This is a genomic window from Hydrogenophaga palleronii NBRC 102513 (genome assembly GCF_001571225.1).
Lineage (GTDB): Bacteria > Pseudomonadota > Gammaproteobacteria > Burkholderiales > Burkholderiaceae_C > Hydrogenophaga > Hydrogenophaga palleronii.
In genome coordinates this window covers 1-56,502 of record NZ_BCTJ01000023.1, presented here as the reverse complement: position 1 = coordinate 56,502, position 56,502 = coordinate 1, and the positions used below count along the sequence as shown (strand labels likewise).

The window sequence follows — 56,502 nt, the reverse complement described above, 5'->3', positions numbered from 1 at the left end:
AATGCCCAGCGCACCCGAGAGCTCCGAACTGGTTTCAGACAGGGCCGAGGCTGCACCGGCCCGCTCGGGCGGTGCCGAGCCGATCACGATGTCGTTGCCCAGGGTGAACACCGGGGCCATGCCGATGCCCATCAGCGTCATGCCCACGATCAGCGCGGCCAGGCCGTGGCTGCCGTCGAGCAGGCTGGTGACGGCAAAGCCGCTGGCCGCCACCACCAGGCCGCCGATCATGGTGTTGGACGCCGACCAGCGTTGGGCCAGCACCGGGGTGAGCATCGAACCCAGCACGAAGGACAGGGCCCAGGGCACGGTGCAGATGCCGGCCACCAGTGGCGACAGGCCCAGCACCAGCTGGAGGTACTGCGAGATGAAGATGTAGACGCCGAACATGGCGAACGAGGTCAACGCATAGGTGCAGATGGCGGCGGCAAAACGCGGCTGCGCAAACAGCGCCAGATCGAGCAGCGGGTAGGCAATGCGGCGCTGGCGGCGCACGAAGGCGATGCCCGCGGCCAGCCCGGACAAGGCGGCCACGCCGGTGAGCAGGCCCAGATGCCCCTCGGCCGCCTGCTTGAGCGCAAACACGCCGGCCAGCACCGCGCCGAGCGAGAGTGCCACGCTGCCCAGGTCGAGCCGGCCGGCGTCGCGGTCGCGGTACTCGGGCAGCAGGAACGGGCCGACGGCCAGCAACAGCAGCATCACCGGCACGGCGGCCCAGAAGATCGCCGGCCAGGCGAAGTACTGCAGCACCACCCCGCCCACCAGCGGACCGATGGCACTGCCGACCGAATAGCTGGAGATCCAGATGCCGATGGCAACGCGCCGCTGGCGCTCGTCGCGGAACATGTTGGAGATCAGCGAGAGCGTGGACGGTGCCAGCGTGGCGCCGGCGACGCCGAGCAGCGCCCGGGTGGCGATCAGCGCCGTGGCGGTGGTGGACAGGGCCGCCGCCACCGAGGCGGCGGCAAACGCGGCGGCGCCGATCATGAGCAAACGCCGGCGGCCGATCTTGTCGCCCAGCGTGCCCATGGTGATCAGCAGGCCGGCGACCATGAAGCCGTAGATGTCGACGATCCACAGCAGCTCGCTGGCACTGGGCCGCAGGTTGGCGCTGATGGCGGGCAGGGCCAGGTTGAGCACCGTGAGGTCCATCGCATAGACCAGGCACGGCAGGGCGATCACGGCCAGCGCAGTCCATTCGCGCCGTGTGGCGCGCGCGGGGGCGATCTCGGTGTGTGGGGGAGCAGCGTGGGACATGCGGTTTCCTCAAGGTCGGGCCGGCGCGAGCGCCGCAGCCGTACCGCTGCGCCGTTCAACAGCACGACGTTGAATCGGCCCGGTTTCCGACACGCCGGGCGCAGGATCGCATGCCTGTGTGACGGCCCGACCGTCGGTGCGGCCGGACCCGGATGCCCGCGGGGTTTTACAGCCCCAGCATCAGCTTGAGGTTTTGCACCGCAGCGCCGCTGGCACCCTTGCCCAGGTTGTCCAGGCGCGCGACCACCACGGCGTGGTGCGCTTCGGTGTTGCCGAACACGCGGATTTCCAGCTGGTTGGTGTCGTTGAGGGCCAGCGCATCGAGCTTGCCGTCTTCGGTGGCGGGCAACACGCTCAGCCACTCGCTGCCGGCATAGTGCTTCGTGTAGACCGCGTTCAGGTCGGCTAGCGTGGGCGCGCCCGGCAGCGTGTCCAGGTGCAGCGGCAACTGCACCAGCATGCCCTGCGCAAAATTGCCCACCGAGGGCACGAAGATCGGCCGGCGCGTGAGGCCGGTGTAGGCCATGATTTCCGGAATGTGCTTGTGCTTCAGGCTCAGGGCGTAGAGCTCGTAGGCCGCGGCGTTGCCCTGTTCGTAAGCCTCGATCATGCTGCGCCCGCCGCCCGAATAACCGCTCACCGCGGGCAGGCTGACCGGGTGGTCTGCCGGCAGCACGCCGGCGTCGATCAGGGGCCGCAGCAGCGCGATGGCGCCGGTGGCGTAACAGCCCGGGTTGCCGACGCGTTTGGCGTTCACGATGGCCTCGCGCTGGCCGGCGGCCAGCTCGGGGAAACCAAACACCCAGCCCGGCGCCACGCGGTGCGCGGTGGAGGCGTCGATGATCTTGGGCTGGTGGCCCGGCAGTGCGTCGATCATGGCGACCGATTCGCGCGCCGCGTCGTCGTGCAGGCACAGGATGACCAGATCGACCTGCGCCATGAGTTCGCGCTTGGCCGCCGGGTCCTTGCGCAGCTCGGGCGCGATGCTCACGAGTTCGATTTGCGGCATGCCTTGCAGCCGTTCGCGAATCTGCAAACCGGTCGTGCCTGCTTCGCCGTCGATGAAAACCTTGGCCATGGACGTGTGCCTTGTCAGAGAGAGTTGGGAGGCGGCCCCCAAACGGGCCTGGGCGCGCTGTTCCGCATTGGTGCGTTGCACCATGATACAGTTGCCGGCTGCTGTTTTCAGTGCCCCCTTTGCGGTTGCCCTGGTCTGGCTGCCGTTCCATCCCCCCCAGATCCTGAGAGAGTCCTCATGAAGATCCATGAATACCAAGGCAAGGAAATCTTGCGCCAGTTTGGTGTGCCCGTGCCGCGCGGCATTGCGGCGTTTACGGTGCAGGAGGCGGTGGAAGCCGCACAAAAGCTTGGCGGCCCGGTCTGGGTGGTCAAGGCCCAGATCCACGCCGGTGGCCGTGGCAAGGGTGGTGGCGTGAAGGTGGCCAAGAGCATTGACGACGTCAAGCGCCTGGCCGGCGAAATCCTGGGCATGCAGCTCAAGACCCACCAGACCGGCCCCGAAGGCCAGAAGGTCCGCCGCCTGTACATCGAAGATGGCGCCGACATCAAGAACGAACTGTACGTGTCGCTGGTGACCGACCGCGCCACGCAGAAGGTGGCCCTGATCGCGTCGAGCGAAGGCGGCATGGACATCGAGGAAGTGGCCCACTCCACGCCCGAGAAGATCATCACCGAGATGATCGACCCGCTGACCGGCATCACCACCGAGCAGAGCAAGAAGGTGGCCGCAGCCATCGGCCTGACCGGTGCTTCGATCGACCAGGCCGTGGACATCTTCGCCAAGATCTACAAGTGCTACATGGACACCGACGCGTCGCTGGTGGAAATCAACCCGCTGAACGCCGACTCCAAGGGCAACCTGATGGCGCTGGACGCCAAGTTCAACTTCGACGCCAACGCGCTGTTCCGCCACCCTGAAATCGTGGCCTTCCGCGACCTGGACGAAGAAGATCCGGCCGAAGTGGAAGCCTCCAAGTTCGACCTGGCCTACATCAGCCTGGACGGCAACATCGGCTGCCTGGTGAACGGCGCCGGCCTGGCCATGGCCACCATGGACACCATCAAGCTGTTCGGCGGCGAGCCGGCCAACTTCCTGGACGTGGGCGGCGGTGCCACCCCCGAGAAGGTCACCGAAGCCTTCAAGATCATGCTCAAGAACCCCAAGGTCAAGGGCATCCTGGTCAACATCTTCGGCGGCATCATGAAGTGCGACACCATCGCCACCGGCGTCATCACCGCCTGCAAGGCCGTGAACCTGAACGTGCCGCTGGTCGTGCGCATGAAGGGCACCAACGAAGAGCTGGGCAAGAAGATGCTGGCCGAGTCCGGCCTGCCCATCATCGCCGCAGACACCATGGCCGAAGCCGCGACCAAGATCGTTGCTGCCGTCAAGTAAGCCCGGAGAACACACATGTCGATCTACATCAACAAAGACACCAAGGTCATCACCCAGGGCATCACCGGCAAGACCGGTCAGTTCCACACGGAAAAGTGCCAGGAATACGCGAACGGCAAGAACGCCTTCGTGGCCGGCGTGAACCCGAAGAAGGCCGGCGAGTCGATCTTCAACATCCCGATCTACGCCTCCGTGAAGGAAGCCGCCACGCAGACCGGCGCCACCGTGTCCGTGATCTACGTGCCGCCCGCAGGCGCTGCCGCCGCCATCTGGGAAGCCGTTGAAGCCGACCTGGACCTGGCTATCTGCATCACCGAAGGCATCCCGGTCCGGGACATGCTCGAAGTGCGCAACAAGATGAAGGCCAAGGAAGCCGCCGGCGGCAAGAAGACCCTGCTGCTGGGCCCCAACTGCCCCGGCCTGATCACGCCCGACGAGATCAAGATCGGCATCATGCCCGGCCACATCCACCGCAAGGGCCGCATCGGCGTGGTGTCCCGTTCGGGCACGCTGACATACGAAGCCGTGGCCATGCTGACCGAAGTCGGCCTGGGCCAGTCGAGCGCCGTGGGCATTGGTGGCGACCCCATCAACGGCCTGAAGCACATCGACGTGATGAAGGCTTTCAACGACGATCCGGACACCGATGCCGTGATCATGATCGGCGAAATCGGCGGTCCTGACGAAGCTGAAGCTGCCCAATGGTGCAAGGCCAACATGAAGAAACCGGTGGTCGGCTTCATCGCTGGCGTGACCGCTCCTCCCGGCAAGCGCATGGGCCACGCCGGCGCGCTGATCTCCGGTGGTGCCGACACGGCCGACGCCAAGCTCGCCATCATGGAAGAGTCGGGCTTCATCATCACCCGCAACCCGTCCGAACTGGGCAAACTGCTCAAGGCGCAGCTCTGAGCATTTCAGCGCCACCGTGAAAAGGGCAACGCTTGCGTTGCCTTTTTTTATGTCTGCTCGCAGATTGGGCCGCAAACGCACAAAAGCCCCTTGATCCACCGAGCCGGCTTGCAACAAAATGCTACGTCTCGGACCGGCATGCCGCCGGACACCGACGGTGCGCTTGTCTCTGACCTTTGGGCAGTTCGCGGCGACCAGCCAGCGAACCCAGACGGAGAATGCGCGACGTGTTGAACAACAGGAAAACCCCCCATCGAGGCCAGGGCAGGATCTGGCGACCCGACCCCTTCATGGGCCTGTGGGTGATGGCGGCCGCGCCGGCGGTGTTGGCGTACCCGATCACCCAGCGCCTGGGGCTGCCGCAGCAGCTGGCCGATCTGTGTGCCCGGCTTATGTCCAGGACATCCGGGCAGCTTGAGCCAGGCGGTGGCGTTCGCGCAAGCGACAATCCGACGCCGACGGATCCAACGTACGACGAAAATACCCTGCTTGCCAAGGTGATCACGGCGCCCCCGGGGGCGCCGACCGTGGCCCTGCGGGCCGGCGCCGCCATCCCCCTATAAATCCAACAATATGATCTTCGAGTATTTCTGTCTGACCGACCCGGGCCTGGTCAGGGACAACAACGAGGACTCCGTGTCCTTCGACCCTGACAACCAGATTGCGGTGCTGGCCGACGGGATGGGGGGCTACAACGCGGGTGAAGTCGCCAGCGCCATGGCCACCACCTTCATCAAGACCGAACTGGGACGCTGGATGTCCGAAGGCGGGCACGAGGCCAGCGCGCGCGAGCTCAAACGCGCCATGGAAATCTGCATCGACAACGCCAACCGCTCGATCTTCAACGCCGCCAACTCCAATGCGCAGTACGCTGGCATGGGCACGACGCTGGTGATGGGGGTATTCCACGGCGCACGCGCCATGGTCGGCCATGTGGGCGACTCGCGCTGCTACCGCCTGCGTGCTGGTGAGTTCGTGCAGATCACGCGCGACCACTCCCTGCTGCAGGAGCAAATCGACGCCGGCCTGATCTCGCTGGAGCAGGCCCAGTACGCTTCGCACAAGAATCTGGTGACGCGCGCGCTCGGCGTGGAAGACACGGTGCTGCTCGAGGTCAACGAATACCGGGTCGAAGACGAAGACCTGTATCTGATGTGTTCGGACGGCCTGAGCGACATGATGACCGACGAGCGAATCGCCGCCATTCTGGTGACGGCGGGCACGCTGGAAGAAAAGGCGCATGCCCTGATTGACGCGGCCAACGACGCGGGCGGACGCGACAATATTTCGGTGATACTGGCGTATGCTCGCTCGAGACCGGTCCGAAAGGGCCTGCTGTCGCGCATGCTCGGCAAGTAATACTGTTCATCCATTCAGAAACCACTTCACAGGTTCCACAGGAGTCGGCCATGCCGAAAATGATCGTTTCCATCGACGGTGTCGTCATCAAGGAAGTGCAGCTCACCAAAGACCGCACCACGCTCGGACGCCGTCCTTACAACGACATCGTGATCGACAACCTGGCGGTCAGCGGTGAACACGCCGTCATGCAGATGTCCGGCATGGACGTTTTCCTGGAAGACCTGAACAGCACCAACGGCACCTACGTCAACGGCAAGGCGATCAAGAAGCAGCAGCTGCAGAACGGTGACACGGTCGAGATCGGCAAGTACAAGATCAAGTTCGTGCACGAAGGCGCCACCGAGAGCCACGAAAAGACCACCGTCATCAGCGGGGGCGCCGTGGTCGAAGGCGCCGATTCCCAGGGCAGCACGGTGGGCAACGCCGCCATCAAGGTGATGTCGGGCACCGCTGCCGGGCGCGAAGTGCCCTTGGTCAAAGTGGTGACCACCATTGGCAAGCCGGGAGTGGCGGTGGCCGCCATCACGCGCCGTCCCCAGGGCTACGTCGTCGCGCTGGTTGAAGGCACGCACAAACCCACCATCAACGGCAACCCGATCGGCTCCGACGCCGTGCAGCTGTACCACGGTGACCTGCTGGAACTGGCCGGCACCCAGATGCAGTTCGTCCAGCACTGACGAACACCGGCATGCCCCGCACGGGGCTGTGCCCGCCCGAGCCCGTTGCGTTTTGCAACCGCGGGCCAAAATGCCAAAAAAGTCCTATCCGGCGCGGTGCTGACGGGTTAGCCTGCGCGAAGCGGCTGCGCCCGGTCTGTGACAGGCCTGGAGCAGCCAGATTCCACCCGTCATGCGCCGGCAGCACCGGCCATGCCAATTGCCTGCTGAGCTGCCGATGAGGGTTCGTGTTCTGGGGTGTTCCGGTGCCATTGCCCATGGCTGCCGCACCACCTCCTTTCTGCTGGACGACGACGTCCTGATCGACGCCGGCACCGGGGTCGGTGACCTGACCCTGGACGAGATGGCGCGCATCGACCACGTGCTGCTCACGCACTCCCACCTCGACCACGTGGCGGCCTTGCCGCTGATGCTGGACTCGGTGGCCGCCCGGCGCCTGGCCGCGGGCGCCGCACCATTGCAGGTGCACGCCCTGCCCGGCACCATCGCCGCGCTCAAGGTGCACATCTTCAACAACCTGATCTGGCCCGACTTTTCCGCCATTCCCAGCGTCGATGCGCCGCTGATGCGTTTTGTGTCGATCTCGGTTGGTGAGGTGCTGCACGTGGGCGGCAAAGCGGTGGAGGTGCTGCCTGCCGTGCACACGGTGCCGGCGGTGGGCTTTGCCGCTGCCAGCGCGTCCGGCCACTGGGTCTTCAGCGGCGACACTGGACGTAACCCGGCCTTCTGGCAGCGCATCAACCAGCTGCCGGTGGCACAGCTGGTGATCGAAACCGCGTTCAGCACCCGCGAACACGCGCTGGCGCAACGCAGCCTGCACCTGGACCCGGGCACCCTGGCCGACGAACTGGCGCAGATCGCGCCCGGCCGCCAGTACCCGATCTACATCACCCACACCAAGCCGGCCGAAACCGGCCAGATCATGGAAGAGATCCAGGGCTTCGACCAGGCCCCTGATCGCCCGCAAGACGGCCGCCACGACATCCGCTGGCTCAGCGCGGGGCAGACCTTCGAGCTGTGACAAATCCTGTCTGAACGGCAGGCGGTGACAAAAAATGTCGCTCCCATGCCGGAGTACCGGTCAACAAATGTCACTGCGAGCGTGTGAAGCGTGAAATAGGCCGCAGAAAACAGGCCAATTCAAGTTGGCACGGCGCCTGCTGATACAGAACTGTCTTCAACCCAGTTTCTGTTTTTTCTCTCCAAGGAGTTCTCCATGAAGCGTTCCCTGCAAAAAGGTTTCACCCTGATCGAATTGATGATCGTGGTGGCCATCATCGGTATCCTGGCTGCTGTGGCTCTGCCGGCTTATCAGGATTACACGATCCGTGCTCGCGTGACCGAAGGCCTGACCTTGGCAGGTTCGGCCAAGACGGCCGTTAGCGAAAACGCCGCGAATGGCGCGCCTTTCGGCTCGGGCTGGACGCAGCCCACCGCGACGGCCAACGTGACCTCTGTGGTAATTGACTCGGGCAATGGCGAAATCACCATCGCCTATACCCCCCGTGTAGCCCCTGCAGGTAGCAATACGCTGATTCTCGCTCCGCGTGATGGAGACGACGGCCTGACCGCTGGCACCCCGCCGGTTACCGGCTCCGTGACCTGGAATTGCAACTCGGCAGGCACGACGAGCGCCTCGGGTGGCAACCGTGGTTTGCTCAACGCGCGCCTGGTACCTGCGGATTGCCGTCGCTGATATCGTTCCGTGGCATGCAAGAAAGGGCGCTTCGAGCGCCCTTTTTAATTCTTGGACAGTAGAGATGACGCAATCCGTGTCGAAGAAAACTTCAGGGCTGATAGGGATCGCCGTTTTGCTTCTCGCAGCGCTGGTCTGGCCGAGGGCCTATGGGCCATCGCTGATGGTGACGCCTTTTCTGATGGGCGTGATCACCGTGTCTTTGATCGGCCTGGTCTGTAGGCCATCCTTGCCCAAGTGGCCTGGCATTTGGCTCCTTGCATCGTTCGTGGCCATCATGCTTGGGCCCCAATCCGAACCGCTCTCTCTGATCGCGCTGCTTGCGGCCGCACTTTGTGCATGGATCTCCATCGGACTGGGTGCACAGTTCGTGGCACGGCGAAGCCTGCTGAGGGGGGTGATGTGGACACTGCTGATTGGAATGGTGATTCACGCGTTGGTGGCGTGGCTTCAGTACTTTGACATCGAGCGGATCTTCTACCCGCTTGTGAGTCAAAACGAGTCCGACCGCCCCTACGGAAATCTGCGCCAGGCAAACCATCTCGCCTCATTCTGCGTTCTCGGACTGGTGTCACTATGGTGGTTGTATCGAGAGCGCGAGGTGACGCTGAGGGTGTCGCTTGGGGTCGCTTTTCTCGCCTTTTCAGGTTTGGCCCTATCCGCCTCCAGAACAGGGCTGCTTGAGTTGTTCTTGATTTCCGGTTGCTTGTGTATCTGGCGCAAGACCGCAAGGCCCCATGAGTTCAAGCTCTTCTTCCTGGCTCCGTTGTGGGTACTTCTACTCACCCAACTCCTGGATGCGCTGTCAGCTTTGTTCGGGTTTGGTCTGGAAGGTGTGCATGGACGAGGCATGGAGTCCGTGTCGATCCGGTTCATCTATTGGCAAGAGGCGTGGTCCCTGGCGCTTATGCACCCCATAGCGGGTGTGGGGTGGGGCAATCTGGGTTTTGCGCGCTTGTTTGAGTTGCCATTTAATCCAGCCGGTTCCAATACGACCAATGCTCATAATCTGGTGCTGCACCTGCTGGCGGAAACTGGATTCGCAACCACGTTCCTGATTCTTGCCCCCATGGTCTGGTTTTTGTGCCGGCGGTTGCCTTGGCGGCTAGCCGATACCAACTCCCAATGGGCCTGGATGCTGATCGCAGTGGTGGGTGTGCACAGTCTCCTGGAGTATCCGGCCTGGTACATGCACTTCCTTCTGCCCACAGCATTTGCTTTTGGCGTATTGATGGTAGCGGAGCCAGTTGCGGCGCGCGCGAACCGTACTTTTCCAAGTGCGGGAACTGTGGTTCTGGCCGCGTTGTTGTTGGTTTCCAGTTTTCTGGCGTTGGCGGACTATGTCCGTGTGGCTAGGGCGTTCGGCGAAGACGGTCGTGCTTCAACCGACATGACGCGCGTGACTGGTGCTCAGGGCACGGTTTTGTTCCGCTATTACGCTGATCGCGCTTTGGTGGAGCGCGTCGCCTTGAGTTCCGCGAACGCATCGGCCATGTTGGAAGTCACGGATCGCTTGCTGAATGTGGGTCCCAATCCGATTGTTTTCTGGGTTCGCCTCGAAGCGCTGTGTCGCTTGGGCAGGGCCTTGCAAGCCGGTGAGACGGCCGTATCGTTTGCTCAAATTTTTCCTGCGGCACACGATGAATTCATGCAGATCAACAGTCCCGAAGTGCTCAATGCGTGCGGGCTGCTCAGCTCAAAAGATACGAAGACGCCATGACGACAACTCGCCGAGGCCATGACGCGATGTTTTGGGGAGCGGTGGGAGTGTCACTCTTGACCTTGCTGCTTGGCGTGTGGGCAGTGTTGGGCTGGTGGTACCCCCGCTCCTTCTGGGTGGGCTCCGGCGTCTTGTCTGTCGGGGCCTATGCGGTGGTTGTTCATGTGGTCACTACAGCGCTGCTGGTGTTGCCTTGGCGAACCCGGAGGAAGGTGGGCGCGGAGGTTGTCGCAGACATTGGTGTGCTGCTGTGGATACTGTTGTCAACAGCGCTGCTAAGCCTTTCAGTTCTCGCGGCGGAGCGTCCTGTTGCGCTTGTGTATGCGGTTGATCGGGTTGTGCTGGTCCGCGCCAGCGAGCTGCGAACCATAGAATTCACATCGCGTGATCTTGCCGCGCTTCATCATTTGAGGTGGTCAGGGCCTCTTCCCTTGCTGGCGACTCGTCCTTCGAACGACTTCGAGCGTCTAGAAGCCATTGAGCTCGCTATGGCAGGTTTCGATCTGCCGCAGCGCCCCTCTCGGTGGGTCGACAACGTGCAAACTCAGAGGGGCGCAATCTTGGACAGGGCCCGTGCTTTTGGTGGAGAAACCACGGGCGTCATTTCGGTGAACGGGGTCGAACTGACGCACTATCTACCATTGGATGGCCTCAACGGGGATTGGGTGCTTGCCGTGGATACTCGGTTGCGAAACCACACGCCAATGAGACTGGAGCAAGTCCTGAGGGACTCTCAAAGCTCGGGCGACTGATCGACAAAAAACACCCCACTCTTCCCCCCGCGCTTCTCCACCAGCCGCACCCCGTCCATCACCATCCCGCGGTCCGCCGCCTTGCACATGTCGTAGATCGTGAGCAGTGCGACGGACACGGCGGACAGGGCTTCCATCTCCACTCCGGTCTGGCCGGTGCACTCGGCCGTGGCCTGGCAACGAACGCCGGGCAGATCGGGCTCGATGTCAAACTCCACCGCCACGCGGGTCAAGGCGATGGGATGGCACAGCGGGATGAGGTCGCTGGTTTTTTTGGCGGCCTGGATGCCGGCGATGCGGGCGATGCCCAGCACGTCGCCTTTTTTCGCCGTGCCGGCCTGGATCAGGGCCAGCGTGGCGGGCAGCATGCGGATGCGGCCTTCGGCAACCGCCACCCGGTGGGTGCTGGCCTTGGCGGCCACGTCGACCATGTGGGCCTGGCCTTGGGCGTCGAAATGGGTCAGGGGGGATGAGGGTTTGGTATCGGGCATCTGGGCTTGTTTCGCAGGCTTTACAGAACCTGCGGGACTTGGCGGCATCATACGGGGATGCGTTTGACTCCGACCCCGCTGCCCACCGCTGTTCGACAAGCTTTGCTGGGCCTGTGCGCGCTGGCCGCCACCGCCTCGCTGCTGTTCACGGCCCCGGCCTCCCTGGCGCAATCGTCGTCCGGGCGCGAAGGTCCGTCGGCTTCTGCCCTGCCCAGTCTGGGTGATGGCGACGGCATGTCGATCGGTGCCGAGCGGCGGCTGGGCGACCGCATCGCGCGCGACATCTACCGCGACCCCGACTACATCGACGACCCGGTGCTGGGCGACTACCTGCAGGCGCTCTGGCAGCCCTTGCTGGGCGCGGCGCGTGACCGTGGCGACGTGCCGCCCGAACTGGCCGAGCGCATGGCCTGGGAGCTGGTGGTCTCGCGCGACAAACGCGTCAACGCCTTTGCCCTGCCCGGCGGTTACCTCGGTGTGAACCTGGGCTTGGTGGCGCTCTCGGACCGGCCGGAAGAAGTCGCCTCCGTCATGGCGCACGAACTCAGCCACGTGTCGCAGCGCCACATCGCACGCATGATGTCGCGCCAGGACCGCATGGCGCCGTGGATGATGGGTGCGATGATCCTGGGCGCCCTCGCGGCGGGCTCCAACGCCAACGTGGCCAGTGCGGCGATCGCCGGCAGCAGCGCGGTGGCGGCGCAAAGCCAGCTCAACTTTTCGCGCGACATGGAGCGCGAGGCCGACCGCGTCGGCTTCGGTGTGCTCACCGGCGCCGGCTTCGATGGCCATGGCTTCGTCAGCATGTTCGACAAGATGCAGCAGGCCTCGCGCTACGACGACGGTTCGTTTCCCTATCTGCGCAGCCACCCCTTGACTGGCGACCGCATCGCCGACATGCGCTCGCGCTTGCCACAGGGGCCGGCCGCCTCGACCAGCGGGCCGACGATGGCCGCGGCCAGCCGTTCCGGCGCTGCGATGGCCGGCGGCAGCCAGGGTCTGCGCCTGGATTTGCCGGGCGGCGGCGGCCGGGATGCGCGCGATGCGGCGATCGGCTTGCCCACGCCCTCGCGCGCCGTGCACGCGCTGATGGCGGCCCGCGCCCGCGTGCTGGCCGAAAACAGCCCCGACCGCCAACGCGCCTGGCTGGCGAGTGGCCAGGCCGCCAACGCATCGACCGGCGACCGTTACGCCGCCGCGCTCTCTGCCCTGCGTCTGGGCCAGCGCGATCTTGCCCTGGACCTGGCGCAGCGCCTGCGCACGGAGGTCACGGCCGATGCCCGGCCGACGGTTGATGCGTTGTTGATGGACGTGCTGCTGGCACCCGGTGCCACCAGAACCATGCCCGCACCCCAGGCGCAGTTGCTGGCGGAGTTGCGCGACCAGGCCCTCGCGGGCACCTCGCGCGCCAGCGCGCTGCTCGGTGCCCAGGCGGCGTTGGCCACCGGCGAAGCGCAGCGTGCGGTGACACGCTTGCAGGCCTGGGTGGCGGTGGCGCCGCGGGACGCGGTGGCCTGGCAGACCCTGTCGCGTGCGTACGCGGCCCAGGGTCAGCAGCTGCGCTCGATTCGCGCCGAAGCCGAGGCACGTGCGGCCCATCTCGACTTCGGTGGCGCGGTGGACCGCTTCAAGGTGGCGCAGGCCCTGCCGGCGGCGCAGCGCACCGACGCGATGGAGCTCGCCATCGTCGACAGCCGCCGCCGCGAGGTGGAGGCGCAGCTGCGCGATTCGGTGAACGAAGAGAAATAAGGCGCGCGGTGCAGCGGCACCGCGGGCGGGCTCAGCGCGTGACCGAGCGGGTGGCCGCGTTCACCACCAGCATCAGCAGCGAATAAATCAGCGAGCCGATGAGGGCGGCGACGAAGCCGTTCACGTGGAAGCCACCGAGCACGCCCGATGCTGCCCAGAACATCAGCGCGTTGATGACGAACAGGAACAGGCCCAGCGTGACGATGGTGACCGGCAGGGTCAGGATCACCAGCACCGGGCGCAGCACCGCGTTGAACAGGCCGATGACGGCCGCCGCGATCAGCGCCGAGGTGAAGCTCTGCACCTGCACGCCGGGATAAAGATACGCCACGAGCAACAACGCACAAGCGGCCAGCAACCAGTTGAGGATGAGTTTCATGGGGCCAGCATAGCATCGCTGCGCCTGCACCCCGAGCCCGGGCGCGACCAAGAAAAAGGGCGATGCCCTTTCGGACACCGCCCCTGGCAGGCGCGAAGCGCTCGCCGCCGATCAGGCTTCGTGCGTCACGGCCGGCTTGCGCGAGGCCAGCCACTTGCCCAGGGCCAGCACCAGCAGCGCGCCAGCCACGTGGGACACCCAGTACAGCGTGGTGGAGATTTCGGCCGTGCCGTCCGCGGCCAGCGTGCCCAGCTTGGGCATCCACAGCCACTTGTCGGGGTTGACGAAAGCCGGGTCGGTGACCAGCATGCCGCCAGCGATCCAACCCAGCAGCATGCCGCCCACCGTGATGATGACGGGGAAGCGCGCCATCAGCTTGATGACAATCGTGCTGCCCCAGACGATGATCGGGATGGAGATCAGCAGACCCAGCACCACCAGCAGGAACGAGTGCTCGCCCGCATTCTGGGCGGCGCCGGCGATGGCGATCACGTTGTCCACGCTCATCACCAGGTCGGCGACGATGATGGTCTTGATGGCGGCGAACAGGCGGTCGCTGCCCTGGATGTCGCCGTGGCCTTCGTCATCGGGAGCGAGCAGCTTCACGCCGATCCACACCAGCAGGATGGCCCCCACCAGCTTGATGAACGGAACCGCCAGCAGCGTCATCGCGAACGCGATCAGGATGATGCGCAGGACGATGGCGCCGGCCGTGCCCCAGATGATGCCCTTGGTGCGCTGGGCGGGTGGCAGCTTGCGGCAGGCGAGCGCGATCACGACCGCGTTGTCGCCCCCCAGCAGGATGTCGATGATGATGATTTGACCCAGCGCGACCCAAAACGCAGGTGATGTCAGGAAATCCATATATTCCTCGTTGTCGTTTGCTCACAAGGGCGGGACGCGCGTCGTTCCCGTTGTCATCGTTGCCCGCCCGTTCTTTTCTATCGACCACCAGGGCAATCAGGGGCATTGTTCATCTGCCCACGATGGCGCAATTGCGCAGCGCGAAGGGACGGCAAGCCTTGATCGACCCGGTGGGCCCATCAAAGGTCTTGCTCAGCCTGGTGTGGTGACACCGGGCCCGGGTTGCCGGAAGCCGAGGGCTTCGTATTGACGACAAACCCGAACATCCGCCGAAGCAGGGCGCTGTGGCCCGTCTGCGATGGAATTGGGAGCTACTCCCCTTCGAGAAGCGAGATTGTAGCGGGCCACCGTGCGTTATGGATCAGGCCGGGGGTACGCAGTTACCACAGGGCCCATGCCGGTTCTGCCGCCGGTCGCGACTCAAGGCGGTCGAACTGGCTATGATCCACCCCCCATGGCCGGCATCCACATCACTGACATCGAAGCCGCGATCAACTTCTGGCGTGAGCGTTCACCCTCGCCGGACGGCGTGTCGCTGTGCAAGGAATTGCGCGCTCTGGCCGAGGTGTACGCGCTGATGGTCTGGTTCCACGAGCCCGAAGCCGATGAAGCCACCCTGCCCGAGGCCGCCAAGGCGGCGTGGCTGGCCTGGTACGACACCACACCGGACACGCCCTGCATTGCCATCTGCTCGACCAGCCAGGGCGATGAGGTCTGCAAGGGTTGTGGGCGCTACTTCAACGAGGTGCAGCGCTGGACCGAAATGACGCCTGGCGAAAAGCGCGCAAGCTGGCGCCGCATCACCATCGAGGGCGATGCCTGGCGCTTCAACCGGTATGCCGAGCGGGCGCTGGAGCCGACGGACAAATGACCGGGGTGGTGCCGGCCGCCTGATGGCAGTCGGAGGGTGACTTGGATCAAGGACCGTGCACTTTTGTATCGGATTGCACGAAAGCCGCGCTTCGAATGCAGTGCTTGCCCTTCAGGCTCGATATCATCGCGCTGGATGTAGGCGTCCGCGGCCAGACCCTGGCTGCCCCGTAGCGCTCGCGGTTGCTGCCGCGTCAACCCCCCGAGAGGTCGACCGGCCTTTGCCGAAGCAAGCGGACTGCCTGCCGGCCGCCCTCCCCAGCCGTTTTGAATGGGATCCCCGGATCCGTGGAGTTTTGACCCAATGAATCGCTTCGACCTCACCTTGCCGGTCAGCTTTGACGGCACCTTGAGCATGGAACCCGACGAGGCCCGCGCCACCGGCGAAATGCTGGCGCAGGAATACCGTTCGGCCGAGCCCTTCCCGCACATCGTGCTCGACGGCATCCTGCCAGAGGCGGTGCTGCACCAGGCGCTGGACAATTTCCCGGCCGAGCCCTTGAAGTCGGACCGTGTGTTCGACATCAACTACGGCGGGCACCACAAGCGCCAGATCCTGCCCTACGACTGCAACAGGGATGCGCAGGCGCTGTTCGCCTTTCTCAATTCCAAGGCGGTGCTGCAGTTCCTGCAAGGCCTGACCGGCATCGACGGCCTGATCCCCGACCCCTATTTCGAAGGTGGCGGTTTTCACGAAATCAGCAAGGGCGGTTTGCTGGGCGTGCACGCCGACTTCCGCATCAACGAGACCCTGCACCTCGAACGCCGCATCAACCTGCTGATCTATCTGAACCCGGACTGGAACGAGGAGTGGGGTGGTGCGCTCGAGTTGTGGGACCGCAAGATGACGACCTGCCACTCGAAGGTGTTCCCGCTGTTGAACCGCTGCGTGGTGTTCAGCACCGACGCCGACAGCTTCCATGGCCACCCGGATCCGCTGAACACGCCGGAGGGCGTCAAGCGGCGCTCGATCGCGCTGTATTACTACACCAGCTCGCGCAACGTCTACAAGGAAGTGCCGAGCCACGGCACCATGTATTACGCGCGGCCCACGGACTCGGCCGAGGTGCAGGCCGAAGTGCGGCAATTCCGCGCGGACGAGCACATCCGGGACTGGCTGCCGCCCGTGCTGTCGCGCCTGTTCTTCCGCATCCGTCGCCGCCTGAGCTCGAACCGCTGACGCGGCAGGCTCCGGCGCGGAGCCGACTTCAAGGCCGCGCTCCGCCCGGGAGCGCGGAACGCCTTCAGACCCGGCGGGCCAGCTCGGTCGCCTTGCCGACGTAGCTGCCGGGGGTCATGGCCAGCAAACGGTCTTTCTCCGGCTGCGGAATCTCCAGGCTGCGGATGAGTGCGTGCAGCGCTTCGGCGGTCACCGTCTTGCCACGCGTCACTTCCTTCAGCTTCTCGTACGCGCCCGACACACCGTAGCGGCGCATCACGGTCTGGATTGGCTCGGCCAGCACTTCCCAGGACGCGTCCAGGTCGCTTGCCAGCGCTTCTTCGTTCAGCTCCAGCTTGCCCAGGCCGACGCCCATGGCGTGGTAGGCCAGCACCGCGTAACCCAGTGCCACGCCCATGTTGCGCAGCACGGTGGAGTCGGTCAGGTCGCGCTGCCAGCGGCTGATCGGCAGCTTCTCGGACAGGTGGCGCAGCAGCGCGTTGGCCAGGCCCAGGTTGCCTTCGGCGTTCTCGAAGTCGATCGGGTTGACCTTGTGCGGCATGGTCGAGGAACCGATCTCGCCTTCCTTCAGGCGCTGCTTGAAGTAACCCAGGCTCACATAGCCCCAGATGTCGCGCGCCAGGTCGATCAGGATGGTGTTGGTGCGTGCGATCGCATCGAACAACTCGGCCATGTAATCGTGCGGCTCGATCTGGATGCTGTAGGGCTGGAAGGTCAGGCCCAGGCCGAGGGGCTCGGGCTGTTCGATCACGTTGCGGCTGAAGGCTTCCCAGTCGAAGTCGGGCCAGGCGCTTAGGTGGGCGTTGTAGTTGCCCACGGCGCCGTTCATCTTGCCCATCAGCTTGACGCTGGCGATCTTTTCGCGCGCGGCGCTCAGGCGCACCACCACGTTGGCGATCTCCTTGCCGACGGTGGTCGGGCTGGCAGTCTGGCCGTGTGTGCGGCTGAGCATCGGCACTTCGGCATACGCGTGTGCCATGCCGCGCAGCTTGTCGATGACCGCGTCGAGCGAGGGCAGCAGCACGGCATCGCGCCCGCCCTTGAGTTGCAGGGCGTGGCTGGTGTTGTTGATGTCTTCGCTGGTGCAGGCGAAGTGCACGAACTCGGCCGCTTTTTCCAGCTCGGGGCGGGCCTCGAATTTGGACTTGATCCAGTACTCGACCGCCTTCACGTCGTGGTTGGTGACCTTCTCGATTTCCTTGATGGCCTGGCCATCGGCCTCGCTGAAATTCTTCACCAGGCCCAGCAGGTAGGTGCGCGCGCCGGGCGACAGCGGCTTGAATTCGGCGAAGCCGGCGTCCGACAGGGCGATGAACCAGGCGATCTCGACCTGCACGCGGCGGTGCATGTAGCCTTGCTCGCTCATGAAAGGCCGCAGGCTCGCCAGGCGGCCGGCGTAACGGCCGTCGAGCGGCGACAGCGCGGAGATCGCGCTGAGGCCGGCGGAGGAGGAGGAAGACGGGGCGGTGGAGGAAGAGGTGATCGGGCGCATGCCCCGATTGTAGGAGGCCCCTCCCCGCGCGGCCGGGGCCGTCGGGCGCTGGCTAGAATCGCGGTTCAAGCCCCCCTTGTCCTTACTGCGAGCCTTTCACGCGACATGAAACTCATCGGCGCCATCACCAGCCCCTACGTGCGCAAAGTGCGTGTCGTCATGGCCGAGAAAAAACTGGACTACCAGTTCATTCTGGAAGACGTGTGGTCGGCCGACACCACCATCATGACCTCCAACCCGCTGGGCAAGGTGCCCTGCCTGGTGATGGAAGGTGGCGAAGCGGTGTTCGACTCGCGCGTGATCGTCGAGTACCTCGACACACTCTCGCCGGTGGGCAAGCTGATTCCTACGCAGGGCCGCGAGCGCGCGGAAGTAAAAACCTGGGAAGCCCTGGCCGACGGCCTGCTCGACGCCGCCGTGCTCGCGCGCCTCGAAGCCACCTGGCCGGGCCGCAACGAGGGTGAGCGCAGCGACGCCTGGATCCAGCGCCAGCAAGCCAAGATCGACGCCAGCCTCAGGTCCATGAGCCAGGGCCTGGGCGAGAAGGCCTTCTGCTCGGGCATCCACTTCAGCCTGTCCGACGTGGCCGTGGGCTGCGCGCTGGGTTACCTGGACTTCCGCTTCCCCGCCATCGACTGGCGTTCGCAGTACCCCAACCTGGCGCGCCTGGGTGAGAAGCTGCACGCACGTCCGAGCTTCGTCGACAGCAAGCCGAGTTGACTCCCCCGCGCCGCGCCTGCGGCGCGTCACCCCCCAGGGGGCGACAGCAGCGGCCCGGCAAAGCCGGTTCCGCGCTGTCCTGGTCTGGCTACCCCTCGTTCGCGCGCTTCTTCAGCCAGCGCATCAGGCCACCCAGTACCGGCAGTTTCTCGTACAGCTCTTCTGCTGCGTCCCAGTAGTCGCGGTGTTCGCGCACACGGCCATCGGCGGCCAGGTGCAGGTGTGAGCCGCCGCGCACCACCTGTTCGGTCACGGTGTCGAAGCGCTGGAAGCGGAAGCGGAACTCCCACACCAGAAAACACTGCGCGCCGTCGATCACGCGGCTGGTCACCACGAAACGCGGCGCTTGCAGGCTGCGGAACATGTGCTCGAACACCTGCGTGATCGCCGGGATGCCCTGCACGTCGTTGAACGGGTCCTTGAAGCGCGCGTCGGTGGTGTAGAACTCGGGCAGCCGCGCGAGCGACTCGGGCGACAGCGCTTCGAACCAGACGCAGAGGCGGTCAATGGCGGCGCGCGGGTCGTCGGGGTGTGGGGTCTGCATGAGCGGTTTATAGCCCGGTGAAGCGGCGCACTGCCGGAAAGTAGGCGCGGTAGGGCAGGAGGCGCAGCAGCTTCATCCAGCGCGTGAAGCGCTTGGGGTAGTGGATGTCGAAGGCGCCACGCCCCCAGCCTTCCAGCATGGCCTGTGCGGCCTGCGCCGGCGTGATGAGTGCCGGCATGGTGAAACGGTTCTGTGCCGTCAGCGGCGTCTGCACGAAACCCGGATGCACCACGCTCACGCCCAGCCCCTGCGGGTGCAGGTCGAGGTACAGCGTTTCCGCCAGGTGGGTCAGCGCGGCCTTGGTCGGTCCGTAGGCCAGGCTCTTGGGCAGGCCGCGAAAACCCGCCACGCTGCTGATGAGGCTGACGTGGCCCTGGCCGCGCGCCGTCATCGCCGGCAGCACTTCGGCCAGCACGCGCAGCGCGCCGCGGTAGTTGATGTCCAGGTGCCGCTCCAGGTCGGCCAGGTCCATGTCGGTCGCGCGCATCTCGCGGTAGTGGCCGGCGCAGTACAGCACCAGGTCCAGCGGGCCTTGCGCCAAGATGGCGCGCGCGGTGCGGGCCACGGCGTCGGCGTCCGTCACATCGAGCGGCCAGGCCTGCGCGGCCAGGCCGTCGCGCGGCGGGTGTGTGGCGACGAAGGCCTGCAAGGCATCTGCCTGGCGCGCCGACACCAGCACCTGCGCGCCGCGCGCGTGCAGCGCCGACGCGGTGGCCGCGCCGATGCCGCTGGAGGCGCCCACCAGCCACACACGTTGCCCACGCCAGTCGGTCAGGGGCGGGTTCATGGGTGGCAGCAGCGAGCGGTTGCGGCGCAGCTGTGCGGGCGGCGGTGCGGCCGCCGGTGTTTCGACGAAGGACCGTGGTGTGCCCATCATGCGCCGCCGCTGCGCTTCACGAAGGACAGCGTGACTTCGCCGAGGCGGATGCCGAACTTGCTCATGGTCGCCTTGTTCAGCATCACGCGCTCGTTCATCAGGTACATCCAGTCGTCGAACTGCAGCTCATACGTCCGCTCGCCCACCGGCTGGCGCAGCGTGTAGCCCCAGCGGAAGGCGTTGCCCTGCTGCTCGCCGCGCGCTTCGCCCACCAGGTCGTCGGCGGTGCCGCTGAAGCGGCCCTGGCCCAGGTGCTTCATGCGCCACACCCGTGTCTGTGTGCTGCCGTCCGAGTAGGTGAAGGCTTCGTCCAGCACGCCGTCGTCGCCGTTCCAGCTGCAGCGCATCACCACCGTGAAACGCTTCACCACCGCGCCCGAGCGGTCGGTGAACACGCCGTAGGCATCGAGCGTGCCGTTGAAGTAGCTGCGCAGGTCGAGCACGGGTTTTTCGGCGGCGTACTGTGCGAGCTGCGGGCCGGCGCAGCCGCTCAGGGTGGCGGCACCGGCGATGCCGCCGGCGAGCAGAAGGCGTCTTTTCATGGCGGTCTTTCAGGGGGAGGAAACGGAACGGGATGCAGCCGGTATCCACTTGGGTTGATGCCGGATCACCAGCGTGTAGAGCGCGCCTGCCGCCAGCAGCTTGAGCGCGCAAGGCAGCAGGCAGTACGCCACGCTGAGGGTCTGCAGCGCGGCGGCGTCGCGCGCGCCGGGCACGTAGCCGAAGGCCGCCAGCAAGGGCAGCGCGAGGCCGGCGGCCAGCGCCAGGTTGAGCTTGGTGGCAAAGTTCCACCAGCCGAAGTACGCGCCTTCGCGCTGGCCGCGTTCGCCCAGCTGGCCGATCAGGCCGGCGAGCAAGGCGCCGGGCACGGTGAGGTCGGTGCCGAGCGCCACGCCCGAGAGCGCGCACACCAGCAGGAAGGGCCACACATCGCCGGGGCCCAGCGTGGCGGCCCAGACGAACACCGCCACCGACAGGCCCATGCCGAGCAACCAGGTGCGCGCCAGCCCGAGCCTCGTCACGGCTTTCACCCACAGCGGCATCGACAGCGCGGCGCAGAGGAAGTAGGTGGCGAGGAAGGCCGGCTCCATCTCGGGCGCGGCCTGCAGCCGGTCCTGCACGAAGAACAGCACCAGCGTGGCCGGCACCGCGCTGGCGGTGCCGTTGAGCACGAACACCAGCAGCAGACGCCGGAACGCCGGCTGCGCCAGGGGCGATGCGCGGGTGGTGGCCGGCGCGGGGTTGGGCGCGGCGTGGCCCGGTGCGGCGCTGCGGCCCCAGGCCCACCAGCCGGCGGCCAGCAACAGCGCGAACACCAGCACCGTGGCGCCCAGGCCGGCGGTGCCGGGCAGCACGGCGGCAATCAACACACCCAGCAGCGCCAGGCCTTCGCGCCAGGCCACCACGCGGCTGCGCTCGGCTTCGTTGCCACCGAGCCGGGCACCCCAGGACTGGTGCGCCACCGCGACCACGCTGTAGGCGGTGAAGCCGAGCACCATCCAGGCGCCGGCCCAGGCCAGCAGCGCGCCGCTCCCGGCCGCGCGCACCGCGGCAGGCGGGAACAACAGAGCCCAGAGGCCGAACACCAGCAGCAGCGCCGCGCAGGCGGTGGCGCGGAGCACGTGGCCGGTGGAGCGCTGGAACCAGCGGTCGCAGCAGCGGCCGATCCAGGGGTCGAGCAGCGCATCGAACAGGCGCGCGGCCAGCAGCACCGCACCCAGCAGCGCGAGCGGCGCACCGAAGTTGCGCGCATAGAGGTTGGGCAGGATCACGTAGAGCGGCAGCGCGACGAAGGCCAGCGGCAGACCCAGCAGGCCGTAGCGCAGGCCTTCGCGCCACGCACCGGGGCCGATGAAGCGGGCCGCGACGTCGCTCATGGTGCACGTGGCGCGCCCGCGCCGACGGACTGGATGAGCGCGTCGCGCATGCGCGGCTGCGAGGTGCCGGGCGAGAGCCAGATGCCGAAGAACAGGCGCGAGAAGGGGTCGTCGGCAATGTCGCCGAGCAGCGCCCCGTTGAGGTAAAAACGCGCACCGCGCCCGGGCAGGTGCAGGCCGGTGATGCGGTCGCCTTTCTCCACGTCGGGGAACAGGGCGGCCATCGTGCTCTGCCAGCGCTGCGCCTGCGCCGGGCTGATGGTGGCGAGGCCTTTCATTTCCTGGATCGAGCGCTCGGCGATGTCGGCACCCTTGAAGCTGCGCAGGTAGTGCAGCTCCAGGCCGAAGCCCTGTTCCTGAAAACGCAGGATGTCGAAGCCGGGGGCGGCGTACAGGCTGGCGTCGTAAACATCGAAGCCCCAGTAACGCAGCCGTGCCGTGCCCACGCGTGGCTGGTGTTGCAGCGCCGTGGCCAGCGTGGTGTCGGCCGGCGTGGCTTGCGTGGCCATCGGCAGGCCGGCCAGCAAGGCCATGGCCGTCAGCAGGGCCAAGGGGCAGAACCGGCGGCGGGCGACGCGGGCGCGCATGGCGGCGGCCTCAGCCGGGCTTGCGCAGGGTGTACTGCACGACGTCGATGCTGCCCTGCTCGAACGCTGCTTCGCAGTAGGCGAGGTAGAACTCCCAGATGCGCAGGAAACGGGTGTCGAAGCCCAGCGCTTGCACGCGCTCCTGCTCGTGCAGGAAACGCTCGCGCCAGATCGCCAGCGTGCGCGCGTAGTCGCGGCCGAAGGCCCATTCGTTCACCACCTCCAGCCCGGCCGCCGCGGCCTGGGCGCGAAACTCGCGCGGGCATGGCAGGCAGCCGCCCGGGAAGATGTACTGCTGGATGAAGTCCGTGCCCTTCACGTAACGCTCGAAGTGCGCATCGTCGATGACGATGCTCTGGATGCAGGCGCGCCCACCCGGCTTCAGCAGCCGCGCCACGCTCTGGAAGTAGGTCGGCCAGTATTCGCGGCCGACGGCTTCCACCATCTCGATCGAGCAGATCGCATCGAAGGGCGCATCGGTGATGTCGCGGTAGTCCTGCAGCCGCAGGTCGGCGCGTTCGGTGCAGTCGATGGCCTGCAGGCGTTCGCGCGCGAAGTCCAGCTGTTCGGTGGACAGCGTCACGCCGACCACCGACGCGTCGAACTCGGTGGTGGCCTTCTCGGCCAGCGCGCCCCAGCCGCAGCCGATCTCCAGCACGCGGTCGCCGGCGCGCACGCCGGCCTCCTGCAAGGCGCGCCGCACCTTGGCGTGTTGCGCGTCCACCAGGGGCTGGTCGGGCGTTTCGAACAAGGCCGACGAGTAGTTCATGGTCTCGTCGAGCCAGAGGCAGTAGAACGCATTGCCCAGGTCGTAGTGGGCGTGGATGTTCTTGCGGCTGTTGGCCTTGGAGTTGTGGTTGAGCAGGTGCTTGACGCGGTAGGCCAGGCGCCCGATCCAGCAGCCGTAGACCATGTCTTCCACCTCGCGCCGGTTGGCCACCAGCAGCGACAGCAAGGCCGTGAGGTTGGGCGTGCTCCAGTCGCCGGCGATGTAGGTCTCGGCAAAACCGATGTCGCCCGACTTGAGCGCCGCGCCGCACACGTTCCAGTTGTGCAGCTTTATGCTGGCGTGCGGCCCGTCGGCCTGGCCGAAGCGTTGCAGCGTGCCGTCCGGCAGTTGCAGCGTCAGGCTGCCATGCACCAGGCGCTGCAGCAACTGCAGGGTGGTGCGCGCGGCCGCGGGTGCGTTGCGGGGCAGTTCAAAGCCGACGGGGCTGCGCGGGGCGGTGGTGCTGTTCATGGTCGGAGGGGCTCCGCGTTCGGGGTGGGGGCCGTGGGCACGGCGGTGGCGGTGGTCACGAAATCACCCGGTGCGGGTGGCTGGCGAAAAAACGGCGCCTTGCGCCACCACAGGCGCAGGGCCTGCCAGTGGATGCGCGCGATCACGCCAACGGTCATGGCGGGATGGCGCCACAACGCGCGGCGCAAGGTCTGCGGGTTCAGCGGCAGCAGCGCACCGCTCACGCTGGTGTTGAGCAGCGGTGGCGCATCCGCAGCGCCGTCGTGGTCGAAGTAGTCGATGCGCGCCACCGTGCGCGGGCGCTCGCCGGCGGTGCGCTGGAACACGAAGCGGTAACGGCCGCGCAGGGGGCAGAACGGCGACACGTGAAAGACCTTGCTGGCTTCGCAGGGCTGGCCGTAGCGTGGCGCGTCCAGCAGGTAGCAGTGGCGCTCGCCGAAGGTGTTGTTGACCTCCACCAGCACCGCGCGCAAGGCACCGTCGCGGTGGTGGCAGTACCAGAAGCTCACCGGCTTGAAGCTGTAGCCGAGCACACGCGGGTAGGTGTGCAGCCAGACCTCGCCCTGCGCGTCGTGGATGCCGTGCTGCTGCAGCACGCCGTCGAGCCAGGCCAGGCTGTCATCGCCACCGTCGCCATGGTCTGCGTCGTGAAAGGCCAGGGCCGCCCGGCGGTTGCGCGCCAGGGCACCGGGGCCGTGCGCGCGCAGGCTGCGCATCGGCAGCATGAGGAAGTAGGTCGGGTAAACGAAGGCGTTGCGCTGCGGCCGATGGCGGGTGTGGCGCACCTGGCCGAAGCCGATCTGTGCCACCGGCGCAGCGCCGGTCAAGCAAACACCCCGGGCAGGGCGGCGCGCCGCAGTTCGCTGTCGCTGGGCACCGGCACCAGGCCGCGCGCGTCGATCAGCGCACGCGCCGCCTGCAGGCCCGACTTGAGGCCGTCCTCGTGGAAACCGTAACCGGTCCAGGCACCGGCGAACCAGGTGTGCTGCTGGCCCTGCAGGCGCGGCAGCATGCCTTGCGCACGGATCGCCGCGAGGTCGAACACCGGGTGCTCGTAGGCGTATTCGCCCAGCACCTGCGTCGGGTTGATCTCGCGCTGCGGGTTGAGCGAGACCAGCACCGGCTGCGCCACCGGCAGCGGCTGCAGGCGGTTGATCAGGTAGTGCAGGCAGACCTGTGCCGATTCGAGCGGGGCGCTCGGTGCGCGCGCGTAGTTCCACGCCGCCCAGGCGCGTGGGTTCTCCGGCAGGACCGAGGCATCGGTGTGCAGCACCGCGCGGTTGGGCTGGTAGCGGATCGCACCCAGCAGCTCGCGCTCGGCAGCGCTGGCTTCTTCGCCCAGCAGACGCAACGCCTGGTCGCTGTGGCAGGCCATGACGATGGCGTCGAAGCGCTCGACCTGGCCGGCCGTGACCACGCGCACGCCCTGCGCGTCGCGCAGCACCTTCTGCACCGGCGTGGCCAGGCGCTTGTCGGCGATGCGGTCGGTGATCTTCTGCACGTAGCGGCGCGCACCACCCGTCACGGTGTACCACTGGGGCCGCTGGGTGACCTGCAGCAGGCCGTGGTTGTGGCAGAAGCGCACCATGGTGGCGACCGGGAAGGCCAGCATCTGGTCGGTCGGGCAACTCCAGATGCAGCCCATCATGGGCAGGAAGTACCAGTCGCGGAACGCATCCGAAAAACCCTGCGCGCGCAAGAAGTCGCCCAGGGGCTGCAGCAAGGGGCTGTCGGGCCGCAGGTCTTCACCGCGTTCGGCCAGGCGCGTGACCACCCGGTTGAAGCGCACGATGTCGGCCAGCATGCGCAGGAAACGCGGGTTGGCCAGGTTGCGGCGCTGCGCAAACACGCTGGAGAGATCGCTGCCGCTCCACTCCAGCGCGCGGCCCGGGCCGGCGCCATCGGGCACCTGCACCGAAAACGACATGTCGGACGGCGCAATCGGCACCTCCAGCGCGGCCAGCAGCGCCAGCAGGTTGGGATAGGTGCGCTCGTTGAGCACCAGGAAACCGGTGTCGACCCCGAAGGTGGTGTCCACCCCACGCGCGTCGGGCAGCGTCACGTCAACGGTGTGGGTGTGGCCGCCGAAGTAGTCGCCGGCCTCGAACAGGGTGATGTCGGCCAGGCCCTGCAAGGTGTGGGCCGCGGCCAGGCCGGCGATGCCGGAGCCGACGATGGCCACCCGCGAGGGTCGGCCGGTGCTGGGGGGAGGGGTGAGGTCTGTGCGCATGGACAGACCTCAGAACAGCGGGGCAGCGGCACCCGCTCGGGTGTGCCTGCCGCCGTGCCATGTACAAAAGACCGCGAAGCGCCCCCAGACGAACAAGGGAGGGAGGGAGGAGGAGAAGCGCCTTGGGATTTCAACCGGATCACATGAACCCGGAAGGCTTCGCAGTACAAAACGGAACCCTGTGGCTGGCACGCTGGCCAACCTGGGCAGTACGACGCCGGACGCGGCACAAAAGTTCCGGCGCCCATGGCGCCGCGTCGCTTTGGAGACAGCGCGCCATGGGACAGGGGTGGAAAACAGCGAATTCATACTCATTGGTTTTTATCGTGACTATACAGTCACATTTTGGCCTCGAGAAGCTTTTCTATGTCTTTTACAAGCGCCGGGTTCTTCGGTTCGACGCCGCTGCCGTAGCTGTGCACGGTCTGGCCGTCGCGCCCGATCAGGTATTTGTGGAAGTTCCAGCGTGGGCTTTCCCCGGTCTTGGCGGCCAGCTGGCGGAACAGCGGGTTGGTGTTGCGCCCGACCACGCTGGTCTTGCTGAACATCGGAAACTTCACGCCGAAGGTGTTTTCGCAGAAGTCGGCAATCGCCTGGTTGTTGCCCGGCTCCTGGTTGCCGAAGTCGTTGGACGGGAAACCCAGCACCACCAGGCCCCGGGCCTGGTAACGGGCGTGCAGGTCCTCCAGGCCCTCGTACTGTTTGGTGAAGCCGCAGAAGCTCGCGGTGTTCACCACCAGCACCACCTTGCCGGTGTACTGGCAGAGCGACTGCGGCTTTTCGTCCTGCAGCCGGTCGAAGCCGTGCTGCAGCAGCGTGGGGCAGGCCGGGGCTGCGGCCGCGGCCTGGGGTGGCGAAGGTGTCTGTGCCGCGGCGGGCAGGCCGGTGGCGGCGGCGCCCAGGCCGAGCAGCAGGCTGGCGAGGGCCGTGGCCCGGGTGGAACGGCTCGGGCGGGGTGTTTCAGGCAGGTTCATGGTGTCGACTCCTCAAATCAAAAAAATCATTCCATCACGGCCCCGGATACAACGCCAGCGTGCAGACTCTTGTGCGCAGCGCCCGTCTGGTTTTACGCAGGTGCCGGCGGATCGGATTCAACACACGGAGCCGGAACTTTCCGCGCCCGCGCCTGCCCCATACCCTGGGGGGTTGGGAACCCGGCAAGGGCCCGCCGAATAGAATGTTCGCGTTACTGAAGGACCACCATGCTCTACCCTGAACTCTTCAAGCAACTCGAATCCGTGCGCTGGGACATGGAAAAGGACATCCCCTGGGACCAGTTCGATGCCAGTGCCTTGACGGACGAGCAGGCCCAGACCATCAAGATGAATGCCATCACCGAGTGGGCGGCGTTGCCGGCCACCGAGATGTTCCTGCGCGACAACCGCGACGACTCCGACTTCTCGGCCTTCATGTCGATCTGGTTCTTCGAAGAGCAAAAGCACTCGCTGGTGCTGATGGAATACCTGCGCCGCTTCCGGCCCGACCTGGTGCCCACCGAGCAGGAGCTGCACGACATCCGTTTCGACTTTGATCCGGCGCCGCCGCTGGAGACGCTGATGCTGCACTTCTGCGGCGAGATCCGCCTCAACCACTGGTACCGCCGCGCCAGCGAATGGCACTCCGAACCCGTCATCAAGAAGATCTACAGCACCCTCAGCCAGGACGAAGCCCGCCACGGTGGCGCCTACCTGCGCTACATGAAACGCGCCATCGGCAAGTTCGGCAACGAGGCCCGCGCCGCGTTCGCCAAGGTGGGTGTGCTGATGGCCAGTGCGCGGCGCACCGCGCAGGCCCTGCACCCGACCAACCTGCACGTGAACAAGGCCCTGTTCCCGAACGACACCATCCAGAGCCGCCTGCCCAACCCCGAGTGGCTGGAGCACTGGCTGGACACGCAGATCAAGTTCGACGCCGTCTGGGAAACCAAGGTGGTCGAGCGCATCCTGCACAACATGAGCCTGCTGATGGAGCAGAGCTTCAAGAGCGTGCAGGACCTGAACCGCTTCCGCAAAGCGATGTCGGCGGGCGGCGCACCCACGGCGGCCTGAGCGCCCCGGCGCGAAACAAAAAGCCCGCTTCGGCGGGCTTTTTTGTTGTTCGGGTGGCCGACTCAGTATCTGGCGGCCGGGCGCGAGGCCGAGGTGGGCAGGCAGGCCACCAGCAGCCCCAGCAGTGCGCCCCAGACGATGCCGGTGAGGTGGCCTGCCTGCACCACCGGCATGCCGTTGCTGGCGTCCCAGACCACCGGGCGGGACCAGCCCTCTTCCAGCAGCACCTTGGTGCTCGCGCCCATCACCAGCAGCCCGCCCCAGAAGCGCGCGCCGCGGATCGGGATGCGGTCGAGTGCGATCTGCACCGCGATCACCATGGTGCCGGCGTGCATCAGGCCCGACAGGCCGACCGCATAACCGACCTTGGGCCACAGCAGCAGCGAGGCCTGCGCCAGCGGCCAGGCCAGCAACCAGGCCAGCGTGCAGGGCAGGCTGGGCCGCACCGCCCAACCCAGCGTGGCCAGGGCGCCGAGCGCGAGCAGGTTGCTTAGCAGGTGGGCCATGTTCAGGTGCACCCAGGCGCTGGTCCAGAGTGTCCAGGCGTGGGTCGTCCAGTCGGTGGCGTACCAGACCAGGCTGTCGAGCGCGCCGCCGCGCCAGGTCCAGACCAGCAGGCTGGCCAGTGCGTGCAGCGCGCAGAGCAGCAACCAGCTGTGGCGCGCGAGCCAGGCCATGAAACCACCGGGGCGGTCGCCGCTGCTGCGTTTGCTGCTCGCGACCAGGGCGCTCATGGTGTCGCCGCGCGCCCCAGCACGTGTTGCCACAACGCCAGCACGGCCTGCACCGCGGCCTGCACTTCGTCTGCCTCCACCTGGGTGGGGGCTTCGTCCAGCCGTGCGCGGTGCTGGATCTGGCGCAGCTCGCGGTAGGCCTGGGCCGCGGCTTCGCCCATGCCGGGCGCCAGCAGGCCGGCGGCCTCGGCGCGCCACAGCAGGTTGATGTTGCCGGTGTTGGCGCGCAGCTCGGGGTGGGCGCGTGAATGCAGCAGCACCAGGTACTGCACGGCGAACTCCACGTCGACCATGCCGCCCGGGCTGTGTTTCACATCGAAGCGCGTGCCGCGCACCGGGTGGGCAGCGCGCACCTTGGCGCGCATGGCCACGATTTCAGCCGCCAATGAGTCGGCATCGCGTTCGGCGGTGATGACGGCCTCGCGCACGGCGTCGAAACGGCTGGCCAGCGCCGCGCCGCCGAGCACGAAGCGCGCGCGCGTCATGGCCTGGTGTTCCCAGGTCCAGGCGGTGTTGCTGCCGCGTTGCTGCTGGTAGTTGGCGTAGGCGGTGAAGCTGCTGACCAGCAGGCCGGAGTTGCCGTTGGGTCGCAGTGCGGTGTCGATCTCGAACAGGTCGCCTTCGCTGGTCTTGACGGTCAGCCAGTTGATCATCTTGCGCACGAAGGCGGCGTAGATTTCCGAGGCGTTCTCGTGGTCGTCCTCGTCTTCGTAGACGAACACGATGTCGAGGTCGCTGCCGTAGCCCAGCTCCTTGCCGCCGAGCTTGCCGTAACCAATGATGGCGAAGCTGGGGTGTTCGCGGTGGCGGTTCTTCAACCGGTCCCAGCACCAGCGCGCGGTGGTGCGCAGCACCGCGTCGGCCAGGGCCGACAGGTCGTCGGCCACCTGCTCCACGCTCAGCACTTTCTCGAGGTCGCGCGCCAGGGTGCGGAAGACCTCGGCGTGGTGGGCGCGGCGCATCAGGTTGAGCAGGGCCTCCTCGTCGTCTTCGCCAGTGGAGCGCAACGCCGTGCGGCGGGCTTCGAGCTCGGCCTCGAACTGCGCGGCGTCGAAGCGCTCGGTCAACAGTTCGGGGCTGGCCAGTTCGTCGATCACGCCCGGGTGCTGAATGAGGTAACGCGCCGGCCAGCGGGCCGCGCCCAGCAGGCGCAGCAGGCGTTCGTGCACCGACGGCCGTTCCTGCAGCAGGGCGAGGTAACTCTCGCGGCGCATCAGGGGCTCGATCCAGTCGGCCATGCGCAGCGCCGCCTCTTCGCTCACGCGGCCTTCGTCGAGCCACGCGCCGGTGCGCTGTACCAGCCGCACCAGGCGCGCGCGGGTGTCTTCGCGCAAGGCCAGCACACGCGGGTGGCCGGCCCATTGCGCCACGCGGGCGGCGAAGGCGGCCGGCAGCTGCTCCAGCACGCTCTGCAGGTCGTCCGCACTGCGGCCCTGGGCGCCGTTCTTGTTGCTGCAGCCCTTCTTGCCGTTGCAGCCGCCATGGGTCGGGCCGCCGAGCAGGGTGTCGAACTCCTGTGCCACCAGTTCGCGGTGCGCGTCCAGCGCGTGCAGGAAGGCGCAGACGTCCGGGTATTGCAGCGAGGCGGCGATCCAGGCCAGGTCGTCGTCGCGTGTCGGGATGACGTGGGTCTGCTGGTCGTCCAGGTACTGGATGCGGTGCTCGACCCGGCGCAGGAACTCATAGGCCTCGGCCAGGGCGGTGGCGGTGCTCTGCGGCATCAGCCCGGCCTTGCACAGGCGCTGCAGCGCGTCCAGCGTGGGGCGGGTGCGCAGCTCGGGGAACTGGCCGCCGCGCACCACCTGCAGCAGCTGCACGGTGAACTCGATCTCGCGGATGCCGCCGCGTGAGAGCTTGACGTCGTTCGAGCGCCCCGGGTTGCCGGCCGCACGCTTCGAGGCGTGGTCGCGGATCTGGCGGTGCAGCACGCGCAGGGCGTCGAACACGCCGTAGTCGAGGTAACGCCGGAAGACGAAGGGCAGCACCGTGCCGCGCAGCGCGCTGGCGCTGCCGTCACGCACGTTGGCCACGGGTGCGATCACGCGGCTCTTGAGCCAGGCAAAACGTTCCCACTCGCGGCCCTGCACCAGGAAATACTCTTCCAGCGCGCCGGCCGAGACCGCGCTCGGGCCCGAGTTGCCGTTGGGCCGCAGCGCCAGATCGACGCGGAACACGTTGCCGTGTTCGGTGGTTTCGCCGATGGTGTTGTAGATGTGTTTGACCGCCTTGCCGAAGTACTCGTGGTTGCTGATGCGGTTGCGGCCCTGCGCGTTGCCGGCGGTGTCGCCGTCCTGGTCGTAGACGTAGATCAGGTCGATGTCGCTCGACACATTGAGCTCGCGCGCACCGAGCTTGCCCATGCCGATCACCCACAGCTGGGCGCGCTGGGGCTGGCCCTGTGGCGTCTGCCCGAGCGGCGCGCCATGCAGTTCGTCGAGGTCGGCAAAGGCCAGGGCGCAGGCGGCGTCGAGCGCGAGTTCGGCCAGTTCGGTGACGGCGCGCGTCACCACGTTCAGCGCAGCGGCCTGCTCGCAGTCCAGCACCACCAGGCGCTCCAGCACCAGCTGGCGCAGCACGCGCAAGGCCGCCGGCAGCGCCAGGCCCTGCTCGCGCAGCCGGGCCAGTGCCACCTGCATGCTGGCGTGTTCCGGCGCCCCTTCGGGCAGGCAGGCCAGCTCGGCCGCATAACGCCGGCGCACGCGCTGCACGAAGCGCGAATGGTCGGCCTGGCGATCAACCTCCGACAAGGTTCGGCAGGACCTCACATTTGTTGACAAAGCGGCTTCGTCCGCTGCGGAACCTGTGGTGTGGCTGGCCGTCATAATTTGCGGTGGACATGAATCAAAGCCCGGCTCCCATCGCCTCTGCCCGGCGAACCCCACTCAAGATGCTTGCGCTGGCTGCCCGGGTGGGTTTGTGGGCCGTGTTTCTGGCGTGGGCCCTGTTCGTGTTGAGCTGGGGCGCGCTGAATTGGTGGATTGTGCCCCGAATCGGCGAATGGCGTCCCGAGCTGGAACGCTGGGCCAGCCAGAGCGTAGGGGCACCGGTGAAAGTGGGTGAAATCCGCGCCGAACACAGCGCCGACGGCGTGGCCTGGCTGCCCGCGCTGATGCCCTCTTTTGAACTGCGCGACGTGCAGCTGTTCGACCCGCAAGGCCGCGTCGCCCTGCACCTGCCGTTGGTGCGCACCGCGGTGTCGGTGCGCTCGCTCTGGCGTGGCAGCTTCGAGCAGGTGGTGATCGACCAGCCCGTGCTCGACGTGCGCCGCACCGCGCAAGGCCGCATCGAAGTGGCCGGGCTGGACATCGGTGGCGAGGGCGGGCACGACGGCAGCGCCGCCGACAGCTTCTTCTCCTTGCGCGAGTTCGTCATCCGCGGCGGCACCGTGCGCTGGACCGACGATCTGCGCGCCCGGCCGCCGCTGGCGCTGGCCGAGCTCTCGCTGGTCGTGCGCAATACCGCCCGCACCCACCAGTTCCGCCTCGACGCCACGCCGCCGCCCGAGTGGGGCGAACGCCTGAGCCTGCTCGGGCGCCTGCGCGAACCCCTGATCGACCTCGAACTCGGCCCGCAGCCGGCCGGCGCCCTGCCCTGGCGGCGCTGGGGCGGCGAGCTGTATGCCGACTTCACCCATGTGGACGTGGCGCAGCTGCGCGCCCATGTGGACCTCTCCACCTGGGGCGTGGAGGTGCAGGCCGGCCGGGGTGCGCTGCGCGCCTGGGCCGAGGTGGTGGACGGCGCCGTGGCCGGCCTCACCGCCGACCTCGCGCTGCGCGACGTTGATGCCCGGCTCGGCCGCGACCTGCCGCCGCTGGCGCTCGACGAGTTGCAGGGCCGGCTGCTCGCGCAGTGGTCGGAAGCCGGCTTCAAGTTCTCCACCGACGACCTGCGCCTGCGCACCCGCGAAGGCCTGCAATGGCCGAGCGGCCGCCTGAGCCTGCAGCACAACGCCGCCCTCGGCGGCCATGGCGCCAGCACCGAGCTGAGCGCCGAGCGGCTGGATCTGGGCGCGCTGGCGGCCATCGCCAGCCGCCTGCCGCTGCCGGCCGAGCTGCACCGGCGCCTGGCCCAGCTGCAGCCGGCCGGCCGCATCGACGGCCTGTCGGCGCGCTGGCAGGAACGCGCCGGCCAGGCCCCGGGCGCGGCCTGGCCACCCGAGACCTACCAGGCGCGCGGCCGCGCCGTCGGCCTGGCGCTGGCGGGTGAGCCCAGCGGTCGCATGTCGGTCAGCGGGCGTTACCCGTTGCCCGGGCGGCCCGGCATCTCGGGTGCCACCGTGGACTTTGATCTCAACCAGGCCGGCGGCCGCGCCCAGCTCAGCGTGGTGCAGGGTGCGCTGGAACTGCCCGACGTGTTTGAAGACCCGCGCATCCCGCTCGACAGCCTGCAGGCCGAGGCGGTCTGGCGCGTGCAGGGCGAACACATCGAACTGCAGGTGGACAAGCTGCGCCTGTCCAACGCCGACGCCGAAGGCACGGGCCAGCTGACCTGGCACACCGGCGAGGCGACGCCGGGTTCTGGCGCGTCGCGCTTCCCCGGCGTGCTCGACCTCAACGCCACCCTCACCCGCGCCGACGCCACGCGCGTGCACCGCTACCTGCCGCTCACGGTGAACGCCGATGCGCGCACCTATGTGCGCGAGGCGGTGCGCGGCGGGCGCTCGAACAAGGTGGTGTTCCGTGTCGCCGGCCTGGTCGATCACGTGCCGTTCGACAAACCCGGTGAGCGCGGCGAGTTCCGCATCACCGCGCCGCTGCAGAACGTGGACTTCGACTACCTGCCGGACTACCTGCACGCGGCCGGTCAACACAGCGGCCCTGCGGCCAGCAAGCCGGCGAGCTGGCCGGCGCTGCGCGGCGTTTCGGGCGAGCTGGTGCTCGATCGCGTGTCGCTGCAGCTCGGCAAGCTCGAAGGCGGCGTGGTGGGCGCGCCCGGCGTGCGCCTGAGCCAGGGCCGGGTCGGCATTGCCGACCTCGGTCACCAGGCCGTGCTGCTGGTGGACGCCCAGGCCCAGGGGCCGGCGCACGAGGCCCTGGGCTTCGTGCAGCAATCGCCCCTGAACGCCATGACAGGCGAGGCGCTGGCGCAGGCGCGCGCCGGCGGTGTGGCGCAGGTTGGTTTCTCGCTCAAGGTGCCGCTGCTGGATGCCGAGCACACGCAGGTCAACGGCACGGTGAAGCTGGAGCGCAACGACCTGCAGTTCAGCCCCGACTCGCCGTTGCTGGCGCAGGCCAGCGGCCAGCTCGGGTTCAGCGAACGCGGCTTCTCGGTGCAGGCCGGCCAGGCCCGCGTGTACGGCGGTGAGCTGCGTTTTGAAGGCGGCATGCAGCCCGCCACGGCCGGTGCCGCGCCGGTGGTGCAGTTCCGCGGCCAGGGTGTGGCCAGTGCCGAAGGCCTGCGCGACGGCGGCCTGGGTGCCGTCTCGCGCCTGTTCCAGCACGCCAGCGGCAGCGCCGCCTACACCGCCCAGCTCGGTTTTCGTGGGGGTGTGCCCGAGCTGCAGATCCACAGCAACCTGCAGGGCCTGGCGATGAACCTGCCCGCGCCGCTGAACAAGAGCGCCGAGGCCACGCTGCCGCTGCACTACGAGAACAGCGTGTTGAGCGTGGTCGACGGCAACGCGCGCACCGACCGGCTGGTGGTGCAGGTCGGCAGCGCGCTCGCGCCGGTGCTGTCGCTGCGCTACGAGCGCGAGCGCAGCGGCGCCAGTGCCGAACCGCGCGTGCTGCGTGGCGCGGTGGTGCTGGGCGCGGGCACCGAGGCCACCACCGCCGCGCTGCCGGCGCAAGGCGTGAGCGGCCAGGTGCTACTGGGGCAGGTGGATCTGGACGCCTGGGAGCGCGTCGGCAACGGCAGCACTGTGGCCGAGCCGCGCAGCAGCAGCACCATGGCCGGCGCCACCGCGTTGCCGCCCCTGCCGGCAGCGGCGCGCGCGAACCCGGTGGCCAACGACGTCGCCGGCAGCCAGGCCTACCTGCCCACCACGCTGTCGCTGCGGGCCGACCGGATCACGGTGCACGGCCACCGCTTCAACAAGGTGGTGCTGGGCGGCACGCGCGACGGCGCGCAGTGGCAGGCCAATGTGGAGGCCGATGAGCTGGCCGGTTACCTCTCGATGCGCCAGGCCGGCGCCGGCACGGCGGGCAATGTGTACGCGCGGCTCAAGCGCCTGCACCTGGCGCCGGCGGCGGCCAGCGAGGTCGAGACCCTGCTGTCGCAACCCACCACCAGCGTGCCTTCGCTGGACATCGTGGTGGACGACTTCAACCTCTCCGGCCGCAGCCTGGGCCGGGTCGAGGTCGAGGCCGTCAACCGCGGCGGACCGCTGCGCGGCAGCGAATGGCGCCTGACCAAACTCCGGCTCGACGCGCCCGAGGCGCGCCTGAGCGCCACCGGCAACTGGGCTGGCACGGGCGGCGGCAGCGGCGGTGCGCAGCGCCGCACGGTGCTGAACTTCCGGCTCGACATCGACGACGCCGGCCGCCTGCTCACCCGCTTCGGCCGCGACGGCCTGGTGCGTGGCGGCAAGGGCCGGCTGGAGGGCAACATCGGCTGGGTCGGCTCGCCGCTGGCCATCGACTACCCCAGCATGACCGGCCAGCTCCACGCCGACATCGAGCGCGGCCAGTTCCTCAAGGCCGACCCGGGGGCTGCGCGCCTGCTCGGTGTGCTCAGCCTGCAGTCGCTGCCGCGGCGGCTGGCGCTGGATTTCCGCGACGTCTTCTCCGAAGGTTTCGCGTTTGACTTCGTGCGCGGCGACGCGCGCGTCGAGCAGGGCGTGCTGCACACCAACAACCTGCAGATGAAGGGCGTGAATGCCGCCGTGCTGATGGAGGGCAGTGCCGACATCGCGCGCGAGCAGCAAGCCCTCAAGGTGGTGGTGGTGCCCGAGATCAACGCCGGCACCGCCTCGCTGATCGCCACCGCCATCAACCCCGCCATCGGCCTGGGCAGTTTCCTGGCCCAGTTCCTGTTGCGCCAGCCGCTGCAGTCGGCCGCCACGCAGGAGTTCCGCATCACCGGCACCTGGGCCGATCCGCAGGTCGAGAAGGTCGAGCGCCCGGCGCCCACGCCGGCCGCCGCCTTGCGCGACCCGACCACCGGCGTGCTGCAGTAAGCTGTGGCCCTGCTGCGGGCCCTGCGTCCCGCCAACGCTGCTTCGCCCGTTCGCCCGAAAGGATTTCCTCATGAAAGTCGCCGCCATCCAGATGGTCTCGGGCATCAGCCTCGACGCCAATCTCAGCGAAGCCATGCGCCTGCTGCGCCAGGCCGCGGCGGCTGGCGCCGAACTCGCGGTGCTGCCCGAGTACTTCTGCTTCATGGGCGCGCGCGACGAAGACAAGCTGCTGCTGGCCGAAACCCCGGGCCTGGGCACGGTGCAGGACTTCCTGTCCGACGCCGCGCGCGACCTCAAGCTCTGGTTGGTTGGCGGCACGCTGCCGATGGCCACCGACGACCCGGGCCACGCGGCCAACGCCTCGCTGGCCTACAACCCCCGCGGCGAGAGCGTGAGCCGCTACGACAAGATCCACCTGTTCCGCTACGACAACGGGCGCGAGCACTACGACGAAGGCACGGTGCTGGTGGCCGGTGAAACACCCACCGTGTTCGAGTGCCGCGACCAGAGCGGCCAGCACTGGCGCGTTGGCCAGAGCGTCTGTTACGACCTGCGCTTCGGTGAGCTCTACCGCATGCTGGCGGCCGACATCCTGCTGGTGCCGGCGGCCTTCACCCACACCACCGGCCAGGCGCACTGGGAGGTGCTGCTGCGCGCCCGCGCGATCGAGAACCAGGCCTTCCTGATCGCCAGCGCCCAGGGAGGCGTGCACGAGAACGGCCGCCGCACCTGGGGCCACAGCATGGTGATCGACCCCTGGGGCGAGGTGATGGCCTTGCAGTCCGAAGGCCCGGGCGTGGTGCTGGCCGATCTGGACATCCAGCGCCTGCGCACCGTGCGCGAACAACTGCCCTCGCTGCAGCACCGCCGCCTCTGAAGGGACGCCGCACGATGCAGCGCCCGCAGTGGCTGAACGCCTGGCGCGAGCAACTTCGTTTGCGCCGCTGGCGCTTGTGGGCCGCCATGCTGTTGCTGGTGGTGTCGGTGCTCGGCCTGCTGGTGTTCCTGGCGGGCGAGTACGAAGAGTCGCGCGACCAGGCCGGGCTCGACCAGGACGCGGCCTCGATCGCCAACGACATCCGCAGCAACCTGGTGCGCAACGTGCAGACCCTGCAGTCGCTCTACAGCGTGGTGCCTTCGCCCGAGTCCTGGGGCGTGCCGGCGGCCGAGCTGCTGGTGCAGCACCGCGAGATCGTGCGTGTGGAATGGCGCGACAGCGCGCGCCGGCTGCAGGCCCAGCGCGACACGCCCTACATGCCCGACATGTTCGGCCTGCTCGGCCGCGACCAGGCCCTGCCCGAAGTCGGCCGGGCCTGCGACAACGCCACGCGCCTGTCGGGCCCGGCCTATTCCAACACCCACTTCTGGCCGATGAGCGACGGCCAGGGCGTGGAGATGATCGAGATGTGCCTGCCGCTGGTGCGCGCCGGCCAGCCCAACGGTTTTCTGGTCGCCACCTATTCCTTGCCCGGCGTGTTGTCCGAGATGACCAACCGCGCCCTGCTGCGCGGGCGCGGCCTGAGCTTCATCGAGGCCGACGGCACGCGGCTGGCGCTGCACAGCCTGGTGCCCGAGTCGCGCCGCACCCTGGTCGCTCGCACCCTGGTCGACCTGCCGGGCCACACCCTGCTGCTGCAACTCAAGAGCCCGCGCGCCACGCGTGGCCTGTTCCCCAACGTGCTCACCGCGGTGGTGGGCGCGCTCTCGCTGGCGCTGCTGTCGGTGCTGTTCCTGCTCGGGCGCGACATCCGCCGGCGCCAGCGCGCCGAGCTGGTGGTGGCCGAGGCGCTGGCGTTTCGCAAGGCGATGGAAGACTCGCTGGTGACCGGCCTGCGCGCGCGCGACATGGACGGCCGCATCACCTACGTGAACCCTGCCTTCTGCGACATGGTCGGCCTGAGCGCCGAGCAGCTGGTCGGCACCGGCCTGCCCGCGCCCTGGTGGCCGCCCGAGCTGGTGGACGAATACCAACAGCGCCAGATGATGCGGCTGGCCGACCAGGCGCTGCCGCGCGAGGGCTACGAGTCCCTGTTCCAGCGCCCCGACGGCACGCGTTTCCCGGTGCTGATCATCGAGGCGCCGCTGATCAACGCGGCCGGCCAGCAGACCGGCTTCATGAGCGCCATCCTCGACCTGACCGAGCAGCGCCGCGTCGAAGACCTCAACCGCACCTCGCAGGAACGCCTGCAGGCCACCGCCCGGCTGGCCACGGTGGGCGAGATGGCCTCGCTGCTGAGCCACGAACTCAACCAGCCGCTGGCGGCCATTGCCAGCTACGCCAGCGGCACGCTCAACCTGCTGGAGCCCGCGGCGGGCCGGCCCGCCGCCAGCGACCCGCTGCAGGCCGACCTGGTGCAGGCCATGCGGCGCATTGGCGAACAGGCCGAACGCGCCGGGCGCGTCATCAAGAGCGTGGCCGACTTCGTGCGGCGGCGCGAGCAGGTGCGTGAGGCGGTCACGCCGCACAGCCTGATCGAGGCCATCCTGCCGCTTCTCGGCCTGCAGGCCAAGAAGCAGGGCATCCGCCTGTTCATCCACGTGGCGCCCGGCTGCCCACCGGTGCAGTGCGACCGCACCATGGTCGAGCAGGTGCTGCTCAACCTGGCGCGCAACGGCGTGCAGTCCATGCCGCCGGGCGACCCGGCGCCGGGCTCGGGCCTGCGTGTGCTGCGCCTGTCGGTGGGCGCGGTGCGCCTGCAGTCGGGCGAGGGACCTGATGGCCAGCGGCAGAAGACCTGGGTGGCTTTCTCGGTGGCCGACCACGGCCTGGGCCTGAGCGCCGAGGTGAAGGCCAAGCTGTTCACGCCCTTCTTCACCACCCGCACCGAAGGCATGGGCCTGGGCCTGAGCCTGTGCCGCACCGTGATCGAACAACACGGCGGCGTGCTCACCTACGAAGACAATCCGCCGCGCGGCACGGTGTTTCGCTTCACCCTGCCGGCCGTGGTCGCCGAGCGCCCTCCACTATCATCCGCCCCATGACGCAGCACCCCGACGCGAAGATCTACCTCGTCGACGACGATGCCGGGGTGCGCGAAGCACTGGCCTGGCTGCTGCGCACGCGCCGCCTGCTCAGCGAAGGCTACGACAGCGCCGAAGCCTTCATGGCCGACGCCGGTGTGTGGAACGACGCGCCCCAGGCGCCCTGCTGTGTGCTGCTCGACGTGCGCATGCCCGGCATGAGCGGCCTGACCCTGTTCGAGCGCCTGCTGCAATTGCGCTGGCAGGCCGCGTTGCCGGTGATTTTTTTGTCCGGCCACGCCGACGTGCCGACCGCGGTGGACGCGGTCAAGCGTGGGGCTTTCGATTTCTGCGAGAAGCCGTTCTCCGACAACGCGCTGGTGGACCGGGTGGAGCAGGCGCTGGACCGCTCGGCCCGGGTGCTGGCCGAACAACGGGTGCGGCGCGGGCTGCAGCAGCGGCTCGACGGCCTGACCGAACGCGAGCGCGACGTCATGGACCTGGTGATCGCCGGCCTGCCCAACAAGCTGGTGGCCGACCAGCTCAACATCAGCGTGCGCACGGTGGAAGTGCACCGCTCGCGCGTGTTCGACAAGATGGGTGTGAAGTCGGCCGTGGAGCTGGCCAACCTGTTGCGGCCGCCACCGTGAGGCGGGCGCGGTTCAGTCGCGTGGAGGCGGCGCTGCCGGATCTTGCCCGGCTTCTTTTTTCTCACTGTCCGCGGCATCCGGCAACTCACCCTTCTTGCGCCCCGAAAACATGGTCCACCACACGATGAACACGAACAACAACAGCGCGCCGAGCGCTTCGAGCAACAACAGGGTCATGGGGCGGTGCGGCGGTGCTTCCGGAGTGGGTGGGCAAGGGCGCGGCCTGATGGCGCTGCGCTGGGGCGTGGTGGCCCTCATTGTAGGAAGCCTCGCCGCCTGCGCGGTGGACCCGCGGACTTACCCCCCCGCACCGGTGGGTGGCACCACGCCACCGCCAGTGGTGGCCACGCCGGCCCCCGGCGACGGTGCCCCCGCGGTGCCGCTGCAACGCGGCAAGAGCCTGTGGCAACCGGTGCGCTGGAGCGACTTGCCCGGCTGGGGCCAGGACAGCCTGCACGAAGCCTGGAACGCCTGGGTGCGCGGCTGCGAACGCCCGGCACCGGGCCAGGCCGGGCCCTGCGCCGAGCTGCGCCGCCTGAGCATCGGCACCGCGGCCGAACAACAGGCCTGGGTGGAACGCCGCTTCCAGCCCTACCGCGTGGTCGAGACCTCGGGTGAAGTGCCGAGCGGTTTGCTGACGGGGTATTACGAGCCCATCATGGCCGCCAGCCGTGTGCCCAGCGCCACCTACCGCGTGCCGCTCTACGGCCCGCCGGCCGGGCTGCGCGCCGGCCAGCCCTGGTACAGCCGGCAGGAGATCGATTCCCTGCCGGCCGCGCAGGCCGCGCTGCAGGGCCGTGCGCTGGCCTGGCTGGCCGATCCGATCGACGCGCTGATCCTGCAGATCCAGGGTTCGGGCCGCCTGAACCTCGTCGAGGCCGATGGCCGCACGCGCCAGGTGCGCGTGGCCTTTGCCGCGCACAACGGCCACCCGTACCAGAGCGTGGGCCGCTGGTTGCTCGACCAGCGCGCGATCACCGACCCGTCGTGGGCCGCCATCAAGGCCTGGGCATTGCAGAACCCGCAACGCCTGAACCAGATGCTGTGGAGCAACCCGCGCACGGTGTTCTTCCGCGAAGAGGCCTTGTCCGAGTTCGATGCGCGCTTCGGCCCGCGCGGTGCGCAAGGCGTGCCGCTCACGCCGGGGCGTTCCATTGCGGTCGATCCGCAGAGCATTCCCTACGGCACGCCGGTGTGGCTGGCGACGCAGGGGCCCACGCTCAACCTGCAGCGCCTGGTGCTGGCGCAGGACACCGGCGGCGCCATCGTCGGCGCGGTGCGCGCCGACCTGTTCACCGGCTGGGGCGACTGGCACGACGAGGCCTACACCACGGCCGCGGCGCTCAAGCAGCCGCTGCAGATGTGGGCGCTGTTGCCGAGGTAGGAGCACCCCCGCCGCGCTGCGCGCGCCCCCCTCAAGGGGGCGCACGCTACGGCCCGGCAGAGCCGGTTCCGTGCGCTCTGGAGGGGGCATTTCGCTCCGGTGCGAGCGGTGGTTTTTACAGTGCCGCGATGTCCGTCTGCACCGGCCAGCGCAATGGGCCGGCACCGGATGGGCGGGCGGCGGCATCGAACTCGTGGTCCAGCAGCAGGGTGTAGCGGCCGGCGCGCTCGGCGCACAGGCGGTAACCGTCGTCGACCGCGCTGAAGTTCAGGCCGTCGCCCTGCACCGCGCGCAGGCGCCAGGCATCCACCTCGGGGGCGCTCATGCGCAGGGTGACGCAGAAACCGCGCTTGAGGTTGGACATCACCACCAGCCGCTGCTGCGCGCTCCAGTCGCCATTGGCCTCGGCGTCCAGCACCACCGGGTGGCTGTTCTCCAGCACCCGCATGACCGGCGGAATGATGATGCGGAAGTCCAGCGCCGCGCTGGCGTTGCCGCGGCTGGTCACCATGCTCTCCCCGATGCTGGTGGCAGGCACCAGCATCAGTGCACCGGCGGCCAGTGCAGAAAGAGTGAGGGATCTCGAGGTGGACATGACCCACTATCGACCCCCCTTTCGGGAACTTGAGTCGGCGCCGGTGTGCCGGCGCAGCGTCCGTCGAGCGGCACCCGGCGCGTTATTCGGTGCGCTGCACCGGTATCGACAGCGTGGCGCTCTCGCGCAACCGCACGTCCACCCGGGCCTGGCCCTGGTTGACCACGTTCCAGGGCAGCGGCAGGGTTTCGCCGCGCACGGTGACGGTGCGCGGGCCGCTGGCGACGAACGGGAATTCGAAGCGGCCCTGGCTGTCGGTGCGCACCGCGTAACGGTTGTCGAGGTAGACCGTGACGTTGGGCACGCCTTGTTCGCTGGCTTCCTGGGTGCCGCTGCGGTTGTCGTCGAAGTACACCGTGCCTTCGATGCGGCCACCACCGTCGGCGGCGCGCCCACCCAGCGGCACGTTGCGGCTGCCGGCCTCAAGCTCGTAGCGCAACACGGCGTAGAAGGAGCGGTCCGACTGCGGGATGAAGAAGTTGACCGGAGGCGCCAGCGGGTCGAGCGAGGTGTCGAAGCGGTTGCGGCCGGTGTAGCGGTTGTAGTTGGCTTCGAAGCTCCAGCGCTGGTCGATGCGCCAGTGGCCGCCCAGGTTCAGGCTGTAGCGCGTCTGGCCGTTGTTGCTGCGCTCGGTGTTGACGTTGCCGCGCAGGCTGGCCTTGGCGGTGATCGGCGCCGACATGCTCAGTGCCGTGCGCCAGACCGACTCTTTCGGGCGGCTCTGGTAGGCGTCGTAGGCGCCCACACCCAACGTGGTGGACAGGCTCCAGCCTTGCGGCACCTGCCACTCCTGGTCCCAGGTCAGCCAGCGCGCATCGGCTTCGTTGTCGGCCTGCTGGAACTCCAGCCGCAGGCCGCTGTTGCCCCAGCCGTTCTGGAAACGCCAGTCGCCATAACTGCTCCAGGCGTCGCCCCCGAAGTGGCGCACCGTGGCGCCGGCACCGATGGTGTTGTCGCGGTCCAGGCGCCAGCGCGCCGAGCCGGTGGCGAAGTAACCGCTGTCGCTGCGCCCGGAGATCGAGTCCAGCCAGTCCACCGAACCTTCGGCCGACCACTGGCGCGTGCGCCAGCTGCTGCGCGCGTAGACGCCCACCAGGTCGTTGGCCATTGGCTGGTTGGCCCAGCTCAGGTCGCGCTCGAGGCGGTAGGCGCCCAGGCCGTGCCGGCGCGGGCCGTCGTCCCATTCGCCGTCGATCCAGAAGCCGCTGCGCGAGCCGCTCACGTTGCTGGCCTGGCTCTGCAGCACCTGCGCCTGGATGCGGTGGTCGGCGCCTTCGAAACGCAGCGCCAGCACGGTGGCGTTGGCGTCGACGATGTCGCCGGGCTGCGTGGGCACGTCGAGGTTGGAGACCCGGCGCGCGTCTTCGTGTTGCAGCGCGACCGTCCAGCCCTGGGTGGACAGCGGGTTGGTGTCGTCGGCGTTGATCCGCCACTGGCCACCGAACGTGGTGCGCTGGCCCATCAGCTTGCGAAAGCCGTTGGAGGGCAGAAAGTCCAGCCGGCCGGGCTCGCCGGTGCTGGCCTGCAGCTGCAGGCCCTTGCCCGGGTTTTCCCATTCGGTGCTGACACCTTGCAGGATGGCCGTGGGCAGGTAGATGCGGGTGGGCAAGCGCAGGATGGCGGGCGAAGGCGGCGTGATCACACCGAGTTCGTTGCTCAGCATCCAGCCGTTGGACAGCGGCATGGCACGCTGGCGCAGCGTGAGCGAACCGCTGCTGTCGTGCGGTGCGTAGGTGCCGTCGATCGACAACGTGCCGTGGTTGGGCGTGTCCAGCAGGCCGTAGATGCCGTAGCCGATGCGGGTTTTGTGGCTCTGGTCGAAGGGCTGCGTGCCGAGCCGGGTCTCCAGCCGCAGGAAACGCGGCCAGCCACTCGGGTCATAGGGCTGCGACTCGGCCGCGGCCGTCGGCTCGGGCGGCAGGCCTTCGATGACGCGGTCCACATAGGCCGGTGGCGCGGTGGGTGTCGGGGTGCCTTGTGCCCAGGCCGGGAGCCACGGGGTGGAAGCACCCAGCAGCGCCAGCAGGCAGTGGATCGGGCGCAGCACCGCCCTCATCATGGGGCAAAGCTCGCGTCCAGCGGAATGCGGTTCTTGCCCCACTCCAGGTTGCCCTTGACCTTGAGCGGGAAGCGGATCGTGGGCAAGGGCTTGCCCTGTTCGGCGACCGGGGCGATGGCAACGTTGCGCGTTTCGCCCGGCAGGATCGGCAGGTCGGCAGGCGCCATCTCCAGGCGCGCGCCGTTGGCGTCGGTGCCGTCGAGGTAACCCTCCAGGCGGCCGTGGGCGTTGCCGCGGTTGCGCACCTCGACCACCGGGGTCGGCGTGCCGTTGACGTTGACGGTGCGGCTGCTGACCACTTCGAGCTGTGGCGCGGCGTCACCGATGCTGGCGTAGACGATCACGCCGATGCGCCCGCCCACCGGGAAGTTGAGGTCGCCCTTGACCTGCGAGGGCTCCAGGCCTTCGATCATCAGCGCGAAGCGGCACTCGCGCGCCGGCGTGCCGGCCGGTGGCGTGATCTCGAAGCGGTAGCGGTAGCGTGCGCCGGGTTCGATCTGCAGCTCGCGCTTCTCCACCGCCACCCAGGGCCGGCAGCTGTCCGGCGCCAGCTCGTTGCTGAACACCACCGAGTTGTCGGGCAGGAAGCTCCAGTCGTTGGTGTAGATGCGGTAGTGGCCGGTTTGTGGGCCGACGTGGTGGATTTCCACCACCTGGCGCAGGTTCTGGCCGGGGGCCACCTGCACCTCGAAACGCGGCGGCGTGATGTAGGCCGCGAAGCCTTGCGCCAGCGAGGCCAGCGGCGTGCCGGCCAGCACCAGGGCAGCAAGCCAGCCCGCCCGTGCGAGCGGAGAGCGGAAGCGGGAAACGGCAGGGCGCATGGGGGTATCAGTCGACATCGAGTTCGAAATGGAAGCTCAGGCGCCGCGAGTTGGACACCCAGTCCGGGGCCGAGCGCAGGCGCACTTGCAGCTGGTCTTCCAGCGTCGGGCTGGTGATCTGTCCGGCGTACACCAGGGTGCGTTCGCCAGAGGTCAGCCGGCCGGCCTGCAGCCGGCCCTGCGTGGACCACACCGCCTCGACGGTGGAGGCCTGGTCGCGTGGCAGCACCATGTAGATCCGACCGCTGCGGCCGACCCAGTCGCGGGTGTCGATGCGCACGTTGACACGCAGGGTGGCCTCCATGCCACCGGCGAAAGCCTGGCCGGGCGTGAGCGGCAGCCACTGCATCTGCACATTGGGTGGCACGGTGTGGCTGGCCGAATCGTCCAGCCGATGCGGGTTGGCCCAGGCGGCGCTGGCCATGCAGGCACACAGGGCGGCCGCGATGGCCAGGCGGGTTGATCGCGTCGTCATGGCGCGCTGAGGGTGTAGGTCACCCCCCCGTTGTAGGTGCCAGCGGCACGCACCGCCGAGTTGGCATAGCTGAAGGTGTGGCAGTTCTCGAAATACCGGTTGGCGGGCACGGTGGCCAGCGTCTGGCTGGCTCCGGTAAAGGTGCCGGCCGGAATCACGCCGGGGACGCTGCTGCCCGCGGCAGAGACGGTCCAGCTGATCTGCGAGAACGGAATGGTGTCGGTCGTTGCGGTATTGGTGAGCGGAGTGGTCTGTGCGACGCTCAGGGAGGCACTGGTCGTGGCGCCGCTGGCGATGCGGTAACCGGCCCCGACGAGCATTTGGCGCGAGGGGTCCGGGCAGACCAGGTAACCGTCGGCCCACAGGCTGTTTGACTGGGTGCTGTTGCTGGTCATGGGCTGCGCGGCGCCCGTGCCGACAGCGGTCGCCGGCACCGTGACCTGCACCAGGTTGACGGGGCCGCTCCTGCCGACCGCTGCATCGAGCGTGCCGTTTCCACTGCCGCTCAAGGCACCGTTGCCGACGTGCAGAAAAAGGCGGCGCGAACCGGCGACGACGTCCAGGTTCCACGCATGGGCCGCGCCGATGTCCACCAGGCACAGCGCGACCAGGCCCGCACTCGCGGCGAGCCGGATGGTGTTGTGACGCTGCATGTGCTTCATGGTGTGTTGGCGGGCATGGCGTTCGGAGCTGTCTGCCGGGCCGCTTGGTCACAAGCTGTGGCGCCGGCGCATGAAAGGCCGCGGGGGCGGGTGCCGTACACCACCTCCCCCGCGAGGGCCGTTGACCGGCGGGCAGGCCGCGCCATCAACGGACCCGTACGCCGATCAGGGCATGGCGGCGGTGTAGGTCACACGGCCGTTGTTGGTGCCGTAGGTACCGGGTGCGACGGTGGCCGCGTTGGCGTAGCTGAAGGTCCAGTTGGCGGATTGGTCGGTCACGCGGGTGCCGGAAGACAGGGTGACGTTGGAGGCCACACCGGCGCCCGTGGCCGGAATGACCGGGCTGGGCAGCGCAGGCAGGCTGCTGGTGGACGTGATTTGCGTCCATGGAATGGTGTCCCCGGTGGCGTTGGTCAGCGCGCCGGTGGTGCTGGCGGTCAGGGTGATCTGGCCGTTGTTGCCGACCACACGAACCGGCACCACGTTGCCGGTGATGGTGGTGGCGGGAGCGCCCGTGCCGATGGCGGTCGGGTTGGTCGTGTAGTCGAAGGTCACCATGTCGACGGTGGTGTTGTTGGCCAGCGGGATCACGGTGGCACCGGTGCCCACGCCGAGGAACAGCACGCGCGGGATGACCACGCGAAAGTCCAGGCGCGCGGTGGCACTGCCGGTGGCGACCAGGTTCGATTCGGCCGAGGCCAGCAGCGGGGTGGCAAGGGCCAGGGCCAGGGTGGCTTTGAGCATCAGAGCTTTGTTCACGACGAATCCTTCAAAAAGATACAGAGAGACAAAAGTGTGGTCTGAGTACTTTTTGGTACGCCGTCCACGGGTTGGTGACGGCGCAATGTTACGGAAAGGGACTACGGTCGGCAATATGGCCTAAGGAAAAAAGTCACGCTTTTCAATGACTTACAGGCGAATTGTTAGTCAATGGTGAAAAACAGGGCACAGGCGGTCGAAAAAAACGCTCAAGTTTTCACCCTCATCGCCGTGTTGCTACTTTTTGCCTGAGAGGTGCTGCAGCGGCAAGGCGCTGCCGGACTTCACTTCACCCAGGGAAAAGCTGGTGTGCAGGTCCTTGACGTTGGGCAGGTTCAGCAGCACCTCGCGGGCGAACTGGCTGAAGTGGTTCAGGTCGCGGCTGACCACCTGCAGCTCGAAGGTGCCCGAGCCGCTGATGTAGTGGCACGACACCACCTCGGGGATGCGGCGGATGGCGTTTTCCAGGTTGCGGGTGACGTCGCCGCTGTTGCGGTCGGCGTCCAGTCGCACAAAGGCCAGCACGCCCAGGCCGATCTTTTCGCGGTCGATCTCGGCGCGGTAGCCGCGGATGAAACCCGCTTCTTCCAGTGCCCGCACGCGGCGCCAGCACGGCGCTGCCGAGAGCCCCACGCGTTGTGCCAGTTCGGCGTTGGTGAGCCGGCCGTCGTTTTGCAGTTCGTGCAGGATGGCGATGTCAAACTTGTCGAGTGTTTCCAGGATCGCGGCTTTCGAGAATGAATCTTTCTCGATCATCTTGAAATCGGGCATGAAACGCAAACACCTATCGCGCACCGGGGCATACACTGTGCGCCACACTGGAGCCGCGCACCTACCCGGCGCGCCCCGTTCAGAACCCGCTCACAAAGCGGGATGCCAAGCCCCCCACGGAGACAAGCCCATGAACGCCCCACTGCCCGACCACATCCGCCGCGCGCTGGAAACGGTCACCCTCGACGACAAGTACGCCCTCGACCACGGCCGCGCCTTCATGAGCGGTGTCCAGGCCCTGGTCAAGCTGCCCATGCTGCAGCGCCAGCGCGACGCCCTGGTGGGCAAGAACACCGCGGGTTTTGTCAGCGGTTACCGGGGGTCGCCCCTCGGCGGCTACGACCAGGCCTTGCAGAAGGCGGCGTCCTACCTGAAGGCGCAAAACATCGTGTTCCAGCCCGGCGTCAACGAAGAGCTGGCCGCCACCGCGCTCTGGGGCACCCAGCAACTGGGCTTTGCGCCGCCCGGCAGCAACCGTTTCGACGGCGTGTTCGGCATCTGGTACGGCAAGGGCCCGGGCGTGGACCGTTGCTCCGACGTCTTCAAGCACGCCAACATGGCCGGCACCACGCCCTGGGGTGGCGTGATCGCGGTGGCCGGTGACGACCACGTCGCCAAGAGCTCCACCGCCGTGCACCAGAGCGACCACATCTTCAAGGCCTGCGGGCTGCCGGTGTTCTTCCCGACCTCGGTGCAGGACATCCTGGACCTGGGCTTGCACGCGTTCGCCATGAGCCGTTTCAGCGGCGTCTGGGCCGGCATGAAGACGATCCAGGAGATCGTCGAGTCCAGCGCCACGGCCGAGATCGACCCGGACCGGGTGAACATCGTCATCCCCGACTTCGAGATGCCACCCGGCGGCCTGCACATCCGCTGGCCCGACCACGCGCTGGACCAGGAAGCGCGCCTGTTCGACTACAAGTGGTACGCCGCACTGGCCTATGTGCGCGCCAACAAGCTCAACCACAACGTGATCGCCGGTCCGAACGACCGCTTCGGCCTGATCGCCAGCGGCAAGGCCTACAACGACACGCGCCAGGCCCTGCTCGACCTGGGGCTGGACGACGCCACCTGCCGCCGCATCGGCTTGCGCCTGCACAAGGTGGCCGTGGTCTGGCCGCTGGAGGCGCAGACCACGCGCGAATTCGCCACCGGCCTGCGCGAGATCCTGGTGGTGGAAGAAAAGCGCCAGGTCATCGAGTACCAGCTGAAGGAAGAGCTCTACAACTGGCGCCCCGACGTGCGCCCGAACGTGCTCGGCAAGTTCGAGGAGGCCGAGGGCGACTTCAGCGGCGGTGAGTGGAGCCTGCCGAACCCGAGCACGCGCACCCTGCTGCGCGCCAACGCCGACCTGTCGCCCGCCATCATCGCGCGCGCCATCGCCAAGCGCCTGAAGAAGATGGGCCACCTGCCCGAGGACGTGCTGGCGCGCATGGACGCGCACCTCACCATCCTGACGGCGCAGGAGCAATCCATGCACACCCTGCTCACGCAGGGCGTGCCCGGTGCCGAGCGCCAGCCCTGGTTCTGCTCGGGCTGCCCGCACAACACCAGCACCGTGGTGCCCGAGGGCTCACGCGCCATGGCCGGCATCGGCTGCCATTTCATGACCATCTGGATGGACCGCGCCACGGTCGGCTTCACGCAGATGGGTGGTGAGGGTGTGCCCTGGGTCGGCCAGCAGCCGTTCAGCCACGACCAGCACATGTTCGCCAACCTGGGCGACGGCACCTACTTCCACAGCGGCCTGCTGGCGGTGCGCCAGAGCATCGCGGCCGGTGTGAACATCACCTACAAGATCCTCTACAACGACGCCGTCGCCATGACCGGCGGCCAGCAGGTGGGCGAGCGCCCCGAGGGCCACAGCGTGGTGCAGATCGCGCAGAGCATGCGCGCCGAGGGCGCGGTGAAGATCACCATCGTCACCGACGAGCCTGAGAAGTACGACGGCGTGAAGGGCCTGCCGGAAGGCATCGCCATCCAGCACCGCGACACGCTGGACGCGGTGCAGCGCGAGTTCCGCGAGATCAAGGGCACCACGGTCATCATCTACGACCAGACCTGTGCCACCGAAAAGCGCCGCCGCCGCAAGCGCGGCACCCTGGTCGATCCGGCCAAGCGCGTGGTCATCAACGAATTGGTCTGCGAAGGCTGTGGTGATTGCGGCGTGCAATCCAACTGCCTGTCGGTCGAGCCGCTGGAAACCGAGTTCGGCCGCAAGCGCACCATCAACCAGAGCACCTGCAACAAGGACTATTCCTGCGTGAAGGGCTTCTGCCCGAGCTTCATCACGGTTGAAGGGGGCCAGCTGCGCAAGAAGGACAAGGCGGGCACGAAGATCGAATGGACCGGTGGCGCGTTGCCACTCCCGGCCTTGCCGCGCCTGGACGCGGAGGCCTGGGGCGTCATCGTCGCCGGTGTCGGCGGCACCGGCGTGATCACCATCGGCCAGCTGCTCGGCGTGGCCGCGCACCTGGAAGGCAAGGGCATCGTCACGCAGGACGCGGCGGGGTTGGCGCAAAAGGGTGGCGCCACCTGGAGCCATGTGCTGATCGGCGCGCACCAGGACGACATTCGCACCACGCGCGTGTCGGCCGCGTCGGCCGACCTGATCCTGGGCTGCGACCCCATCGTCAGCGCCAACAAGGAAACCTGGCAGCGCCTGCGCGCCGGCCGCACGCACGTGGCGCTCAACGTCAATGCCACGCCGACGGCGGCCTTCGTGAAGAACCCCGACTGGCAGAACCCGGCGCAAGCCTGTGTGGACGCGCTGGTGCAGAGCCTGGGCCCCGATGCCGTGGGCAGCTTCGACGCCGAAACCGCCGCCACGCGCCTGATGGGCGACAGCCTGTACACCAACCCCATGATGCTGGGCTACGCCTGGCAGAAGGGCTGGCTGCCGCTGGAGCTGGCCTCGCTGATGCGCGCCATCGAACTCAACGCGGTGCAGGTCGACAAGAACAAGGCGGCCTTCGAGTGGGGCCGGCGTGCCGCACACGACCCGGACGCGGTGCGCGTGCTGTGGCAGAAGACCGGCAGCGGCGAACAGGTGATCCAGTTCAAGCAGCGCGAGACGCTGGACCACCTGGTGTCGCGCCGGGTCGAGTTCCTCACCGGTTACCAGAGCGCCGCCTACGCTTCGCAGTACCGCAGCTTCGTGGACCGGGTGCGGGCCGCCGAAGCCGCGCTGGGCAAGACCACGCTAAGCGAAACCGTGGCGCGTTACCTGTTCAAGCTGATGGCCTACAAGGACGAGTACGAGGTCGCCCGCCTGCACAGCGACCCGGCCTTCCACGCCCGGCTGGCGAACCAGTTCGAGGGCGACTACAAGCTCAAGGTGCACCTGGCGCCGCCGCTGACGGCGAAGAAGAACGAACGCGGTGAACTCATCAAGCAGCCGTTCGGCCCCTACATGTTCACCGCCTTCAAGTGGCTGGCGCGCTTCAAGCGCCTGCGCGGCACGCCGCTGGACCTCTTCGGCCGCACCGAAGAGCGCCGCACCGAACGCGCCCTGATCGCCGAGTACCGCGCCGATATCGAAACCCTGCTGGGCGGCCTGAACGCCGGCAACCACGCGCTGGCCCTGGAGATCGCGGCGCTGCCCGAGCAGATCAAGGGTTACGGCCACATCAAGGAGCGCCATCTGGCCGCCGCCCGCAGCCGGCGCGAGGCCCTGCTGCAGCAATGGCGCCAGCCGGCGGCCCCTGCCCTGGCCCGCGCCGCCTGAACGGCCGGCAACACCCGCGACATACAATCGCCGGCTGAGTCCGGAGTGCCCGGCGGCGCCTTGCAGGCGCCCCGGGCCTTCGGCATTGTCGTGACCCCCGAATCTGTTTTGGAGACTCCCCGTGTTCATTTCCTCCGCTTACGCCCAAGCCGCTGCCGGTGGCGACACCCAGTCCACCCTGCTCGGCATGCTGCCCCTGGTGCTGATGTTCGTGGTCCTGTATTTCGTCATGATCCGCCCTCAGCTCAAGCGCCAGAAAGAGCACAAGGCCATGGTGTCCGCACTGGCCAAGGGCGACGAAGTCGTCACCGCCGGTGGCTTCCTTGCCACCGTCACCAAGGTCGGTGAAATTTACCTGGGCGTGGAACTTGGCGACGGCCATGAAATCAAGATCCAACGCACCGCTGTCGTGCAGGTCCTGCCCAAGGGCACGATCAAGAACGTCTGAAGCTGTGGCGCCCGGCTCTGGTGGCCGGGCCCGCACCGATACGTTTCCCGCCTTCGCTGAACAATTCCAGGCCTCAGGCCCGGCTTCACCATGAACCGTTACCCGCTGTGGAAGTACGCGATCATCCTGGTCGCCTTGCTCGTCAGTGCGCTTTACGCGCTGCCCAACCTGTACGGGGAATCCCCCGCGGTGCAGGTCTCCGCAGCCCGGTCCACGGTGCGCATCGACCCCGCAACGGTCACCCGCGTGGAGCAGGTGCTGGCGGCGCAGAACATCCAGAGCAACCTGATCCAGCTCGACGCCAACTCGGTCAAGGCCCGCTTCGACAGCACCGATGAGCAGCTCAAGGCGCGTGACGCGCTGGAGCGTGCCTTCAACCCCGACCCGGCCGACGTCAGCCACGTGGTGGCGCTCAACCTGCTGCCCCGCACCCCGAACTGGCTGGCCTCCCTGGGCGCCTCGCCCATGTACCTGGGCCTGGACTTGCGCGGTGGCGTGCACTTCATGCTGCAGGTCGACATGCAGGCCGCCCTGCAGCGGCGCGCCGACGTGCTGGCCGCCGACCTGCGCACCCTGTTGCGCGAAAAAGGTGTACGCCATGGCGGCGTGAACCGCAACGGCCAGACCGTCGAACTGCGCGCCGGCGACGCCAACACCCTGGGCGCGGCCCGCGACCTGATCCGCACCCAGTTCGCCGACCTGCAGATCACCGAAACCGCCGACTTCCGCCTGATCGGCACCATCAGCCCCGAAGCCGCACGCCGTGTGCAGGACCAGGCGCTCAAACAGAACATCACCACCCTGCACAACCGCATCAACGAACTCGGCGTGGCCGAGCCGGTGATCCAGCAGCAGGGTGCCGACCGCATCGTGGTGCAACTGCCCGGTGTGCAGGACACCGCCAAGGCCAAGGACATCCTGGGCCGCACCGCCACGCTGGAAGTGCGCATGGTGGACGAGAGCGTGGACGGCCAGGCGGCCGCGCGCGGCACCGGCCCGGTGCCCTTCGGCGCCGAGCGTTACCCGGAGCGCGGCGGCCAGTTCGTGGTGGTCAAGCGCGAGGTGCTGCTGACCGGCGAGAACCTGACCGACGCCCAGGCCGGCTTCGACAGCCAGACCCAGGAAGCCGCCGTGCACCTGACGCTGGACGCCAAGGGCGCGCGCGTGTTCCGCGACGTGACGCGCGAGAACGTTGGCAAGCGCATGGCCATCATCCTGTTCGAGAAGGGCCGTGGCGAAGTCGTCACCGCACCGGTGATCCGCGGCGAAATCGGCGGTGGCCGGGTGCAGATCTCGGGCTCCATGAACACCGTGGAGGCCAACGACACCGCCCTGCTGCTGCGCGCCGGCTCGCTGGCCGCGCCGATGGAAATCATCGAAGAACGCACCATCGGCCCGAGCCTGGGTGCCGAGAACATCACCAAGGGCTTCCACAGCGTGCTGTGGGGCTTCATCGCCATCGTGGTGTTCATGTGCATCTACTACGCGCTGTTCGGCGTGTTCTCCAGCATCGCGCTGGCCTTCAACGTGCTGTTGCTGGTGTCGCTGCTGTCCATGCTGCAGGCCACCTTGACGCTGCCCGGCATCGCCGCCATGGCGCTGGCGCTGGGCATGGCCATCGACTCCAACGTGCTGGTCAACGAACGCATTCGCGAAGAGCTGCGCCGCGGCGCCTCGCCGCAGATGGCGATCAACGCCGGTTACGAACACGCGTGGGCGACCATCCTGGACTCCAACGTCACCTCGCTGATCGCCGGCATCGCGCTGCTGATCTTCGGCTCCGGCCCGGTGCGCGGTTTTGCCGTGGTGCACTGCCTGGGCATCCTGACCAGCATGTTCTCGTCCGTGTTCTTCTCGCGTGGCGTGGTGAACTTCTGGTACGGCCGTCAGAAGAAACTCAAGACCGTTTCCATCGGCACCGTCTGGCGCCCCGAAACGCAGAACGCCGTGGCCAAGGCCGACTGATCAGGAACACACGCCATGGAATTCTTCCGCATTCGCCGCGACATCCCTTTCATGAAACATGCGTTGGTCCTCAACGCGGTTTCGGTCATTACCTTCATCGCCGCCGTCTTTTTCCTCACCACGCGCGGCCTGCACCTGTCGGTGGAGTTCACCGGCGGCACCGTGATGGAGGTGGCCTACGAACAGCCGGCCGACCTGGAGTCGGTGCGCAAGGTCATTGAATCGCTGGGCTACGCCGACGTGCCGGTGCAGAACTTCGGCACCTCGCGCGACGTGCTGCTGCGCCTGCCGGTGCAGGCCGGCAAGTCCTCCGGCCAGCAGAGCGAGGTCGTGCTGGCGGCGCTGAAGGCGCAGAACCCCGCGGTGGAGCTGCGCCGCACCGAGTTCGTCGGGCCGCAGGTCGGGCAGGAACTGCTGACCCACGGCCTGATGGCGCTGGGGCTGGTGATCGTCGGCATCATGATTTACCTTGCCTTCCGCTTCGAGTGGAAGTACGCGGTCTCGGCCATCGTGGCCAACCTGCACGACGTGGTGATCATCCTGGGCTTCTTCGCCTTCTTCCAGTGGGAGTTCTCGTTGGCGGTACTGGCGGCCACATTGGCGGTGCTGGGGTACTCGGTCAACGAGTCGGTGGTGATCTTCGACCGGATCCGCGAAACCTTCCGGCGCCAGCGCAAGATGAACACGCAGCAGGTGATCGACCACGCCATCACCTCCACCATCAGCCGCACCATCATCACCCACGGCTCCACCCAGGCCATGGTGCTGTCGATGCTGATCTTCGGCGGCCCGACGCTGTTCTACTTCTCCCTGGCGCTGACCATCGGCATCTGCTTCGGCATCTACTCCTCGGTGTTCGTCGGTGCGGCCGTGGCCATGTGGCTGGGCATCAAGCGCGAAGACCTGATCAAGCCGACCAACAAGTCCGAAGGCGGCTCCGGCGGCGCGGACGATCCGAACGCTGGCGCAGTGGTGTAAACACGGACCCGCCTCTCCTGTTTCGGGGGCGGTTGGCTAAGCCATTCGTGTCATACTGCACGCATTGTGTCGCCTCCCGATCAGCACGTTTCTTCTCTCGCCAAACAGGCACGTGAACTCTTCGTGGTTCAGGTGGGCCGCGCCTTACCCGAACTGGTCAAGGCCTGCGACACGCGTCTGACCTCGGTGCTCGACCAGGCCGGCCCGGCGCGCGAGATGCAGGCTCGGCGCGACGCCTGGACCGCCTTCCAGAAGAACCAGACCACCTGGCTCAACCAGACGCGCAAGGCGCTGCAGCGCTCGCTGCTGCCGCGCTTCTCCAATTCAGGCAGTCCTTCCAGCGTGTCCGGCCAGCTCGAGCTGGTTGCCGAAGGCGCGATCGACGATCAGATCCTGGCCTCGCGCCTGGCCATGCTGGTGCTGGACAAGTCGTCCACCGAACTCAACGAACTGCGCCTGCGGGTGCAGCACCTCGAAGGCCGCATGGAGCTGCCGCGCGGCGATGTGTTGTTGCCCGACGTCACCGCCCGCATTCTGGTGGATCAGTGGCTGGACGCGCACATGACACGCGAGGCCTGGGCTCTGGTGCAGGACGCCATGTCACCGATCCTGGCCAACAAGCTGCACGAGGCCTACAAGGCCACCAACGAGTTTCTCGTTTCCAGCGGCGTGATGAAAGAGATCGATCTGCAGGCACTGGTCCGGCGTGTTCCCGGCAGCCGCAGCGAGGGTCCGTCGTCGGCGTCGGCACCGTTGGCGCCGCAGCGCGGCCAGCCGACCCCGACACCCGTGCGGTCTGCCCACCCGCAGGCCGCCGGCCACAGCGCACCCGGCCCGGTGGGCTCCGATTTCGGCGCCGCATCCGGCCGCACCGGAGCGCACTCGTCCGCGCTGGGTGTGCAGGACGAAACCCGGCTCATGACCAGCACCTCGCCGCTGGCGCGCGCGCGCATGCGCGCCCAGGGCGTGGTTGGTCGGCTCAAACGTTTGTTGATCGACCGCGTCGGCGGCGACTTTGAAGCCACCCAGTTGCTGCCGCCCTCGCCCGGTTTGCAGCAGGCGATCCAGCGCCAGGCAGCCGCTGTGCCCAGCCTCGGCCTGCCCTCGCAAGGCGGGCCGCTCAGCGAAGGGGGCGGTGTGTACGTCGACGTTGCGCACGTGGAACGGGCCGCCAGCTCTTTGCGTCAGCGCACAGCAGAGCTCAAACAGGCCGCCAGCACGCCGACCGAAAAGGCCACCATCGAAGTGGTGGCCTTGATGTTCCAGAGCATCCTGGCCGAAGAACGCATTCCACCCAGCGTGCGGGTGTGGTTCGCGCGCCTGCAGATCCCGGTGCTGCGAGTGGCGCTGGCCGAGCCCGAATTCTTCAGCGCCCTGCAGCATCCGGCGCGCCGCCTGATCGACCGCATGGGTTCGTGCGTGATGGGCTTCGAGTCGAACGTCGGTTCGGCCGCGCTGGAGGCCGAGATCAAACGCGTGGTGCAGGTGATCGAGCAGTACCCCGAAACCGGCCGGCGCGTGTTCCAGCTGGTGTTCGACGAGTTCCAGAAATTCCTCGCCACCTACCTCAGCGAGCAGGGCAGCGCCAGCCGCTTCGTCAGCGTGGCGCAGCAGGTCGAGCAGAAGGAAACCCTCTCGGTGCAGTACACGATCGAGCTGCGCAAGCTGCTCGACGACGTGCCGGTGCGTGACGAGGTGCGTGATTTCCTGTTCAAGGTCTGGGTCGATGTGCTGGCCGTGGCCAGCGTCAAACACGGCCTCAAGCATGAAGACACCATGGCGCTCAAGCAGGTCGCTTCCGACCTGTTGTGGGCGGCCAGCGCCAAGCCCAACCGCAACGACCGTGCCCGCGTGATCCAGCAGCTGCCCGGCCGGCTGCAGCGCCTGCGCCAGGGCATGGCCCTGCTCGGTTTCCCGACCAGCCTGCAGGACCAGCACATCAAGTCGGTCAGCGACACCCTGGCCGACGCCTTCATGTCGCGCACCGAGGCGATCTCGCAGGAAAGCCTGGACCACCTGTCGCAGCGGCTGGCGAATCTGGAAGACTACCTGCCGGAAAACGGCATCGGTGATCTGGATCTGGACACCGAGAGCATCGAGATGATCACCGGCGTCGATGCGAGCAACATCGAGGTGATCAACCAGGGCGGCAGCCAGCCCACCGAGGCCATGCGCTCGTGGGCGGTGGAGTTGCAGATCGGCTCCTGGTTCGGGCTCGACCACAACGGCCGCCTCAACAGCGTGCAGCTGGCCTGGCGCAGCCAGCGTGGCCAGCTCTACATGTTCGTCACCAATGGCGGGCGCTGTTTCCTGATCCAGTCGACCCGGGTGGCGTCTTACCTGCAGGCCGGCCTGCTGGTGCCCAGCGAAGAAGAGGCACTCACGGTGCGCGCCACACGCGACGCCATGGCCAAGCTCGAGGCCAACCCCGAGCGCTTGTTGAACTGAACTCCCCCCTG

Annotated in this window: 49 protein-coding genes (1 of these 49 only partly in view); 24 read left to right on the top strand and 25 right to left on the bottom strand. The window is 67.6% G+C overall.

What is annotated here, in order from left to right; genetic code table 11:
* Both HPA01S_RS15720 and argC read right to left on the bottom strand, forming a co-directional pair.
* Positions 1 to 1,257 carry the 5' portion of an MFS transporter gene (locus tag HPA01S_RS15720; protein ID WP_157085059.1) on the bottom strand. 309 nt of this gene lie to the left of the window's left edge, so the window shows 1,257 of its 1,566 coding nt (coding positions 1-1,257); it begins with the start codon at positions 1,255 to 1,257; its stop codon lies off the left edge, out of view.
* Between the two features lie 166 nt (positions 1,258 to 1,423).
* Positions 1,424 to 2,335, bottom strand: a complete 912-nt coding sequence (gene argC / locus HPA01S_RS15715; protein ID WP_066271709.1) for an N-acetyl-gamma-glutamyl-phosphate reductase — start codon at positions 2,333 to 2,335, stop codon at positions 1,424 to 1,426.
* Between the two features lie 177 nt (positions 2,336 to 2,512).
* On the opposite strand from argC, the gene sucC reads away from it, so the two are divergent.
* From sucC to HPA01S_RS23160, 9 genes are all read left to right on the top strand, one after another.
* A complete protein-coding gene (sucC, locus tag HPA01S_RS15705) occupies positions 2,513 to 3,673 on the top strand; it encodes an ADP-forming succinate--CoA ligase subunit beta (RefSeq protein WP_066271707.1) in 1,161 nt (386 codons plus the stop codon).
* A 15-nt stretch (positions 3,674 to 3,688) separates the two neighbouring features.
* On the top strand, positions 3,689 to 4,582 hold the full coding sequence (sucD, locus tag HPA01S_RS15700; protein WP_066271706.1) for a succinate--CoA ligase subunit alpha: 894 nt from the start codon (positions 3,689 to 3,691) through the stop codon (positions 4,580 to 4,582).
* Between the two features lie 218 nt (positions 4,583 to 4,800).
* Positions 4,801 to 5,145, top strand: coding sequence for a hypothetical protein (locus HPA01S_RS15695; protein WP_066271705.1), 345 nt, complete (start codon positions 4,801 to 4,803; stop codon positions 5,143 to 5,145).
* Positions 5,146 to 5,155: 10 nt separating this feature from the next.
* The gene (locus HPA01S_RS15690; RefSeq protein ID WP_066271704.1) at positions 5,156 to 5,941 is read left to right on the top strand and encodes a Stp1/IreP family PP2C-type Ser/Thr phosphatase; all 786 of its coding nucleotides are present in this window, start codon (positions 5,156 to 5,158) and stop codon (positions 5,939 to 5,941) included.
* A 50-nt stretch (positions 5,942 to 5,991) separates the two neighbouring features.
* Entirely contained in the window at positions 5,992 to 6,621 is a 630-nt protein-coding gene (locus HPA01S_RS15685) for an FHA domain-containing protein (protein WP_066271703.1), read from the top strand.
* A gap of 217 nt (positions 6,622 to 6,838) precedes the next feature.
* Complete coding sequence (locus HPA01S_RS15680) at positions 6,839 to 7,642, top strand: 3',5'-cyclic-nucleotide phosphodiesterase (RefSeq protein WP_066271702.1); 804 nt, start codon at positions 6,839 to 6,841, stop codon at positions 7,640 to 7,642.
* A 195-nt stretch (positions 7,643 to 7,837) separates the two neighbouring features.
* Positions 7,838 to 8,317 carry a pilin gene (locus HPA01S_RS15675; RefSeq protein WP_066271701.1) on the top strand — a complete coding sequence of 160 codons (480 nt, stop codon included), beginning with the start codon at positions 7,838 to 7,840 and terminating at the stop codon, positions 8,315 to 8,317.
* A gap of 64 nt (positions 8,318 to 8,381) precedes the next feature.
* Positions 8,382 to 10,037, top strand: coding sequence for a PglL family O-oligosaccharyltransferase (locus tag HPA01S_RS15670; RefSeq protein WP_066271700.1), 1,656 nt, complete (start codon positions 8,382 to 8,384; stop codon positions 10,035 to 10,037).
* A gap of 56 nt (positions 10,038 to 10,093) precedes the next feature.
* Entirely contained in the window at positions 10,094 to 10,789 is a 696-nt protein-coding gene (locus HPA01S_RS23160; RefSeq protein WP_157085058.1) for a hypothetical protein, read from the top strand.
* On the opposite strand, the gene moaC is transcribed toward HPA01S_RS23160, so the two are convergent.
* Complete coding sequence (moaC, locus tag HPA01S_RS15665; RefSeq protein WP_066271699.1) at positions 10,771 to 11,280, bottom strand: cyclic pyranopterin monophosphate synthase MoaC; 510 nt, start codon at positions 11,278 to 11,280, stop codon at positions 10,771 to 10,773. The genes HPA01S_RS23160 and moaC overlap by 19 nt on opposite strands.
* Positions 11,281 to 11,337: 57 nt before the next feature.
* Here moaC and HPA01S_RS15660 point away from each other — a divergent pair, with 57 nt between their 5' ends.
* Positions 11,338 to 13,029, top strand: a complete 1,692-nt coding sequence (locus HPA01S_RS15660; protein ID WP_084360727.1) for a M48 family metalloprotease — start codon at positions 11,338 to 11,340, stop codon at positions 13,027 to 13,029.
* 31 nt (positions 13,030 to 13,060) lie between these two features.
* Here HPA01S_RS15660 and HPA01S_RS15655 read toward each other — a convergent pair whose 3' ends face one another.
* Both HPA01S_RS15655 and HPA01S_RS15650 read right to left on the bottom strand, forming a co-directional pair.
* A complete protein-coding gene (locus HPA01S_RS15655) occupies positions 13,061 to 13,408 on the bottom strand; it encodes a phage holin family protein (RefSeq protein WP_066271697.1) in 348 nt (115 codons plus the stop codon).
* 111 nt (positions 13,409 to 13,519) lie between these two features.
* On the bottom strand, positions 13,520 to 14,272 hold the full coding sequence (locus HPA01S_RS15650) for a TerC family protein (RefSeq protein ID WP_066271696.1): 753 nt from the start codon (positions 14,270 to 14,272) through the stop codon (positions 13,520 to 13,522).
* A gap of 454 nt (positions 14,273 to 14,726) precedes the next feature.
* Here HPA01S_RS15650 and HPA01S_RS15645 point away from each other — a divergent pair, with 454 nt between their 5' ends.
* Positions 14,727 to 15,143: a DUF3717 domain-containing protein gene (locus HPA01S_RS15645; RefSeq protein ID WP_066271695.1), complete on the top strand. Its 417-nt coding sequence runs from the start codon at positions 14,727 to 14,729 to the stop codon at positions 15,141 to 15,143.
* A 303-nt stretch (positions 15,144 to 15,446) separates the two neighbouring features.
* Positions 15,447 to 16,322, top strand: coding sequence for a 2OG-Fe(II) oxygenase (locus HPA01S_RS15640; protein WP_066271694.1), 876 nt, complete (start codon positions 15,447 to 15,449; stop codon positions 16,320 to 16,322).
* Positions 16,323 to 16,386: 64 nt separating this feature from the next.
* On the opposite strand, the gene purB is transcribed toward HPA01S_RS15640, so the two are convergent.
* A complete protein-coding gene (gene purB / locus HPA01S_RS15635; RefSeq protein WP_066271693.1) occupies positions 16,387 to 17,814 on the bottom strand; it encodes an adenylosuccinate lyase in 1,428 nt (475 codons plus the stop codon).
* Positions 17,815 to 17,919: 105 nt separating this feature from the next.
* Here purB and HPA01S_RS15630 point away from each other — a divergent pair, with 105 nt between their 5' ends.
* The gene (locus HPA01S_RS15630) at positions 17,920 to 18,534 is read left to right on the top strand and encodes a glutathione S-transferase C-terminal domain-containing protein (protein ID WP_066271692.1); all 615 of its coding nucleotides are present in this window, start codon (positions 17,920 to 17,922) and stop codon (positions 18,532 to 18,534) included.
* A gap of 88 nt (positions 18,535 to 18,622) precedes the next feature.
* Here the strand turns inward: HPA01S_RS15630 and HPA01S_RS15625 are convergent, their stop codons facing one another.
* The 9 genes from HPA01S_RS15625 to HPA01S_RS15585 all read right to left on the bottom strand — a co-directional run bounded on the left by HPA01S_RS15625 (position 18,623) and on the right by HPA01S_RS15585 (position 26,863).
* Complete coding sequence (locus tag HPA01S_RS15625) at positions 18,623 to 19,078, bottom strand: nuclear transport factor 2 family protein (RefSeq protein WP_066271691.1); 456 nt, start codon at positions 19,076 to 19,078, stop codon at positions 18,623 to 18,625.
* Between the two features lie 7 nt (positions 19,079 to 19,085).
* Positions 19,086 to 19,865, bottom strand: a complete 780-nt coding sequence (locus tag HPA01S_RS15620) for an SDR family NAD(P)-dependent oxidoreductase (RefSeq protein ID WP_066271725.1) — start codon at positions 19,863 to 19,865, stop codon at positions 19,086 to 19,088.
* A gap of 86 nt (positions 19,866 to 19,951) precedes the next feature.
* Positions 19,952 to 20,497: a DUF3833 domain-containing protein gene (locus HPA01S_RS15615; protein WP_066271690.1), complete on the bottom strand. Its 546-nt coding sequence runs from the start codon at positions 20,495 to 20,497 to the stop codon at positions 19,952 to 19,954.
* 9 nt (positions 20,498 to 20,506) lie between these two features.
* Complete coding sequence (locus HPA01S_RS15610; protein ID WP_066271689.1) at positions 20,507 to 21,832, bottom strand: MFS transporter; 1,326 nt, start codon at positions 21,830 to 21,832, stop codon at positions 20,507 to 20,509.
* Entirely contained in the window at positions 21,829 to 22,419 is a 591-nt protein-coding gene (locus HPA01S_RS15605; protein WP_157085057.1) for a chalcone isomerase family protein, read from the bottom strand. The genes HPA01S_RS15610 and HPA01S_RS15605 overlap by 4 nt, the downstream gene beginning before the upstream one ends.
* 10 nt (positions 22,420 to 22,429) lie before the next feature.
* Entirely contained in the window at positions 22,430 to 23,659 is a 1,230-nt protein-coding gene (locus tag HPA01S_RS15600; RefSeq protein ID WP_066271688.1) for an SAM-dependent methyltransferase, read from the bottom strand.
* On the bottom strand, positions 23,656 to 24,486 hold the full coding sequence (locus HPA01S_RS15595; protein ID WP_066271687.1) for a DUF1365 domain-containing protein: 831 nt from the start codon (positions 24,484 to 24,486) through the stop codon (positions 23,656 to 23,658). The genes HPA01S_RS15600 and HPA01S_RS15595 overlap by 4 nt, the downstream gene beginning before the upstream one ends.
* A complete protein-coding gene (locus tag HPA01S_RS15590; protein ID WP_066271686.1) occupies positions 24,483 to 25,889 on the bottom strand; it encodes an NAD(P)/FAD-dependent oxidoreductase in 1,407 nt (468 codons plus the stop codon). Before HPA01S_RS15590 ends, HPA01S_RS15595 begins: the two co-directional genes overlap by 4 nt.
* 338 nt (positions 25,890 to 26,227) lie before the next feature.
* On the bottom strand, positions 26,228 to 26,863 hold the full coding sequence (locus HPA01S_RS15585) for a glutathione peroxidase (protein WP_066271685.1): 636 nt from the start codon (positions 26,861 to 26,863) through the stop codon (positions 26,228 to 26,230).
* A gap of 228 nt (positions 26,864 to 27,091) precedes the next feature.
* On the opposite strand from HPA01S_RS15585, the gene HPA01S_RS15580 reads away from it, so the two are divergent.
* Positions 27,092 to 27,937, top strand: a complete 846-nt coding sequence (locus HPA01S_RS15580; protein WP_066271684.1) for a ferritin family protein — start codon at positions 27,092 to 27,094, stop codon at positions 27,935 to 27,937.
* A 62-nt stretch (positions 27,938 to 27,999) separates the two neighbouring features.
* On the opposite strand, the gene HPA01S_RS15575 is transcribed toward HPA01S_RS15580, so the two are convergent.
* Together HPA01S_RS15575 and glnE are read right to left on the bottom strand one after the other, a co-directional pair.
* Complete coding sequence (locus HPA01S_RS15575) at positions 28,000 to 28,671, bottom strand: rhomboid family intramembrane serine protease (protein WP_066271683.1); 672 nt, start codon at positions 28,669 to 28,671, stop codon at positions 28,000 to 28,002.
* Positions 28,668 to 31,493 carry a bifunctional [glutamate--ammonia ligase]-adenylyl-L-tyrosine phosphorylase/[glutamate--ammonia-ligase] adenylyltransferase gene (glnE, locus tag HPA01S_RS15570; RefSeq protein WP_084360726.1) on the bottom strand — a complete coding sequence of 942 codons (2,826 nt, stop codon included), beginning with the start codon at positions 31,491 to 31,493 and terminating at the stop codon, positions 28,668 to 28,670. The genes HPA01S_RS15575 and glnE overlap by 4 nt, the downstream gene beginning before the upstream one ends.
* 14 nt (positions 31,494 to 31,507) lie before the next feature.
* Between glnE and HPA01S_RS15565 the strand changes: the two genes are divergently transcribed.
* From HPA01S_RS15565 to HPA01S_RS15550, 4 genes are all read left to right on the top strand, one after another.
* Positions 31,508 to 35,788, top strand: a complete 4,281-nt coding sequence (locus HPA01S_RS15565) for a YhdP family protein (protein WP_066271682.1) — start codon at positions 31,508 to 31,510, stop codon at positions 35,786 to 35,788.
* A gap of 70 nt (positions 35,789 to 35,858) precedes the next feature.
* Complete coding sequence (locus HPA01S_RS15560; protein ID WP_066271681.1) at positions 35,859 to 36,665, top strand: carbon-nitrogen hydrolase family protein; 807 nt, start codon at positions 35,859 to 35,861, stop codon at positions 36,663 to 36,665.
* 14 nt (positions 36,666 to 36,679) lie between these two features.
* A complete protein-coding gene (locus HPA01S_RS15555) occupies positions 36,680 to 38,770 on the top strand; it encodes a two-component system sensor histidine kinase NtrB (protein WP_066271680.1) in 2,091 nt (696 codons plus the stop codon).
* Entirely contained in the window at positions 38,767 to 39,399 is a 633-nt protein-coding gene (locus HPA01S_RS15550) for a response regulator transcription factor (protein ID WP_066271679.1), read from the top strand. The genes HPA01S_RS15555 and HPA01S_RS15550 overlap by 4 nt, the downstream gene beginning before the upstream one ends.
* Before the next feature lie 12 nt (positions 39,400 to 39,411).
* Here the strand turns inward: HPA01S_RS15550 and HPA01S_RS23375 are convergent, their stop codons facing one another.
* Positions 39,412 to 39,576, bottom strand: coding sequence for a hypothetical protein (locus HPA01S_RS23375; protein ID WP_169801540.1), 165 nt, complete (start codon positions 39,574 to 39,576; stop codon positions 39,412 to 39,414).
* Here HPA01S_RS23375 and mltA point away from each other — a divergent pair.
* Positions 39,509 to 40,783: a murein transglycosylase A gene (gene mltA / locus HPA01S_RS15545; RefSeq protein WP_084360728.1), complete on the top strand. Its 1,275-nt coding sequence runs from the start codon at positions 39,509 to 39,511 to the stop codon at positions 40,781 to 40,783. The two genes, HPA01S_RS23375 and mltA, sit on opposite strands and share 68 nt — an antisense overlap.
* A 115-nt stretch (positions 40,784 to 40,898) precedes the next feature.
* Here mltA and HPA01S_RS15540 read toward each other — a convergent pair whose 3' ends face one another.
* The 7 genes from HPA01S_RS15540 to HPA01S_RS15510 all read right to left on the bottom strand — a co-directional run bounded on the left by HPA01S_RS15540 (position 40,899) and on the right by HPA01S_RS15510 (position 46,874).
* A complete protein-coding gene (locus HPA01S_RS15540; protein WP_157085056.1) occupies positions 40,899 to 41,378 on the bottom strand; it encodes a hypothetical protein in 480 nt (159 codons plus the stop codon).
* An 82-nt stretch (positions 41,379 to 41,460) separates the two neighbouring features.
* Positions 41,461 to 43,437, bottom strand: a complete 1,977-nt coding sequence (locus HPA01S_RS15535) for a carboxypeptidase-like regulatory domain-containing protein (protein ID WP_157085055.1) — start codon at positions 43,435 to 43,437, stop codon at positions 41,461 to 41,463.
* Positions 43,434 to 44,258: a COG1470 family protein gene (locus tag HPA01S_RS15530; protein ID WP_066271675.1), complete on the bottom strand. Its 825-nt coding sequence runs from the start codon at positions 44,256 to 44,258 to the stop codon at positions 43,434 to 43,436. Before HPA01S_RS15530 ends, HPA01S_RS15535 begins: the two co-directional genes overlap by 4 nt.
* A 7-nt stretch (positions 44,259 to 44,265) precedes the next feature.
* On the bottom strand, positions 44,266 to 44,733 hold the full coding sequence (locus HPA01S_RS15525; protein ID WP_066271674.1) for a hypothetical protein: 468 nt from the start codon (positions 44,731 to 44,733) through the stop codon (positions 44,266 to 44,268).
* On the bottom strand, positions 44,730 to 45,395 hold the full coding sequence (locus HPA01S_RS15520; RefSeq protein WP_169801539.1) for a hypothetical protein: 666 nt from the start codon (positions 45,393 to 45,395) through the stop codon (positions 44,730 to 44,732). Before HPA01S_RS15520 ends, HPA01S_RS15525 begins: the two co-directional genes overlap by 4 nt.
* Positions 45,396 to 45,560: 165 nt before the next feature.
* Positions 45,561 to 46,139 (bottom strand): hypothetical protein, encoded by a 579-nt coding sequence (locus HPA01S_RS15515; RefSeq protein ID WP_066271672.1) that lies wholly within the window; start codon positions 46,137 to 46,139, stop codon positions 45,561 to 45,563.
* Between the two features lie 252 nt (positions 46,140 to 46,391).
* Positions 46,392 to 46,874 (bottom strand): Lrp/AsnC family transcriptional regulator, encoded by a 483-nt coding sequence (locus tag HPA01S_RS15510; protein ID WP_066271722.1) that lies wholly within the window; start codon positions 46,872 to 46,874, stop codon positions 46,392 to 46,394.
* A 181-nt stretch (positions 46,875 to 47,055) separates the two neighbouring features.
* Here HPA01S_RS15510 and HPA01S_RS15505 point away from each other — a divergent pair, with 181 nt between their 5' ends.
* The 5 genes from HPA01S_RS15505 to HPA01S_RS15485 all read left to right on the top strand — a co-directional run bounded on the left by HPA01S_RS15505 (position 47,056) and on the right by HPA01S_RS15485 (position 56,491).
* Entirely contained in the window at positions 47,056 to 50,652 is a 3,597-nt protein-coding gene (locus HPA01S_RS15505; RefSeq protein ID WP_066271671.1) for an indolepyruvate ferredoxin oxidoreductase family protein, read from the top strand.
* 121 nt (positions 50,653 to 50,773) lie between these two features.
* Positions 50,774 to 51,100, top strand: a complete 327-nt coding sequence (gene yajC, locus HPA01S_RS15500; RefSeq protein WP_066271670.1) for a preprotein translocase subunit YajC — start codon at positions 50,774 to 50,776, stop codon at positions 51,098 to 51,100.
* Positions 51,101 to 51,190: 90 nt separating this feature from the next.
* Positions 51,191 to 53,065: a protein translocase subunit SecD gene (gene secD, locus HPA01S_RS15495; protein ID WP_066271669.1), complete on the top strand. Its 1,875-nt coding sequence runs from the start codon at positions 51,191 to 51,193 to the stop codon at positions 53,063 to 53,065.
* Positions 53,066 to 53,080: 15 nt separating this feature from the next.
* Positions 53,081 to 54,043: a protein translocase subunit SecF gene (gene secF, locus HPA01S_RS15490; RefSeq protein WP_066271668.1), complete on the top strand. Its 963-nt coding sequence runs from the start codon at positions 53,081 to 53,083 to the stop codon at positions 54,041 to 54,043.
* Between the two features lie 66 nt (positions 54,044 to 54,109).
* Positions 54,110 to 56,491, top strand: coding sequence for a DUF1631 family protein (locus tag HPA01S_RS15485; RefSeq protein ID WP_157085053.1), 2,382 nt, complete (start codon positions 54,110 to 54,112; stop codon positions 56,489 to 56,491).
* The last annotated feature ends 11 nt before the right edge of the window (positions 56,492 to 56,502 follow it).

Excerpts from the sequence above, each read along its gene's own strand:
- argC (WP_066271709.1), bottom strand. The coding sequence starts at position 2,335 with ATGGCCAAGGTTTTCATCGACGGCGAAGCAGGCACGACCGGTTTGCAG.
- sucC (WP_066271707.1), top strand. The coding sequence starts at position 2,513 with ATGAAGATCCATGAATACCAAGGCAAGGAAATCTTGCGCCAGTTTGGT.
- sucD (WP_066271706.1), top strand. The coding sequence starts at position 3,689 with ATGTCGATCTACATCAACAAAGACACCAAGGTCATCACCCAGGGCATC.
- HPA01S_RS15695 (WP_066271705.1), top strand. The coding sequence starts at position 4,801 with ATGCGCGACGTGTTGAACAACAGGAAAACCCCCCATCGAGGCCAGGGC.
- HPA01S_RS15690 (WP_066271704.1), top strand. The coding sequence starts at position 5,156 with ATGATCTTCGAGTATTTCTGTCTGACCGACCCGGGCCTGGTCAGGGAC.
- HPA01S_RS15685 (WP_066271703.1), top strand. The coding sequence starts at position 5,992 with ATGCCGAAAATGATCGTTTCCATCGACGGTGTCGTCATCAAGGAAGTG.
- HPA01S_RS15680 (WP_066271702.1), top strand. The coding sequence starts at position 6,839 with ATGAGGGTTCGTGTTCTGGGGTGTTCCGGTGCCATTGCCCATGGCTGC.
- HPA01S_RS15675 (WP_066271701.1), top strand. The coding sequence starts at position 7,838 with ATGAAGCGTTCCCTGCAAAAAGGTTTCACCCTGATCGAATTGATGATC.
- HPA01S_RS15670 (WP_066271700.1), top strand. The coding sequence starts at position 8,382 with ATGACGCAATCCGTGTCGAAGAAAACTTCAGGGCTGATAGGGATCGCC.
- moaC (WP_066271699.1), bottom strand. The coding sequence starts at position 11,280 with ATGCCCGATACCAAACCCTCATCCCCCCTGACCCATTTCGACGCCCAA.
- HPA01S_RS15660 (WP_084360727.1), top strand. The coding sequence starts at position 11,338 with ATGCGTTTGACTCCGACCCCGCTGCCCACCGCTGTTCGACAAGCTTTG.
- HPA01S_RS15655 (WP_066271697.1), bottom strand. The coding sequence starts at position 13,408 with ATGAAACTCATCCTCAACTGGTTGCTGGCCGCTTGTGCGTTGTTGCTC.
- HPA01S_RS15650 (WP_066271696.1), bottom strand. The coding sequence starts at position 14,272 with ATGGATTTCCTGACATCACCTGCGTTTTGGGTCGCGCTGGGTCAAATC.
- HPA01S_RS15645 (WP_066271695.1), top strand. The coding sequence starts at position 14,727 with ATGGCCGGCATCCACATCACTGACATCGAAGCCGCGATCAACTTCTGG.
- HPA01S_RS15640 (WP_066271694.1), top strand. The coding sequence starts at position 15,447 with ATGAATCGCTTCGACCTCACCTTGCCGGTCAGCTTTGACGGCACCTTG.
- purB (WP_066271693.1), bottom strand. The coding sequence starts at position 17,814 with ATGCGCCCGATCACCTCTTCCTCCACCGCCCCGTCTTCCTCCTCCTCC.
- HPA01S_RS15630 (WP_066271692.1), top strand. The coding sequence starts at position 17,920 with ATGAAACTCATCGGCGCCATCACCAGCCCCTACGTGCGCAAAGTGCGT.
- HPA01S_RS15625 (WP_066271691.1), bottom strand. The coding sequence starts at position 19,078 with ATGCAGACCCCACACCCCGACGACCCGCGCGCCGCCATTGACCGCCTC.
- HPA01S_RS15620 (WP_066271725.1), bottom strand. The coding sequence starts at position 19,865 with ATGAACCCGCCCCTGACCGACTGGCGTGGGCAACGTGTGTGGCTGGTG.
- HPA01S_RS15615 (WP_066271690.1), bottom strand. The coding sequence starts at position 20,497 with ATGAAAAGACGCCTTCTGCTCGCCGGCGGCATCGCCGGTGCCGCCACC.
- HPA01S_RS15610 (WP_066271689.1), bottom strand. The coding sequence starts at position 21,832 with ATGAGCGACGTCGCGGCCCGCTTCATCGGCCCCGGTGCGTGGCGCGAA.
- HPA01S_RS15605 (WP_157085057.1), bottom strand. The coding sequence starts at position 22,419 with ATGCGCGCCCGCGTCGCCCGCCGCCGGTTCTGCCCCTTGGCCCTGCTG.
- HPA01S_RS15600 (WP_066271688.1), bottom strand. The coding sequence starts at position 23,659 with ATGAACAGCACCACCGCCCCGCGCAGCCCCGTCGGCTTTGAACTGCCC.
- HPA01S_RS15590 (WP_066271686.1), bottom strand. The coding sequence starts at position 25,889 with ATGCGCACAGACCTCACCCCTCCCCCCAGCACCGGCCGACCCTCGCGG.
- HPA01S_RS15585 (WP_066271685.1), bottom strand. The coding sequence starts at position 26,863 with ATGAACCTGCCTGAAACACCCCGCCCGAGCCGTTCCACCCGGGCCACG.
- HPA01S_RS15580 (WP_066271684.1), top strand. The coding sequence starts at position 27,092 with ATGCTCTACCCTGAACTCTTCAAGCAACTCGAATCCGTGCGCTGGGAC.
- HPA01S_RS15575 (WP_066271683.1), bottom strand. The coding sequence starts at position 28,671 with ATGAGCGCCCTGGTCGCGAGCAGCAAACGCAGCAGCGGCGACCGCCCC.
- glnE (WP_084360726.1), bottom strand. The coding sequence starts at position 31,493 with ATGACGGCCAGCCACACCACAGGTTCCGCAGCGGACGAAGCCGCTTTG.
- HPA01S_RS15565 (WP_066271682.1), top strand. The coding sequence starts at position 31,508 with ATGAATCAAAGCCCGGCTCCCATCGCCTCTGCCCGGCGAACCCCACTC.
- HPA01S_RS15560 (WP_066271681.1), top strand. The coding sequence starts at position 35,859 with ATGAAAGTCGCCGCCATCCAGATGGTCTCGGGCATCAGCCTCGACGCC.
- HPA01S_RS15555 (WP_066271680.1), top strand. The coding sequence starts at position 36,680 with ATGCAGCGCCCGCAGTGGCTGAACGCCTGGCGCGAGCAACTTCGTTTG.
- HPA01S_RS15550 (WP_066271679.1), top strand. The coding sequence starts at position 38,767 with ATGACGCAGCACCCCGACGCGAAGATCTACCTCGTCGACGACGATGCC.
- mltA (WP_084360728.1), top strand. The coding sequence starts at position 39,509 with ATGGTCCACCACACGATGAACACGAACAACAACAGCGCGCCGAGCGCT.
- HPA01S_RS23375 (WP_169801540.1), bottom strand. The coding sequence starts at position 39,576 with ATGACCCTGTTGTTGCTCGAAGCGCTCGGCGCGCTGTTGTTGTTCGTG.
- HPA01S_RS15540 (WP_157085056.1), bottom strand. The coding sequence starts at position 41,378 with ATGTCCACCTCGAGATCCCTCACTCTTTCTGCACTGGCCGCCGGTGCA.
- HPA01S_RS15535 (WP_157085055.1), bottom strand. The coding sequence starts at position 43,437 with ATGATGAGGGCGGTGCTGCGCCCGATCCACTGCCTGCTGGCGCTGCTG.
- HPA01S_RS15530 (WP_066271675.1), bottom strand. The coding sequence starts at position 44,258 with ATGCGCCCTGCCGTTTCCCGCTTCCGCTCTCCGCTCGCACGGGCGGGC.
- HPA01S_RS15525 (WP_066271674.1), bottom strand. The coding sequence starts at position 44,733 with ATGACGACGCGATCAACCCGCCTGGCCATCGCGGCCGCCCTGTGTGCC.
- HPA01S_RS15520 (WP_169801539.1), bottom strand. The coding sequence starts at position 45,395 with ATGAAGCACATGCAGCGTCACAACACCATCCGGCTCGCCGCGAGTGCG.
- HPA01S_RS15515 (WP_066271672.1), bottom strand. The coding sequence starts at position 46,139 with ATGCTCAAAGCCACCCTGGCCCTGGCCCTTGCCACCCCGCTGCTGGCC.
- HPA01S_RS15505 (WP_066271671.1), top strand. The coding sequence starts at position 47,056 with ATGAACGCCCCACTGCCCGACCACATCCGCCGCGCGCTGGAAACGGTC.
- secD (WP_066271669.1), top strand. The coding sequence starts at position 51,191 with ATGAACCGTTACCCGCTGTGGAAGTACGCGATCATCCTGGTCGCCTTG.
- secF (WP_066271668.1), top strand. The coding sequence starts at position 53,081 with ATGGAATTCTTCCGCATTCGCCGCGACATCCCTTTCATGAAACATGCG.